We start from the raw sequence: 49761 nt of genomic DNA, 5'->3' as shown, positions 1-49761 counted from the left end.
GGCGGTGGTGACGTTGGCGATGTTGCGCACTTGCGCGGTCAGGTTGCCGCACATCGCGTTGACGGAGTCCGTCAGGTCCTTCCAGGTGCCGGCGACGCCGGGCACGATGGCCTGGCCGCCGAGCTTGCCGTCGGTGCCGACCTCGCGGGCCACGCGCGTCACTTCGGAGGCGAAGGAGCGGAGCTGGTCCACCATCGTGTTGATGGCTTCCTTGAGCTGCAGAATCTCGCCGCGGACGTCCACAGTGATCTTCTTGGAGAGGTCGCCGTTCGCCACCGCGATCGTCACCTCGGCGATGTTGCGAACCTGGTTGGTCAGGTTGTTCGCCATCGAGTTGACGCTCTCGGTGAGGTCCTTCCAGACGCCGGTCACCTCGGGCACCTGGGCCTGGCCGCCGAGCTTGCCTTCGGTGCCGACCTCGCGCGCCACGCGCGTCACCTCGGAGGTGAACACGCCGAGCTGCTTGATCATGGTGTTGACGATGGTCGCCGACTGCAGGAACTCGCCGCGGAGCGGACGGCCGTCGACGTCGAGCTTGACGGTCTGGAGCAGGTCGCCTTGGGCGACGGCGGCGACGGCGCGCGTCACCTCGCGCGTCGGCCAGAGCAGATCGTCGATCAGCGTGTTGACGGAACCTTCCATGTCGGCCCAGGAGCCCGAGGCGAGGCCGAATTTCACGCGCTGGCGCGTCTTGCCTTCGCGGCCCACGACTTGTCCGACCAGCTCGAGCTGCTGCGCCATACGCTGGTTTGCGGCGATGATTTCATTAAAAGTGTCGGCGATCTTGCCGTCGATGCCGAGATAGTCGCCGCTCATCCGCACGGAAAAGTCGCCGCTCCGCATCGCTTGCAAGGCGAGCAGCAATTCGGCCCGGGAATCCGGATCCGACATGCCGTTGGCTTTTGGCTTTGGGACGCGACGACCGGAGCGTGATGCAGTTCCGGGATCGAGGTCGCTCATACTGATTCCCCCGCAAGCCTCGGTCGAATCCAAGGCAGACGCAATTTGTCAAAATAGAGCGTCAGCCAAATTCGAAATCAAGCGTCAAGGTGCGACGCGAGATGGAACCTGCCTTGCTCAGCCCGACGTCAATAACAAACAATGCGCCGAATTGGTTCCATGCGGTTCCGAGAAATGGTTGCCGGCCGTCTGGGCGTCATGCGGGGGATCGCCGGCTCCTTCGGAACGGAGCTCAAGCCCCGCGGTTAGCCCGCGCAAAGAGGAGAACGAACATGAAAGCAGGACTTGCCGCGATCGTGGTCATGCTGTTCGCCGGGGCGGCCCTGGCGCAGGGCGGTGCGCCGAGCGGCCGCGGGGCGGTGACCGGCGATCCCGCCGCGAGCTCCGCCAGCCCGCAGGCGGATACCCCGACCACGGGGGCAGCAACCCGGTCGAATCCGAGCGGAAGCGGCACCTCATCTTCAGGCGGCAAGGACGACAATGGCGATGCCGGCCGGGACAAGATGCCTGAGAGCGACCGCACCGTGCGGCCGCACAGCCAGCAACATCATTCGAACGACAAATGAATGACGGCGACTATTTGTCCGCCATGGTGCGCTCGGCGTCCTTGACCTGGGCGCGCAGCATCGGGAGTTGCTCGCGTGCGAAGGCTGCCAGCGCCTCGTTGTCGGGCGCCTTCAGATAGCGTTCCAGCAGGTTGATGGCCGATTCGTATTCGGGAATTTGCGACGCATAGAAGCTTCGGACGTAAGTCGGTCCGTCCGACATTTCGGGCTCGACCAGGCTGGCGCTGACGGACGGCGTCTTGTCGACACGTGGCTCGGCGCCGATCGCCTGCTGGATCTGCTTCAGCGCCTTGTCGCGCTTGGCGGCCTCCTCGGCGCGCAAGGCGGCGAGGTTCTTGACCTCGGCATTGCCGTTCAGGTCGGTGCTTTCCAGAAGGCCCTGCTGGAAGCGGCTGAAATTGTAGAAGCCGCTGATGACGTCGATTGCGCTCGGCGGACGGTCGGCGGGCTTTCGCTCACCGGTGCTGTCGGCAAGCGCCGCGGTGCTGATGCACGCCAGGATGATCGCGACGAGAATTCGCATCGGAGTCAATGGCGGACGGCGTGCAAAGTTCCCTCGACATTACGATCCGGAAAGCCGGTTGCGACGCGCGAGTTCCGTCCCCACGTCTTCCTCATGAAACAGTCCGACATCTTCAGAGATAACGCCGACAATTGTCTCCAGCTCGCCGAGCGCGCCGAGGGACAACCCGCCCACAAGCGCTACTCGCGCATGGCCGACGCCTGGACGGCGCTTGCCCATGAGCAGGATTGGCTCGATGGCGAGATCGCGCCCATCGTGGTCCGTTTCCCACAGAAGCGGAGCGGCTGAGCGCTCGCCTTTTCGTGAATCCGCATGTGAGACCGCTCACGGAATGCAAGCGACCAATCAGGGATGATCAGGGAATAGTCGATCGCGTTGGTTTTCGATTGCAGCAGGAGATTTTTGCAATGGCCCCACGTCTGGCTCTTCTTTCACTCGTTCTCGCCTTTGGTGTCTCGGTCGCGTTTGCGACGGTGACGACGGTGCGTCAGGTGCATCTGGAGAACGCCTCGACCGCCGTCCACGCGGCGCACAGCTAGAGTAGGACGAGGCCGGAACATTCGGCGCCGCAGTGCGTAAGCGCTTCGAGACATCAGCAGAAGCGGAGCACATGATGGCCCATTCCGACCACGGTATCGTCAAGGACAAGCGGGCGGAGGAGCAGCCCCGCGACAAGCAGCGCGCGCAGTCCGTACACAAGACGGATTCGCAAAAGACAGATCAGCAAAAGACAGATCAGACAGGGTCACCGTCGCGGGAAGCGACGCGCGATCCGAAGCTGAACGACAACAGCAAGACGCCGGGCTCCGGCATGACGCCGGATGACTCCGGCGGCGCGCCTAGCGGCTAGACGGGCCGAACGGCAAATTCGTGCGGGAACGAATCTTCGCACGTGGAGTCGACAGGTTGCTTTCGGTTGTCATGCCCCCGGTGAGCCGGAAGTAACCTCCAAGGACGGCCCTGGCACTCACCGTGCCGGGGCCGTTCGCTTTGTGGAAGGCCTCCCGACTAGTCTCCGGCGCCGCTTTCGGGGTCTCCCTGCGTGTGCCCGTCAGGTCCGCGGCCGAACACGCCGAAGCTGCTCGACTTCACGCCAGCGGCTGCGTCAACGTCTGCGGCAGCCAGTCCGAATCTGAGAAGCTCGCGGACCGCCGCAGCCCGCGTCGGCATACGATGCCTGAACCGGAAATCGTCAACGGCGGCCAATTCTTCCGGCGAGAGCATGACCTGGAGGCGCTCGGCGCGAAGATCGTTCATGGTCGTCCCGCAAAATGAGTAGATTGAGTAGTTTACTCAATGACCCAATTTGGAGAAAGTTCCACAAGAGGCGATTGAGTCTCCAAATGAGTAAAAATACGCAGTAAAATCAATGGTTTAGCATTGAACAATGGCAGCGGTCGCGCATTCTCCTTGAGAGGGAGAAAAGCCATGACGGATGAAGTCAGGTTGCCCCGTAAGCTTTCCGAAGAGCCCGAAGCCGCCAAACCGGTGCGGCCGAGCCACCAGAAGGTCATCGAACAAGTCGAGCGCTGGGCCAACAGCCCTGGGCTGCAACCACCGAGGACGGAAGATGCGAAGACGGTCTGAGCCCCATACATTCGAACAACGTCTCACGGCGCAGAAGCTGCGGCTCGAGCACGAGCTGTCGGGCCTGCCGGACGGACCCCGGCGCGAGACTGTTCTTGCGCGTATCGACCAGCTTCAGACCGCTGCCGAGATGTACGGCTTTCTGATGCTACGGGGAGATGCCGCGGCCGTTCGCTGATGGCCCGATGCACCCGGTCCGCACCGTACGAGAGGTGAAGCGAAGCTTTCGTCTCAGCAACCACGCCGAGACCGAAACCGCGGCCCATGCCATGATGGCGGCGACGAACGCGCCAATCGTGGTCGTCGAAACCACGACATAAAAGACGCACGCGAATGCCGCGAGGCCGATGCTTCCGAGGCCGGCACCTGCAGCGTCGAGCGCTGCGGCCTGTTGCCCGCGTCTGTCTCCGCTGAGGCCGGCCTTTTCCTTGGCGCGGCGCTCATGGCTTTCGATCAACGTCGCGCTGGCGCAGAAGATGGCGGGGAGCGCCAGGAAGAGCCCGCCGACGGAAGCGCCGAAATAGCTGCCGATGAGCCCTGCTGCGACGGTTGCAAGGCCGCCAAGCGCGAAACGCACCGCGTATTCGTACCAATGCGTTTGCTTGAGCGAAGACGTCGATAGTTTCACCGGCATTACGCGACGCCTCCGAAACCGGCAAGCAAACCGAACGCGATGACGATCCAAACCGCGAATGCGAGGATCGTCGCCGGCAGCGCCCCAAGACGAAACCGCATCAACAGATGGCAGACGGCGAGGCTGTAGCAACCCAGCGCGACGGCGCCGTAGATCATCGTCCAGCTCTCGGCGGCGGCGTATTGCGGGCCGTGCTGGACGATTGCGATGCTGAGCGTGGCCAGCGCGACAGACGGTGCGGCACCAAGCAGCCCGGCAAAGCTCTTCGGCCGGAGCATGTCGCCTGCGATCGCGAAGGCGGAGACGATCAGGCCGCCGGCGACGAAACGCACGACATATTCCATCATGGCCTGCCTCGCGAAGCCGACGCTCGCTGCTGCCCTGACCTTGCCAGCGTGAATGGCCTGAACAATCGCTCGACGATGACGCCAAGGATAAAGCCTGCCACCACGTCGCTCGCCCAATGTGCGAGAAGCACGACGCGCGTCAGTGACAAGGTGACGGCGAGCGTGCGTGCCAAGCGCCGCCAGGTGGCCGGCAACAGGCCGGCGGCCGAGGCGAGGGCGCCCATATGCACGGCGTGACCGGAAGGAAACGCGTCTCGCGACCGTCCCGAGAAGGGGACGCCATGCCGGTGCCCTGTGACGGTCAACCGGTCAGGCCTGGTCTGATCGAACACGGATTTCAGAACATGCGGCAGTACGGCCGTTGCGAGGGAGACCATCAGGATGTGATTGGCAACGTGACGCTGCTGCGGATGACGGAGGCGGGTATAAAGCCATCCGGCCGCCGCGAGCACGAGGAGCACATGTTCGTCGGCGCCCCAAGTCAGTGCTTGCGCGGTTTGCTCGAGGCTTGAGGTCGTGCTGTCTGCGATCCCGTTCGCGATCGCCGTATCGATCCGGGTGGGTTTTACTGTTACGAGCGCCATCGGTCAGCCGGCGATGTTTCCTCCATGACAGTTTTGTAAAAGCTGGGAGACAAGGATGGTTCCTGAGCTGCGGTAGCTTCCGCCGCAAGGCCTGACTACGGCTGTCCGGATCCGCCGGCGGCGCCATAGACCTGGCCAGTCGCATAGCTGGCGTCGGCGGCTGCAAGCTGCACATAGATCGAAGCGAGCTCGACCGGCTGGCCCGGACGGCCAAGCGGTGTCATGCCGCCGAATTTTTCCAGCTTCTCCATCGTCGCTCCGCCGGAGACCTGGAGCGGCGTCCAGATCGGCCCCGGCGCGACGCCGTTGACACGGATGCCCTTCGAGGCGAGTTGCTTCGCCAGCGACTTCACATAGTTCATCGTGGCGGCCTTGGTCTGCGCATAGTCATAGAGATCGGGTGAGGGATCGTAGGCCTGCTCGGAGGTGGTGCCGATGATGCAGGAGCCGGGCTTGAGATGCCGAAGCGCCGCCTTGATGATCCAGAACGGGGCGTAGATATTGGTCTTCATGGTGGCGTCGAAATCCTCCGACGAGACGTCGAGGATGGAGGCGCGGGTCTGTTGCCGCGCCGCGTTGTTGACGACGGTATCGAGGCCGCCGAGGCCTTGCGCCGCCTGCTCGACCAGTCTGCCGCAGAAGGCTTCGTCCTTGAGGTCGCCGGGAATCGCAAGCCCGATGCGTCCCTCCTTCTTGATCAGCGCGATGACTTCCTGGGCGTCGGGTTCTTCCGCCGGCAAATAGTTGATGGCGACGTCGGCGCCTTCACGCGCATAGGCGATCGCGGCGGCGCGGCCCATGCCGGAATCGCCGCCGGTGATCAGGGCCTTGCGGCCGGCGAGCCGGCCGGAGCCCTTGTAGCTGGTCTCGCCATGATCGGGCCGCGGCTCCATCTGGCCGGCGAGGCCTGGCCAAGGCTGCGACTGCTTCTTGAACGGCGGCTTCGGATAGCGGCTGACGGGGTCGATCAAGCCGTGCTCGGCCATGGACGTCTCTCCTTTCGCTGCAGACGCCAACGAAGCCGCCGCGAGCGTTGCGCTCGCGCCGTGCATGACGTGGCGGCGGGATAGTGAGGTTTTGCTGGGATTCGACATGATGCTCTCCGCGTTGGCCAGGGCTCAATGCGCGGAGACGGTCGATGTTGCTAAGCGAAGGACGCCGGGCATGCCGGCGTCCTTCAGCAATGCGTTACTTGGTGGACTGGCCGACGCTCGGCGCCTTGCCGAGCTCCTTGGCCATGTCGAGATGGTGCTTGAGCGCCGGCAGGGTCTTGCCCGCCCAGTCTTTCAGCGCGGAATTGTCACCGCCCTTGGCGTAGCGCTCGAACAGCGACACCGCGTCCTCATGGGCGCTGACCTGGTAGGAGTTGTAGTCCGAGCTGAAATCCTTGCCCGAGGCATTCTTGAGCTTGTCGAGCTTGCTCTGGTGCGAGCTGTCGAGCGCCGTCGGAAGCGTCGCCTCGACCTTCTTGTCGCCGACCAGGCCCTTGAGTTCGGTGCTTGTCTTGGTGTGATCGGTGATCATCTGCTGCGCGAAGCTCTTCTCCTGGGCGTTGCCCTTCTGCTCGGCGAGCTTGCTCGACTCGATCTCGAACATGTCGCTGATCGCGACCTCCTTGACGAAGTCGGCGGTCGAAGGTGCGACGCCGAGCGCCGAGTTGACGCCGGTCTTCTCGCCCAGCGACTGGGCAAGCGCGGGGCCTGCGAAGAGCACGCAAGCAAGGGCAATGATGGTACGTTTCATGGTCAAATCCCTCAATAGGTCGCGCGACCACTTGCCGGCGACATTGCGCCGACCAACACGCCGAAGGCGCCGAGGTTCCTAACGCTAGTCCGTGGGATTGCGCCCGGTCCGCGGATTGATGGGATCGGTAGGCTTGCGCCGCAGCCCCTCCGGCAGGAAGGGCTCGGTGGGGACGGCCGTGGCATGGGCACGCACGTCGGCATGGCGCTGCGCGCTCTCATGCGGCGTCGTGTTGTCGTTGATCCGCCGCTTCACATCGAGGCCGTCGACGGGGTCATTGACGCCATGCTGGATATCGCGGAAGTCGCTCATGGTTCAGTCCTTTCCGGGCAGGATGGTTTCGAGCACTTGTCGGGCGGCGCCTTTGATGACGCTGCTCTCGTTCGGATCGCCTTTCAGCAGCGCGAGCGAGAAATTCTTGGCCTGCTGCAGCGTGATATGCGGCGGCAGCGGCGGCACTTCGGGATCGGTTTTCACCTCCAGCACGACGGGCATCTCGCATCCGAGCGCCTGCTCCCAGGCCGAGCCGAGCAGTTCCGGACTGTCGACGAAGATGCCCCGCAGGCCGATCAACTCGGCGAAGCGGGAATAGGAAACGTTGGGAATGCGCTGCGAGGCCTCGAATTTGGGATCGCCGTTGATGATGCGCTGCTCCCAGGTCACCTGGTTGAGGTCCTCGTTGTTGAAGACGCAGACGACGAAGCGCGGATCGCGCCAGGCGCGCCAATATTTCGCGGCCGTGATCAGCTCGGCCATGTTGTTCATCTGCATGGCGCCGTCGCCGACGAGGGCGATCACCGGTCGGTCCGGAAGGGCGTATTTCGCGGCGAGCGCATAAGGCACCGCCGCGCCCATCGAGGCGAGGCCGCCGGAGAGGGAGGCGATCATGCCGCGCCGCATCTTCAGGTCGCGCGCGAACCAGTTGGCGCAGGAGCCGGAATCGCTGGTGATGATGACGCGATCGGGCAGGCGCGGGGACAATTCCCAGGCGACGAGCTGCGGATTGACCGGCGCCGCGGGCTGATGCGCGCGGCCATCCAGCGTCTTCCACCATTTGGCGACATCATCTTCGATTCCCTGGCGCCAGGCGCCGTCGCTCTTCGGCTTCAGTCGCGGCAGCAATGCGCGCAAGGTTTCGGCGGCATCGCCGACGAGGCCGACCTCCATGGGAAAGCGGATCGACAGCATGCTGGCGTCGATGTCGATCTGCACGCCGCGGGCGGCGTCTTCCTTGGGCAGGAATTCGGCATAAGGAAAGGCGGAGCCGACCATCAGCAGCGTGTCGCATTCCATCATCATCTTGTAGCTGGGCTCGGTGCCGAGCAGCCCGATCGAGCCCGTGACCCACGGCAGATCGTCGGGCAGGGCGGCCTTGCCGAGCAGCGCCTTGGCGCAGCCGGCGGACAGCCGGTCGGCGACCGCAATCACCTCGTCGGTGGCGCCAAGCGCGCCGGCGCCGATGAGCATCGCAACCTTCTTGCCGGCATTGAGCACCTCGGCAGCACGATCGAGATCGGCCTCACGCGGCGTGATGCTGGGCGCGCTGTAGCCGATGCCGGAATGCAGCGTGCCGTGCGCGCGGGGTGGGTCCTCGTAAGGCTCTTCCTGCAGATCATTGGGCAGGATGATGACGGTCGGGGTTCGCCGCGCCAGCGCGATCCGCACCGCACGGTCGATCAGGTGTCGCACTTGCGCAGGCGAGGAGGCCTGCATGACGCAAGCGCCGGCGACGTCCTTGAACATCGAGAGCAGGTCGATTTCCTGCTGATATTGCCCGCCGAGGGCGTTGCGGGCCTGCTGGCCGACGATCGCCAGCACCGGCTGGTGATCGAGCAGCGCATCATAGAGCCCGGTGATGAGATGCGAGGCGCCGGGGCCGGAGGTCGCGATGCAGACGCCGAGCTGGCCTGAGAATTTCGCGTAAGCAGACGCCATGAAGGCCGCCATCTCCTCGTGCCGGGCCTGCACGAAGCCGATCTCGCCGTCCTTGCCTTGGGCCCGGTTCATCGCGCCGAACACGCCGTTGATGCCGTCGCCGGGGTAACCGAAGATGTGGCGCACGCCCCATTGATGCAGACGCTGGACGATGAAGTCGGAGACGGTCTGAGACATCGTGCGGCCTTTGTGTGGTTGAAGCCCAGAGAACGGCTCCTTCCGCTTGATGTTCCTGGCCCGCTCCGGGGAACAGGCCGGAACGATCGCGGCCCCCTCGCGGTTGAATCACAAATGGCTGAGTGGAGAATGACGATGCTGAATCAGGGCGAGCTCGATCGCGACGAAATGGGTCGACTGATCGGAAGTGACAAGGTCGAGGGAACAGCGGTCTTTGGCGCGGATCGCAACAAGATCGGCTCCATCGAGCGGGTCATGATCGACAAGGTCAGCGGCAAGGTGTCCTACGCGGTGCTTGGTTTCGGCGGATTCCTCGGCCTTGGCCATGATCACTATCCGTTGCCGTGGCAGTCGCTCAAATACGACACCGAGCTTGGTGGCTACATCACCGCGATCACAGCCAAGGATCTGGAGGCCGCCCCGAAATACGGCGAGGCCAGCCAGTGGAACTGGGGTGATGAAGCGGCCGTCCGCGGCATCAATGCCTATTATGGCGTCCCGTTTGCATAACCGAAGGACAACTCCATGAGCAAGGAACGGCCCACCGACGATCCCCGGGATCAGAGCGATTGGGGATCGCACAGACAGACGAACAAGCCCTGGAAGGGAAACCCGGAGAAGGAACAGGGATCGGACGAGGTGAAGCCCGATCTGGAGAAATGGCACGAGACCAAGACGCACTGACGAGCGTGCATCTTGGGAACATTCAGATGAGCGCGGCGTGACTGACGCTGCGCTCTCTTTTTTGAGCACGGCGTTCACGAATGGTGAGGGGGTCTCGCAAGGCGGAACCATGCTTGAGCGCTGCGGTTAGGCTGGCGGCAGGCAAGCCAGCGGAAGCCGCTTGCCGCCGATTTGAATCCCAGGAAAGGTGTTGGCCGTGGATGCTCAGACACGGGAGCGTGGGTTGTCCGCGGAGCAGCCGCAGAGAGCAAAGGAAGCTCCCAAATCGCCACCAGATCCGATCCGAGACGCCAACGAAAAGCCAACCAGCGCGCCGTCGTTCCGTGACCGCCTTCGCGAGAACTGGCTGCTTGCAATTGTGGGCGCCGTCGTCCTGATCGCCGCGCTCATCGGCGGCCTGCTCTATTGGCTCGAGGTCCGTCACTATGAATCCACCGACGACGCGTTCGTCGCGGCGCGCAGCTTTTCGGTGGCCTCAAAGGTCGGCGGCTACGTGACAGACATTCCGGTCACGGACAACCAGCATGTCAATGCCGGCGATCTTCTCGCTGAGATCGACGAGCGCGACTATCGGATCGCCCTCGATCAGGCCAATGCGCAGGTTGCCAGCGCCAACGCGAATATCGCCAATGTCGAGGCGCAGATCGAGTCCCAGCGGGAGCAGATCAAGCAGGCCGAGGCGCAGCTCGAACAGGCGCAAGCCCAGCTGCAGTTCGCGCAGGAAGAGTCTGCACGCGCGCAGGATCTGGTCGAGAAGGGCGCCGGCACCGTGCAGCGCCAGCAGCAGACCCGCTCCGATCTGCAGGCCCAGCAAGCCAATACCGAGCGCGCCAAGACGGCGGTGACGTCGGCGCAGCTCGGCATCAAGACGCTGCAGGCCCAGCTCGAAGGCGCCAAGGCGCAGCTCGCGCAGTCGCAGGCGCAGCTCGATCAGGCGAAACTGAACCTGCAATACACCAACGTCGTCGCGGCGCAGTCCGGCCGCGTCGTCAAGCTCTCCGGCGCCAAGGGCACCTTCGTCACGGCGGGACAGAGCCTGATGATGTTCGTGCCCGACGAGGTCTGGATCGTCGCGAACTACAAGGAGACTCAGCTCGCCGACATGCGTCCGGGCCAGCCGGTCGAGATCCGCATCGATGCCTATCCCGGCCGCAAGCTCACCGGCCATGTCGATTCCGTACAGCCGGGCTCCGGCACCGCGTTCAGCCTGCTGCCGGCGGAGAACGCCACCGGCAATTACGTCAAGGTGGTGCAGCGCGTGCCGGTGAAGATCGTGGTCGACAACTGGCCGGCCGATCTGCCCGTCGGTCCCGGCATGTCGGTCGTGCCCTGGACCAGGGTGCGATGACGGACGCTGCGCAAGGCAGTGCAGGAGGCTGGTCGCCGGAGCGCTCGGCGGCCGGCGGTCACAATCCCTATCTCATCGCTTTCGTGGTTTCGATCGCGACCTTCATGGAGGTGCTCGACACCACCATCGCCAACGTCGCGCTGCGCCACATCGCCGGCAGCCTCGCGGTCGGCATCGACGAGAGCACCTACGTCATCACCAGCTATCTCGTCGCCAACGCGATCGTGCTGTCGATCTCGGGCTGGCTGTCGACGGTGATCGGCCGCAAGCGCTTCTACATGATTTGCGTCGCCACCTTCACATTTGCCTCGCTGCTCTGCGGCTTCGCCTGGAATCTGCAATCGTTGGTGCTGTTCCGCATTCTTCAGGGGCTCGGTGGCGGCGGCATGGCGACCAGCGAGCAGGCGATCCTCGCCGACTCCTTCCCACCGCACAAGCGCGGCCAGGCCTTCGCGATCTACGGCGTCGCCGTCGTGGTCGCGCCGGTGATCGGCCCGACGCTCGGCGGCTGGATCACAGACACTTACACCTGGCATTGGGTGTTCCTGATCAACGTGCCGATGGGCCTGCTGTCGCTGTCTCTCGTCGGCACGTTGGTGAGGGAGCCCTCGGGCGCGGAGGAAGAGAGGGAGAGGCTGCTGAGCAAGGGGCTGCGTGTCGATTACATCGGCTTCCTGCTCGTCGCGATCGGGCTGGGCTCGCTCGAATTCGTGCTCGATGAAGGCCAGCGCAACGACTGGTTCGGCTCGAACATGATCATCGTCTTCGCGCTGCTCGCGGCGGTCTCCCTGGTCGCGCTGATCCCATGGGAGCTGACGCGCGAAGATCCTATCGTCGATTTGCGCCTGCTCGGCCGCCGCCAGTTCGCCGCCTGCTTCCTGGTCATGCTCGCCACCGGCGCCGTGCTGATCTCGACCACGCAGCTGCTGCCGCAACTGCTGCAGACCGAGTTGAACTACACGGCCATGCTGGCCGGCCTCGCGCTGTCGCCGGGGGGCATCGCGACCCTGGTGCTGATGCCGGTGGTCGGCCGCCTCGTCAGCACGGTGCAGCCCAAATATCTGATCATGTTCGGCGCGGCCATCGTCGCGTTCTCGATGTGGCATCTGACCGGGCTCACCGGCGACATTACTTACGGCTATGCTGCGCTGTCGCGCGTCTTCCTTGCGCTCGGACTGCCCTTCCTGTTTCTACCGGTGACGACGGCCTCCTATGACGGCGTTCCCCCGGACAAGACCAACCAAGCCTCCGCCCTGATCAATGTCGCTCGCAACATCGGCGGATCCATGGGCGTCGCGCTGGCGCAGACGGTTTTGGCGCAGCGCCAGCAATTCCACCAGAGCCGCTTGATCGAGCATGCCGCGCCCTCCGATCTCGGCTACCAGCAGACCATCGATGCGATGACGCGCTACTTCCAGGCGCAGGGCTCGAATGCGAGCGATGCGGCATCGCAGGCGCTCGCCTGGGTCGGCCGCACCCTGCAGCAGCAGGTCGATTTGCTGGCCTATATCGACGTGTTCTGGACGCTGGCGATCATCGCGGTGCTGATGATCCCCACCGCGGCCGTGCTGCGGCCGATCAAGCTGGGTGCGCCGTCGCGGGGGCATTGACGGGCCTTGCCCGTAATCTCAGAGAAAGGGTGACCGCGGCACGACACTGCGGCTAGACTGCACCAACCCAAAGCAGAATCCCGGGAGGTATTGAAGTGAAGACCGCGATCACCGAGCTGTTCGGCATCGAGCATCCCATCATCCAGGGCGGCATGCATTTCGTCGGCTTCGCCGAGTTGGCCGCTGCCGTGTCCAATGCCGGCGGGCTCGGCATCATCACCGGCCTCACGCAGAAGACCCCGGAGCTGCTTGCCAAGGAAATCGCGCGCTGTCGCGACATGACCGACAAACCGTTCGGCGTAAACCTCACCTTCCTGCCGACCTTCGCGGCGCCGCCTTATCCGGAATACATCGCGGCGATCGTCGAAGGCGGCATCAAGGCGGTGGAGACGGCCGGTCGCAGCCCGGAGGCCTACATGCCGGCGCTGAAGGCCGCCGGCATCAAGGTGATCCACAAATGCACCTCAGTCCGCCACTCGCTGAAGGCCGAGCGCATCGGCTGCGACGCCGTCAGCGTCGACGGCTTCGAGTGCGGCGGTCATCCCGGCGAGGATGACATTCCTAACATGATCCTGCTGCCGCGCGCGGCGGAAGAATTGAAGATCCCGTTCGTCGCCTCCGGCGGCATGGCCGACGGGCGCAGCCTCGTCGCGGCGCTGTCGCTGGGCGCGGCCGGCATGAACATGGGCACGCGCTTCATCGCCACGAAGGAAGCGCCGGTGCATCAGAACGTGAAGAACGCGCTGGTCGCGGCCACCGAACTCGACACCCGCCTGATCATGCGTTCCTTGCGCAACACCGAGCGCGTGCTGAGGAACGCCAATGTCGATCGCCTCATCGAGATCGAGCGCGAGAAGGGCGACAAGCTGAAGATTGACGACATCCACGACCAGGTCGCGGGCGTCTATCCCAAGATCATGCTGGAAGGTCAGATGGACGCGGGCGCCTGGAGCTGCGGCATGGTCGCCGGGTTGATCCACGACATCCCCTCCTGCAAGGAACTCATCGATCGGATCATGGCTGAGGCGGAACAGATCATCCGCAGCCGCCTGATCGGGTTCCTGGATGGGACCGGGGCGACGCGAAAGGTCGCCTGACACCGCCAAACTTCTTAACCACGGCGGCACGTGGCCGCTGGAATTCCGCGCGACGCCTCCTAAATAGGGATAAATTACCCCTTAATATCAATTTCAGGAGGCGTCCCGTGGTCCTGAAGAGCGTTCATTTTGCGATTGCCGTTGCCCTCGTGCTCGCGGGGGGCGGCCTTGCGTGCGCTGACGACTACAAGCCAGCCGAATATCTCGGTCTCGATCTCTCCAAGGCCGTGCTGTCGCCGAAACGTCTTGGGCCCGAGACGCAGTTCGCACCGGTCGCGCTCGAGGCGCGTGGCGGCAACGAGGCGCAGGCGCGCGCCGAGCCGGTCGACGTGCCGAAGAAGGTCGCGGCCGAACGCGTCCGCGTGACCGAGCCGAAGGTCGCGCACGCAAAGCCCGCGCAACCGCGCGGCGCCGCGCGCGCGAAGCTCGCACGTCGGCACGGCAATCCGCTCGACGCGCAGGCGATGGACACACGCATCCAGACCTGGCCTTGCCGCTCCGGCGGCATCTGCAACTGGAAGCATTAAGCAGCAAACGTGTCCGATTCCCGCTATCGATGCCTGCTGGCGGTGTGCGGCCTGGGTATCCTGAACTTCGTCGCCTTTGTGATCGTGGCGGTCGCGATCGGAGGCGATGCAGTCAACGGCAAGGCCGTTGGCGGTCACTACTATCTTGCAAGCCATGGCAAGCTGACGGAGGTCAGCGAGGCCGTCTACACCTATAGCCTGTGGCACGCGCGTAGCGTCTTCGTCACACATCCCCTGGCCATGCTGACCGGATACCTCGCGAACCTGGAGAAGGCGAGGACGGCGGCAGGGCGCTCGCTCGACGCCAATCACGTCGGCGGGCTTCCGACGTCGAGTTAGGCGGTGTCCGATCGTCACCTATGCGTCGCAAAACCGTAAGTCTGGAGTCAACAAACTGTAAGCCGGCAGTCAAACGGCGCAGGCACCTTCCGTCGCGATTCGACGAAGGTTTCCTGAATGGCAACGCTCCGCGCTTCGCGCGCATGGACCCGGCGGCAATTCCTGGTCCGCTCCACCTCCAGCCTCGCCGTCGCCTCGCTCGGCACGCTCGCCGCGCCCCACCTTAGCCGCGCCGCCGACCGGCCGCGGATTGCAGGCGGTATTCAATCCGGCGATGTCTCCGGCGGCTCCGCCGTGGTCTGGGCGCGCGCCGACCGGCCCGCGCGGATGCAGGTGGAATGCTCGACCGTCGAGAGTTTCAAGACCATCATCGCGGCAGCTTCGCGCGACGCCCTGCCCGACGCCGATTTCACCGCAAAGCTGCAACTCGACGATCTGCCGTCCGGCCAGGATATCTTCTACCGCGTGCGCTTCGACGACATCGCGACCGGCATTGCCGGCGAAAGCCGGGTCGGCCATTTCCGCACCGCGCCGGCCGCAGGCCAATCCATCTCGTTCCTGTGGTCCGGCGACGTCGCGGGGCAGGGCTGGGGCATCGACGTCGCGCGCGGCGGCTATCGCAGCTATCGCACCATGCTCGACAACCGCCCGGACTTCTTCATCCATTCCGGCGATCACATCTACGCCGACTGCACGATACCGTCCGAGCAGAAGCTGCCGAACGGCGAGGTGTGGCGCAATCTCGTGACCGAGGAAAAGTCCGAGGTCGCGCACACGCTGGCGCAGTTTCGCGGCAATTACAAATACAACCATCTCGACGGGAATTTTCGCGCCTTCCATGCGGAGGTGCCGATGTTCGCGCAATGGGACGACCATGAGGTCACCAATGATTGGTCACCGACTGGCAGTTACGACGATGCGGGCTTCGAGGATGACGGCACTCCGCGCCTGGTCGCGCGCGCCCGCCGCGCCTTCTTCGACTTCATGCCGATCCGCGACATCGGCGCGCGGCAGAGCCGGGTCTACCGCAAGATCGCCTACGGCCCGCTGCTGGACGTCTTCATGATCGACATGCGCAGCTATCGCGACGAGAGCTGGAACAAGGGTGGCGATCATCGCGGCTGGATCCTTGGTGCCGAGCAGCTTGCCTGGCTGAAGCGCGAGCTCGCCGCCTCGCGCGCGACCTGGAAAGTGATTGCGGCCGACCTGCCGATCGGCCTGATCAGCCTGGACGCCGTCGCGCTTGGCGACGGGCTGCCCGACCGGCGCGAGCACGAGATCGCCGACCTGCTCAGCTCCATCAAGCGCGCCGGTGTGCGCAACGTCGTCTGGCTCACCGCCGACATGCATTACACCGCCGCGCATCATTACGATCCGGGCAGGGCGCAATTTCAGGATTTCGAGCCGTTCTGGGAGTTCGTCTCCGGCCCGTTGCATGCCGGTACCTGGGGCCCGGGCGAGCTCGACAACACCTTTGGTCCGGCCGCGATGTACCAGAACGGCTGCAGCGCGGCGCAAGGCGAGAATCTGGCGCCGTGCTTCGGGCTGCAATTCTTTGGCCGCGTCGACATCGACGGCCGCGATGGCGTGATGACCGTGACGTTGAAGGATGTCGACAATCGCGACCTCTGGTCGGTCGACATCGTGCCGCAGCCGCAACTGCGCCCGGCCGTCGTGGCACAGCACTCCTAGGGCATCCGCAGGCCGATGCCGCCGCGCACCGGGCGGGTTAGGGGCTGCGGAGCTTCTGCACGCGCATTCATCCAGGCCGGTTTCTGTGGCGCGGCGGGTTGCCGGACATAGAACTGGCCCTGCTTGGGCGAGCCGGTATAGGCGAAGCCGTCGGCATGCACAGCTGTGGCGCTGGCAAGGGCGGCCGCCAGAACAGCCGTCGTCAAAATCGTTCTCATGATCGTCTCCGTGTCGCGCGGCCGGATTGACCGCGTGATGCGGAGGCTGGCAGGAGAGGGGCTTGATCTGAAATGCCGTTTCGCTGTTGCAGCGATAGCCGCCGGCTATCTCGCTAACCCGATCTTGATTGGCCGCCTCACGCCTTCCGCGCTACAGTGCTCGATCCCGCCACCTCTTTTCCACCACCGAAGAGTCTGTTCCCCGCGGCCTCACCGCGCGACCGGCCGGATGCAATATGTCAGGAGCCTTTCATGGACAATCTGAAAACACAGGGCATCAGCATGCCCAAGCTCGGTCTCGGCACCTTCCGCATGCAGGGCGATGCCTGCCGCGCCGCGGTCGAGAGCGCGCTGGCGATCGGCTATCGCCACATCGACACCGCCGAGATGTATGCCAATGAGGAGCCGATCGGATCAGCCATCGCCGCGTCCGGCCTGCCGCGCGGCGAGCTGCACGTCACGACCAAGGTCTGGCACGAGAACCTCAGCCCCGACGGAATCCGCCGCGCCTTCGACGCCAGCCTGAAGAAGCTCCGGCTCGACCATGTCGACCTCTATCTCGTGCACTGGCCCTCGACGACTGCGAATTGGGGCGCGGTGTTCGAGACCTTGATGAAGCTGAAGCAGGAGGGCCGCACGCGGGCCATCGGCGTCGCCAATTTCACCACGGCGCTGCTCAAGATCGCGGTCGAGGAGATCAGGGCGCCGATCGCCTGTAACCAGATCGAATATCATGCGATGCTCGATCAATCGAAGGTGCTGGCGTATCTCGCGGCGAAATCGATCCCGCTCGTCGCTTATTGCCCACTGGCGCAAGGACGCGCCGCGTCGGATCCGGTGCTGGCCGAGGTCGGTGCCAAGCACGACGCGACTGCCGCGCAAGTGGCGCTGAAATGGTTGCTCGACCAGGACGGCGTCGCCGCGATCCCAAAAGCCTCGCGCCGCGAGAGCCAGCAGGCCAATCTCGACGCGCTGAAGGTCACGCTCAACGATGCCGACCGCGCAAAAATCGCCGCGCTGCCGAAGGACAAACGCTGCGTCAATCCCGGCTTTGCGCCGGCATGGGATTAGAGGGCAGAGGCAACCGCAGTTTGCCCGCTCCCACAAGGGGAGAGGAAAAAAGAACGCAAAGAAAATGGCCCCGTGAGGGGCCATTTCCATGTGCGTTCTCAGTTAGTCCCAGTGGCGATGGCTGCGCTTGATCACGACGACCTTGTCGCGATGATGGCCGCGATGCCAGCCGTAATCACGATGCCCGCGGAATTCGGCGCGGGCGCCGTACGGGCCGTGATGATGATGGTGATAGCCGCCACGCTTGATCACGACCGTCTCCGCGCTTGCCAACGTCGGCGCCGCAATCGCGAGCGCACCCAGGGCCGCAACCACATAACCAAGCTTCTTCATGATGTCCTCCTCCAATTCGAATGCACATTTAAACCGCGCATTCACACGAACGTTCCGGAAGAATTGCAGGAGAATTCTGAACAGCTGTTCAGGTGGTTAATCGCAGCGCTGCTGCACCGGCGTCGGCGCACCCGTGGCGACGTATTTGCCGTCCCTGATCGTGTACTCGCCGCGCTCGCTGCGATTGTAGATCGCGCGCAACCTACCGTCCTTCGCCAGCAGCAAGCCAAACTCACGCGCCTGGTGCAGGGAGGGGAAGTACACCATCACATTGAGCAGGCCCTCGGCGTTGACCGTGGCCGACACCACCTCGTTCTCGTCCTTGGCTTCGCCGAAATTGCGCCGGTACATCACCCTTCCGTCCTTCCGGATCTCGTAGGTCAGCAGCGCGCCCTTGTCGCGGTCGGGCCGGGCGGCGCAGTCGACCGCCCACGAGCCGAGCAGGCCCCAATGCTCGACCGTCGCGGCCAGCGTCTCGGCTCCCGCCGTAGGCGTGGTCGCTGCCCACAGCAGCGCAGCCGCGATCCAGCGGCTCAAACAACGCGTCATGTCCAAGAAGAACCCCGCCTCGAAGAATTCCAAAGTGTAGCATCCCGCCCGCGTCCGTCCATGGCTGCCGCCGATCGCTCGCGAATTTGATCCGCGTCAATGAGGCCGGTCTTGTCCGGGGTAGGATGGCGGTCCCGAAGGCGAACTTGGATAGAGCAATGCTGAATCAAGTCATGGATTTTGCGGGCGAAGTGCTGCCGGGGAGCTGTGCCGTGCCGCCGTATTCCGAGACCGCGTTTCTAACCGAGCTGGGTGATCGCCTGCGGTCCTCGCGCATGCGCTGCGACCTGTCCCGCCGGGAGCTCGCCCGCCGGTCCGGGATTTCCGAGCGCTATATCGCCCAGATCGAGGCCGGCAAGGGCAATGTCTCGATCGTCCTTCTGCTGCGCCTGGCCTCCGCAATCCACGGCAGCCAGCCCCAGGCAGCCTGACATTTCGAGGGGACCGCCATGGGGCAGCTCGTACTCGCCGCCAAGGTCACCCACGTCCCATCCTTGATGCTGTCGGAGCAACCCGGCAGCCCGTTACGCGACGCACGCGAGCCGGCGGTCAATTCCTTGCGCGAGCTCGGGCGGCGGGCAAAGGAGCGCGGCGTCACCTGCTTCGTGGTGTTCGACACCCACTGGCTCTCCAATTTCGGCTACCACATCAATGCCAATGCGCGGCATCGCGGCTCGTTCACGAGCCATGAGGCCCCGCACATGATCCAGGATCTGCGCTACGATTTGCCGGGTGACACGCGCCTGGCCGAAGCCATCGCAAACAGGGCAGGGGACGCGGGCCTGAACGTGATCGCCCATCAGGTGGCCAGCCTCGGGCTCGAATACGGCACCGTCGTGCCGATGCACTACATGAACCCGGACGGCTTTGCGAAGGTCGTCTCGGTCGCCTCGCCGCTGTTCACCTCATTCGAGGAGAGCCGGATCCTCGGTGAGGCGACCCGCCGTGCGATCGACCAATCCGGCGAGCGTGTCGCCGTGCTCGCCAGCGGCTCGCTCTCGCATCGGCTCTGGCCGAACAAGAAGCTCGGCCCCGAGGCGTGGACCTCGGTCGCCAGCGAATTCAACCGCCAGGTCGATTTGCGCGTGCTCGAGTTGTGGCAGAGCCGCCGCTACCGCGAATTCCTCGACATGCTCCCGGACTACGCCACCAAGTGCAACGGCGAAGGCGGCATGGCCGACACCATCATGCTGTTCGCCGCGCTCGGCTGGACCGATTATCGCGGTGCTGCCGAGCAGCTGTGCGACTATTTTCCCTCGTCCGGATCCGGGCAGGTCAACGTGGAATTTCACGTCGAAGCCTGAGGCCGCGGCTCAGGCTCGTTTCTCCACATTGGCGCTGCGGGCGGGCACGCCGAACTCCTTGCGGCAGACCTCGGCCAATACGGCGACGCCCTCGCGGATTTGCTGATGCGTCGGACTTGCAAAGCAAAGCCGCAGCCGCGAGCTGGAATGGCTCTTGTTGGTCGACCATTCCGGACCCGGATTGATCGAGACCCCTGCGGCGAGCGCAGCCTGATACAGCTTCAGCGTATCGACCTGGTCGGGCAGCTTGACCCAGAGGAAGATGCCGCCCTTGGGCTCCTCGAATTCGGCGGCGGTGCCGAACTGCTCGTTCAGGGCTTCCATCAGCGTGTCGAGCTTGGTGCGCAGCGCCTTGGTCAGGGCCGGCACGTGGCTTGAAAAATGCGGCTTGCAATAAGCGGCGAGCACCATCTGCTCCAGCGCGCCGGAGCCCGCATCCGTCTTCAGCGCCAGCATCCGCGACATCACCTCCCAGGGCGCCACGATGAAGCCGACGCGCAGCGCCGGCGCGATCGATTTGGAGAACGAGCCGATATGGATCACCCCGCCGCCGGAGCTCATCGCGTAGATCGCCGGTGGCCGCTGTCCCGACCACACGAGGTCGGCATAGCAATCGTCCTCGAAGATGGGCACGCCATATTCGGTCGCGAGCCGCACCAGTTCAGCGCGGCGGCTCTCCGGCATGATGCTGCCCGTCGGGTTGTGCACGGTCGGGATGGTGTAAATGTATTTCGGACGGATGCCGCGGCTCTTCAGATCGGCCAGCGTCGTCGCCAGCGCGTCCATGCGCATGCCGTCCTTGTCGAGGGGGACGCCGACGACGTTGACGCCGAGCCGCGCCAGGCGGGTCAGCGAGCCCTGATAACTGTCCTGCTCGAAGATCACGGTGTCGCCGCGGCTCAGCAGCGTCGCGTTGACGAGGTCGAGTGCCTGGAGCGAGCCGGAGACGATCATGAGATCGTCGACGGTGCAGGAGATGCCGGCATCGCGCTTGAGTTTCGTCACCAGGAATTCGCGCAAGGGAAGATAGCCCTGCGGCCCATGCGCCAGCCCGTAAGTGGCGAGCGAGCGTCCCTCGCGCCGTAGCACCGCGTTGGTCGCTTCGATCAGCTCGTCGAGCGGCACCTGCTCGGAATCGTTGTTGCCGCCCACAAAGCTGTATTTGGCAAGGCCCGTCCAGCGCGCAGAGGGGGCCGGCAGCCCTGCTGGAAACAGGGGCGCGAAATCGAAGCTGGACGTCATGGGGCGTTCCTCGTTTCTGTTTTTTGTTGAGCCGGCCGGCGTTGCACCGGCCCGCCTTTTGTCCTGGCCGTCCGGGCTGGACGGCCTTACTTCGTTGTGACCGTCCGGGTCGGGCGGCCCTGGCTGATGAAAGCGTAATGCGCATTGGCGACGCCGCCAACCATCAGGGCCTCGACCACGGGCTCGGCGATCTCGCCGGTGGCGGCCCAGTCGACCAGGAAATTGGCGCCGGTGCCGCCGCGTACGTCGTCGGTCGGAATGAAGATCGAGACGGTCGCCAGCGGCTTCAGGGCCACCTGACCCTTCAGGTAGGTCTCGACCTGCTTGCCTGCGGTGTCGAAATAGGCGATGCGTTTGATCACCAGTGCTTGCGTCTCGGAGGCGTTGTGAACACTCAAGGTCACCGAGAAGTCGACGCGCAGCTTGCCTTGGCTCATTGCGACGCTGGAATAGGCGGGCACGTAGAACCCGCCGGAGACGGCAAGTTCCTCCTTCGGCATCGCGGTGAGGGAATCGGCAAAGTTCTGTTCAATATTGACCTTGGATTGCGCGGCAGCGGGACCGGCAAAGGCGAGGGGGCATAGCAGCATTGCTGCGAAAAGCTCTCTCTGCATGTGACGAATTGCTCGCTTGCCGCGCCGCAACCCGGCTCTAGGGTGCGGCAAAACGGACCAATTTGGTATGCACGAGCTCATTCGCGACATCACTCTCTGTATTCTTTTTGCCTGGATGCTGGGCCTGCTCGCCCATTTCTCCCGGCAGCCGCTGATCCTGGCCTATCTTATCGCCGGCTTCTGCATAGGTCCATTCGGCACCGGCTGGGTCCATTCGCAGGAATCGATTGGCGTCATCTCCGAGCTCGGCCTGATCTTCATGCTGTTCATGATCGGCCTGGAGATCGACCTGAAGAAGATCGTGCGGGCCGGAAAGGTGATCCTGTTCGCGGCGGGCGGCCAACTGCTGGGGGGCTGCCTGCTCGGGGTCCTGTTCTTCGTCGGCATCGGCCTGTCGCTCGGCGGCGGGCATTTCGATGCGGTCTATCTCTGCGTCGCCTGCGCGCTGTCGAGCACCGTCATCATCGTCAAGGTGCTCTACGAGAAGCGCGAGCTCGACACGCTGCCGGGGCGCATCACGCTCGGCGTGCTGGTGCTCCAGGACATCTTCGCGATCCTGTTCCTGGCCGTGCAACCGAGCCTTGCCAATCTGCAAGCCAGCGTCATCCTGCTCTCGATCGGCCGCGTCGCGGTGCTGGTCGCCGCCGCGTTGCTGGTCAGCCGCTACGTGCTGCCGCGCCTGTTCCACCAGATCGCACGCCGCCCCGAGCTGATCCTGCTCGGCGCGCTGGCCTGGTGCTTTCTCGTCGCCGAGACCGCCGAGCGGCTGTCGCTGTCGCGCGAGATGGGCGCGCTAATCGCCGGCGTCTCGCTCTCGACCTTTCCCTACGCGCTCGACGTCACCGCCAAGGTCACCACGCTGCGCGACTTCTTCATCACCCTGTTCTTCGTCGCGCTCGGCATGACCATTCCCGTGCCCGGCCTCTCCGTGATCGGGCTGGCGCTGATGATCGCGGCCTTCACGGTGGTCAGCCGCCTCGTCACCACCTTCACGCCGCTTTATCTGATGAAGCAGGGCCTGCGCGCCAGCCTGCTGCCGGCGCTGAATCTCGCGCAGATCTCCGAGTTCTCGCTGGTGGTGATCCAGACCGGCGTCAACGATCACCATATCGCGGCGCAGACGGCGAACGCGGTCTCCTTCGCCTTCGTGGTGCTCGCCGTGCTCTCGACCTTCGCGATGAGCCGCAGCGACGAGATCACCCGCTGGGCGATCGGCCCCCTGAAGCGGATTGGCCTGCGCGACCTCGACCACGGCAACGGCCACGGCGAGGAGGGGCACGAGGGCGGCCATGGCGAGGCTCGCCGCATCGTCATCCTCGGCTTTTTCCGTGCGGCGAGCGCCCTGCTCGCCGAGATCGAGCGGCAGGCGCCGGTGCTGCTCGAGCAGATCACCGTGGTCGACTTCAACCCGAATGTGTACCAGACCCTGCTTTCGCGCGGCCTGCACGTGATCTACGGCGACATCAGCAATGTCGATACGCTGCTCCATGCCGGCATCGGCAAGTCCGAGATGATCATCCTCAGCGTGCCGGATTCGCTGCTGAAGGGCGCCACCAACGAGAAGCTGGTTCGCCACGTCCGCGCGCTCAATCCGACCGCCTTGATCGTGGCCACGGCCGACCTGCTGGCCGATGTCGGCGCGCTCTACGAGGCCGGCGCCAGCTACGTCACCGTGACCCGGCTCAGCGATGCCCACGAGCTGTTCACGGTGATCGAAGCCGCCCAGGCCGGCCTTCTGGCCGACAAGCGCGCCGAACTCGATCAGCGGCTCGGCGAGCGCCGCGAAGTGTTGCCCTGAGAACGGCCGGCCGCCTTCCTCCCCGGCGGTCTTGCGCCTATATCCCTGGTATCTTCGGTGCAAGCCGGCCTCCGGATGGCCCGCCGCCCGGAATATGCGGTTGCGTCCAGGACACTAGCGCCCCGGCTCAAGTCCGGCTAAGCCTCCCGGCATAACCGATAGAGATTGGGACATGCCCGATAGCGTTCAGGAAGTCTTGCAGGCCTTTGCCCGGGGTGAGCTCGTGGTCGTTACCGACGACGACGACCGCGAAGGCGAGGGGGATTTGATCGTCGCCGCCTCGCTCTGCACGGCCGAGAAGATGGCGTTCATCATCCGCCACACCTCAGGCATCGTCTGCGCGCCTGTCACCGCCGAGGACGCCCGCCGTCTGCGGCTCGATCCGATGGTCGCCCATAACGATTCCGCGCACACCACCGCGTTCACGGTGTCGATCGACTACAAGCCCGATGGCGGCACCGGGATTTCCGCCGAGGAGCGCGCCTCGTGCTGCCGTGCGCTCGCCAATCCCAATGTCGGCGCCAACGACTTCGCCCGTCCCGGCCACATCTTCCCGCTGATCGCCAAGGACGGCGGCGTGTTGCTGCGCTCGGGCCATACCGAGGCCGCCGTCGACCTCTGCAAGCTCTCCGGGCTGCCGCCGGTCGGCGTCATCAGCGAATTGATGAACGACGATGGCAGCGTGATGAAGGGCGAGCAGGTCGCCCGCTTCGCCGCCCAGCATAAGCTCAAGCACGTCACCATCGCGGACATGATCGCCTACCGCCAGGCGCGCGAGAAGCTGATCGAGCGGGTCTCGACCTTCGTCACCGAAAGCCCGATCGGACCCTTGCAGGGCTATGCCTACCGCTCGCCGTTCGATTCCATCGCCCACGTCGCGTTCGTCTACAACGGCGTCGGCGACGGCAAGAACGTGCTGACGCGCTTCCACAAGCCGAACATCGTCAAGGACATCTTCACCGGGCACAAGCGCATGGCGGCGGTGCTCGAGCATTTCAAGAAATCGGGCCGTGGGGTGCTGGTCTATTTGCGCGACGGTGCGGCCGGTGTCCCCGTGGCGGCGCTGCCGGACGAGTCGGCGACGGAGGCCGACCGCAACCGCCAGTGGCGCGAGGTCGGCGTCGGCGCGCAGATCCTGCGCGATCTCGGCGTCACCTCGATCCGGCATCTCACCTCTTCGGTCCACGACTACAAAGGCTTGTCGGGCTTCGGCATCGAGATCGTCGCCAACGAGCAGCTCGAGAGCTAGCGCCGTCATTCCGGGGCGCGCGTCCCCGGGATTCACGCAGATCCATCCATCTGCAACGCAATTGCACTTGTTGCCGCGGCGCTTTACTTTGTCGGGCAAATTTTGACGGAACCAGACGAAAGGACGTTTCATGAGCGTGCGCCCTCAGGCCAAGGACAAGCCGGCTGCGGCTTCTTTCCAGTGGGACGATCCATTCCTGCTCGACGAGCAGCTCACCGAAGACGAGCGTATGGTGCGTGACACCGCCCGCGCCTATGCCCAGGACAAGCTGCTGCCGCGCGTCACCAAGGCCTATCTCGAAGAGAAGACCGACCGCGAGATCTTCAACGAGATGGGCGAACTCGGCCTGATCGGCATCACGCTGCCCGAGGAATATGGCTGCGCCAATGCGAGCTACGTGGCCTACGGCCTCGTCGCGCGCGAGATCGAGCGGGTCGATTCCGGCTATCGCTCGATGAACTCGGTGCAGTCCTCGCTGGTGATGTACCCGATCTACGCTTACGGCGACGAGAACCAGCGCAAGAAGTACCTGCCGAAGCTCGCCAGCGGCGAGTGGGTCGGCTGCTTCGGCCTGACCGAGCCCGACGCCGGCTCCGACCCGGCCGGCATGAAGACGCGCGCCGAGAAGGTCGCGGACGGCTATCGCCTCACCGGCAGCAAGATGTGGATCTCGAACGCGCCGATCGCCGACGTGTTCGTGGTCTGGGCCAAGTCGGCCGCGCACGACAACCAGATCCGCGGTTTCGTGCTGGAGAAGGGCATGAAGGGTCTCTCCGCGCCGAAGATCGGCGGCAAGCTCTCGCTTCGCGCCTCGATCACCGGCGAGGTCGTGATGGACGGCGTCGTGGTTCCCGAAGACGCGCTGCTGCCCAACGTCTCGGGCCTCAAGGGGCCGTTCGGTTGCCTCAACCGCGCCCGCTACGGCATCTCCTGGGGCGTGCTCGGCGCCGCCGAGGACTGCATGCATCGCGCCCGCCAGTACACGCTCGATCGCAAGCAGTTCGGCAGGCCGCTGGCCGCGACCCAGCTGGTGCAGAAGAAGCTCGCCGACATGCAGACCGAGATCGCGCTCGGCCTGCAGGGCTCGCTTCGCGTCGGCCGCCTTATGGACGAGGGCAAGTTCGCGCCCGAGATGATCTCGATCATGAAGCGCAACAATTGCGGCAAGGCCCTCGACATCGCCCGTGTCGCCCGCGACATGCACGGCGGCAACGGCATCTCGATCGAGTACCACGTGATGCGCCACGTCCATAACCTCGAGACGGTCAACACCTACGAGGGCACCCACGACGTCCACGCCCTGATCCTCGGCCGCGCCATCACGGGCATTCAGGCGTTTTTCTGAGCTCGCAGGGTACGGGGCAGGCGAACTCTTCGACGCCATGGCCGGGCAAAAGCGCGAAGCGCGTCTTCGCGCTGGATGTCCCGGCCATCCACGTTCTAGGACACGCGAAGAACGTGGATGCCCGGCACAAGGCCGGGCATGACGAAGTCAGCAAGGTTATGAGCAAGCCATGTCCGACAATGACGACGTCCCGTTCAACCGCAACTTTCCGCTGAAAGCCGGCATCGTCGAGGAAGTCCGCCCCGGCGTGCGCCGCGTGCTCTGCAACAATCCGAGCCCGTTCACCTTCACCGGCACGGTCAGCTACATCGTCGGCACCGGCAATGTCGCGATCATCGATCCCGGCCCGGATGACGAAGCCCATGCGGCTGCGCTGCTCGATGCCGTGCGCGGCGAGACGGTGAGCCATATTTTCGTTACCCACACCCATCGCGACCATTCGCCGAACACGGCGCGCATCAAGCAGGCGACGGGCGCGCCGGTTTATGCCGAAGGCCCGCACCGGGCCTCACGTCCGCGTTTCGAGAGCGAGAAGCACAACCCGGAATCCGGCTCCGATCGCGATTTCGAGCCCGACATCAGGATCGCCCATGGCGATGTCGTCGAAGGCGACGGCTGGCGGCTCGAGGCCGTCGCGACGCCCGGCCACACTGCCAATCATCTGGCCTTCGCCTGGCCGGAGCGGAAGTTCAACTTCGTCGGCGACCACGTGATGGGCTGGTCGACCTCGATCGTGGCGCCGCCCGACGGCTCGATGATCGACTATATGGACTCGCTCGACCGGCTTGCCGCGCGCGAGGAGGACCTCTATTTCTCCGGCCACGGCCCGGAGATTCCCGACGGCCCGCGCTTCGTGCGCTTCCTGATCCGCCACCGCAAGGCGCGCGAGGCCTCGATCCTGCACCGCCTCGCCAAGGGCGAGACCGACATCCCGACCATGGTGCGTGCGATCTATATCGGGATCGATCCGAGGCTGACGACAGCCGCCGGCTATTCCGTGCTGGCGCACCTGGAAGATTTGGTTGCCCGCGGTATCGTGGCGACGGATGGCGATCCCGTGATAGGCGGGACGTACAGGATGGCGGGCGCCTAGCTCGGTGTCATTCCGGGGCGATGCGAAGCATCGAGCCCGGAATCCATTCATCCACCAACGCTGCGGCCCGATGGATTCCGGGCTCGGTCCTGCGGACCGCCCCGGAACGACGGTCGAGGCTACTTCTTCACCGTCTTCGCCGGCGCCTTTGGCGGTGTCACCGGCGTCTTCTTCACCGGCTTGAGTGCGTCGGCGTCGGCGGCGGTGTTGAGGTCGTCGATGAACTTCTTGACCCGCGCGGCGTTGCTGCCGAGATCGCTGTCGAAATTGCGCGAGGCCGAGCGGATATCGACGCGGGAATCATCGCCGTCCGCCACGAACCTGATCGAAACGTCCTCGCGAAACCCCATGATCGGCGTGCGCGCCACCGCCTCGATGCGGCCGATGCGGCGCGGCGGCTGCGGGGCGCGCTCGTCGATGACGATCCATTTACGCTTGTTGACGAGCTGGAGCGCGATCGCATAGGCGCGGTCGACGGAAATCTCGAGCTCGACGGGCTCGATATCGGGATAGAAGTGGCGCTGCTGCTCCGCCGAATAGAGGCCGGCATAGACTGCGGGATTGGTGCCCTCGCCGGTGCGCAGGCGCGCCAGCGCTTCGAAACGGGGCGGGTCGATCGCGTCGGTGGTGATGTCGTGGATCGCCGGCAGCTTGCGATATTGCAAGGCCAGATAGGCGGGATAGGCGAGGATCGCCCCGTCGATCAGGAAGGCGATCAGGATGCGCGCCATGCCGCGCGAGCCGTTCTGCCAGATCGCGGCAAAGCCTAGGAGCCCGAACAGGATCGAGAGGCCGGCGATTGCGAGCCCGCCGAAGAAGGTCGCAAGCGCCGGCTTTGGCTCCAGGAAATCGAAGCGGACGATGATGACCGACACCACCACCGCCACCACGGCGAACACGGCCAGATTGCGCGCCCAGCTCGCGAGGCTGGACACGGGCTCCGACTGATAGGGAGCGGAAAACCTGCGGGCCATCGAGTGAGCTCTGCCGGGATTTTGGGGCGATGCCGGCCGATCTGGCGCGACGATGGGCCGTTGAGACCACGGCGCGGGGGCAAATTCAAGGGCAGTCCACGCTCTCTTACCCTCCCCTGGAGGGGGAGGGTCGATCGCGCGAAGCGCGAGCGGGGTGGGGTGACAGTTTCTCCACCGCGGCGGTGCCTGCGTGGAGAGATCACCCCACCCCGTCTCACATTGCGCTTCGCTTCATGTGAGCCGACCCTCCCCCTCCAGGGGAGGGTTGGCACCGCGCCTTACGCCGCCGCGTTCGGGAAGCGATAATCCCTGAACTGGTCGCGTAGCGCCGTCTTTAGGATCTTGCCGGTGGCGGTGTGCGGAATCCCCTCGACGAAGGCAACGTCGTCGGGCATCCACCATTTGGCGATCTTGCCGTCCATGTATTTCAGGATCTCCTCACGGGTCGCCTGCTGGCCCTGCTTGAGCTGCACGATCAGGAGCGGACGCTCATCCCATTTGGGGTGGAACACGCCGATCACGGCGGCTTCCGCTACGGCCGGATGGCCGACCGCGAGATTTTCGAGGTCGATCGAGGAGATCCACTCGCCGCCGGACTTGATGACGTCCTTGGAGCGGTCGGTGATCCGCATGTAGCCGTCCTCGTCGATGGTCGAGACGTCGCCGGTGTCGAAGAAGCCGTCCTCGTCGAGAATGTTGCTGTCGACGCGGTAATAGGCCTTGGCCACCGCGGGCCCGGAGACCTTGAGGCGGCCGAAGGTCTTGCCGTCCCAGGGCAGCTCCTTGCCGGCATCGTCGGTGATCTTCATCTCGACCGCGAAGGGCGCGTAGCCCTGCATCTGCAGCACGTCGAGCCTGGCATCTCCGGTGGCGTTCTGGAACGGCGGCTTCAGCGCCGCGACGCTGCCGATCGGGCTCATCTCGGTCATGCCCCAGGCGTGACGCACGTTCGAGCCCATGTCGAGGAACGCCTTGATCATCGAGCGCGGCATCGCCGAGCCGCCGCAGATCACCATCTTCAGGTCAGGCAGCTTGAGATTGTTGGCCGCCATGTGCTGGAGCAGCATCAGCCACACCGTCGGCACGCCGGCGGTGTGCGTCACCTTCTCGGTCGAGAGCAGCTCGTAGACCGAGGCGCCGTCGAGCTTGGCGCCGGGCATGACCAGCTTGGTGCCCTGCGAGGGGGCGGAGAAGGCGATGCCCCAGCTGTTGGCATGGAACAGCGGAACCACCGGCAGCATTGTCTCGGACGCGCTGGTCCCGAGGGCGTCGACATTGTTGGCCATTAGCGCATGCAGCACGTTGGAGCGATGCGAATACAGCACACCCTTGGGGTCGCCCGTCGTGCCGGACGTGTAGCACATCGCGGCCGCCGTGTTCTCGTCAAAGTCCTTCCATTTGAATTTGCCGTCGGCCTCCGCAATCCAGTCCTCGTAGGCCACGACGTTCTTCAGCGTGGTCTGCGGCATGTGCGCCTTGTCGGTCAGCACGACGTAGCGCTCCACGCTCGTCAGCTTGTCGGCGATCTTCTCCAGGACCGGAACGAAGGTGATGTCGGTCATCACGATGCGGTCCTGCGCATGGTTGATGATCCAGGCGATCTGCTCGGGGAAAAGGCGGGGATTGACGGTATGGCAGATGGCGCCGATCCCCATGATGCCGTACCACACCTCGAGGTGGCGCCAGGTATTCCAGGCAATCGTCGCGACACGGTCGCCGAGCTTGATGCCCTCGCGGTCCAGCATCTGCGAGACCTTGAGCGCGCGCTTGTGGATCTCGGCGTAATTGGTGCGGTGGATCGGTCCCTCGACCGAGCGTGTGACCACCTCCTGCTTGCCATGAATTCTGGCAGCATGTTCGATGATCCGGTGGCAGAGCAGGGGCCAATCTTGCATCAAACCAAGCATTCCGACGTTCCTCCGAGAAGTCGCTGGGCGCGTTGTCGCTCTCAGCGTTGGGCCAAAGATTGCCATGAGTTTTAGCCTGCCGGACTTTCGCCGCAAATGGTCTTGTCGCGGCTATATGTCCGCTGGCGCGGCAATGGTTACCGCTGCGCTCGGCCTGTCGCTCGTGCTTTCCGAGCGGGCAGAGGCGCGAAAATCGACGTCTCCGCTGGATATCTTCGGTATCGCCGCACCACGGCCGCGCGCGGCGGTTCATTCCGCCAAGATCCCACTGCCGCGCCCCCGCCCCGAGGAGGCGCCCAAAGCATCGGACGAGGCTCCGCCGGACGCTGACGGCAAGCCTTCTGCAGACAAGGCATCCCCCGACAAGCGCGGCGCCGACAAGCCCGCCGAGGCTGCGCCGGCGCCCCAGAAGCCCGTCTCGGCCTGCCGCCTCGCGCTGACCGAGGAGATCGCGATCGCGCCCTCAATTCCCGACATCCGCGGCCCCGGCGCCTGCGGCGGCGAGGATCTGGTGCGGCTGGAAGCCGTCGTGCTGCCGGACAAGCGCAAGGTGACGGTCAAGCCGGCGGCGATTCTCCGCTGCACCATGGCGTCCGCGATCGCCGATTGGCTGCGCAAGGACATGGTGCCGCTGGCCTCCAGCCTCGGCTCGACCATTGGCGAACTCGACAATTTCGATTCGTTCGAGTGCCGCGGCCGCAACCGCGTCGTTGGCGCGATGCTGTCGGAGCACGGCAAGGCCAATGCGATCGACGTTCGCGCCATCAAGCTCGCCAACGGGCAATCGATCGGCCTCACCGACCGCACCCTGGCGCGCGAGGTGCGCGAGCGCGTGCTGCACTCGGTCTGTGCGCGGTTTTCCACCGTGCTCGGCCCGGGCTCGGACTGGTACCACGAGGACCATATCCATCTCGACCTCGCCCAGCGGCGCAACGACTATCGGATCTGCCAGTGGAACGTCTGGGATCCGCTCCCGCAGGTCGCTCCGCTGCTGCCGGCCGAACGCCCCGAGGAGGCCCCGCCGCGCGAAGTCGCCGCGAAGCCCGAGGCCAAGCCTGACGGAAAGGATGGAACTGACGACGAGGCGACGGAGAAGTCTCCAGCAACTGCGGAGAAGCCGGCGGCCGATGCCGGCAAGTCCCAGCCGCACAAGCCGGCAACAAAAAAGCGCCGGTGATACCGGCGCTTTTGGATCTCGGAGATCAGCAGGCGATCAGTAGCTGCCCGCCTGGCCGGTCTGGCTGCTGCCGAGCGCCAGCCGCGAATTGTAGGGCGAGTCGCCGTGCTTCGGCTCGAGCACGACCACGATCGTGCCGACCTTGACGCGATCATAGAGATCGATCGCGTCCTCGTTGGTCAGGCGGATGCAGCCCGACGAGATCGAGGCGCCGATATATTCCGGCTGGTTGGTGCCGTGGATGCGGAACAACGTGTCTTTCCCGCCGGAATAGAGGTAGATCGCACGGGAGCCCATCGGATTGTCCGGACCGGGCGCGACATAGGTCGGCACGCCCAGGCGCGAAATTTCGCCGGGGGTGGGGTGCCATGCCGGCCACTCGGTCTTGCTGCCGACCTTGGCGATGCCCGACCAGGCCATGGCTTCTTCGCCAACGGTGATGCCGTAGCGGATCGCCTTGCCGCCCTCCTGCACGTAATAGAGGTAATGGTTGTCGGAATCGACCACGATCGAGCCCGGCGCTTCCTTGCGGTGGTAATCGACGATGGCGCGGCGGAACGGCTCAGCGACCGGGGTGTTTTCGTACCGGACCTTGGCGAGCAGTTCCTTGTCCTTCGGCTTGAAGGCCTTGGTGTCGGTCGCCTCGAAATGCGTGGCCTGCATGCAGCCCGATAGCATCAGGCCAGCGGCCAAAATCCCAAACTTAACTTTCAGCGACGACATGGTTTGGTTCCAATCAAAACAATACCGTGCGGAAGCCTTGAGCTTACCGCCCAAGTTCCTCGACTCCGTTAATCCCCATTATCGTTGAAATCTGCCACAATTCCAGCACTGAAGCCCTTTTCCCGCGCTGCAAGACCGTGGCTGTGGCTTTTCTGCCGCAAGTTTTGCGGCCGCGTGAAGGTTTTTGGGCCGGAAGCGCCGAACTGTCGATTCCGTGCCACAGTTGGGACATGGCGCCGCCACAAATGGAAACGCCTCGTTAATCCGCTTGTCATCGTGAACTTGTCAGAATCGCGCTAAGGGCTGTCATTCTGACGCAGGGTCTCTGGAGTTGTGCATGTTTTCAGTCTTTGTTCCCTCCGAGTCCTCCCTCAAGAAGGCGGTCGTCGAGGACCTCACGGTGCTGCCGGAGAGCGCGGTCTGGATCGATCTCGTTAATCCTAGCGGGGCTGAGGACAAGGCGGTGGAGCGGCTCGCGGGCATCGCCATCCCGACCCGGGAAGACATGCAGGAGATCGAGATCTCCAGCCGCCTCTATATCGAGAATGGCGCGCGCTACATGACCGCGACGCTGATGTGCCACTCCGATACCGACATGCCCAGGACCACGGCGGTGACCTTCATCCTCGCCGATCATCGCCTGGTCACGGTGCGCTACGACCAGCCCAAGCCATTTGCCCTGGTCGAGGCCAAGTTCGCCCGCTCCTGCGCGCCGTCCATCACCGGCGAGGCCGTGCTGATGGAGCTGCTGGACGCCGTCATCGATCGCTGTGCCGACATCCTGGAGCGATGCGGCGCCGAGATCGACCAGGTCAGCCACGACATCTTCGAGCCGGAGAGCGAGCGCCACGGGCAGGCCAAGAGATATTCCCAGATCCTGATCTCGATCGGCCGCAAGGGCGATTTGACCTCGAAGGTTCGCGAGAGCCTGGTCTCGATCGGCCGCGTCGTGACGTTCCTGTCCGCGGTGGTGGAGGGCGTGAAATGGTCGAAGGACATGCGCGAGCAGCTCAAGACCATGCAGCGTGACGTGGCATCACTGACCGACCACGCCTCCTATCTCTCCAACAAGATCACCTTCGTGCTCGACGCCATGCTCGGCGTCGTCAATCTCGAGCAGAACAACATCATCAAGCTGTTCTCGGTCATGGCCGTCGTCCTGATGCCGCCGACGCTGATCGCCTCGATCTACGGCATGAACTTCAAGATGATGCCGGAACTCGAATGGGTGCACGGCTATCCGATGGCGCTGGTGATGATGCTGATCGCCGCCATCGTCCCGTACTGGATCTTCAAGTGGAAGAAGTGGTTGTAATACTACCGAGACCTTACATCGTTCGCAGAGACACCCCGCTTGGTGTCGCAGAATAGAGCGGGATTGCGGCCGCGCGGTGATGCGTGCCCAGTGCCCCAATTCCTCCGGTAAAATTTGAGCGGTGGGCTGAACGTTTGCGCGAAACTTGTCTGCGATAAGCAGTGCGTAGCCGCGAGGAACAACCATGGTTGAAAAACACATAACGTCGCCCCGCAACGTCATCGATCTGGCGAACTATCGTCAGGCGATGACGAGCGGCAAGGCGTCGTCGATGTCGGCGCGCATGTGCCGGCACTGTGGTGCTCCGCTGCTCGACGGTGAGAACGACGACGATTGCTCGACTGCATTCAGCACGGCCGCTCCGCGGCCGCGCGACCGGTCACGTCGGATTCGAATCGATTGAGGAACGGAAGGCGAGGGCGATCCAGGTCTTGCGGCGGCGTTGTCTGGATCGCCTTGCTTCCCTCTCGCGAGCCCGTTGAGATTCAGCGGCGCCTCTGATGTTCAAGCCATGGCGTTCCGTCCAGTCCGCTTATCTCCGGGAGAGGACGCCGTTGCAGCCACGCCGCGGATGCCAGCGCCCGGCCCGAGCCTCGTCGTCGCCCGACGGGCAAAACACCCGGTGACGCTGTCAATCCCTCACTGCGAAAATATTCCAATTTACCGAAATTCGGTTTCGGCGTATGTGTCGCTCATCCCGGCTCTCCAAGAGGGGCGATCTCGAGGTCGTCTTGCGAGCGCAGCGACTTGTCCTCCGAAGCCTTGGCAATCCAGAATCCCTCCGCGAAAAGATTCTGGATTGCTTCGTCGCGAGGGCTCCTCGCAATGACGTGGAGAAGAGCGTGCGCCACACTCCGCCCTCGTGCCCCGGACGCGGCGCAGCGTCACTTTGACGGTGCGCTGCAGAGCCGGGGCCCATTTGGCCGCGTGCCCGCCGCCTCTGGGTCCCGGCTCTGCGCAGCGTCACTGCGTGCCGCAGCGCGTCCGGGACACGAGAGAGGCGTCGTCGCCCTTGCTCCATCCCGGCCGCGCAATGACGCGAACCGATCAGACGTGCTGGCCGCCGTTGATGTGGATCTCGGCGCCGTTGACGTAGGAGCTGGTGTCCGTGCACAGCACGTAGATGATCTTGGCGACCTCGTCGGGCGTGCCGAGGCGATGCAGCGGGATCTGCTGCTCGACGATCTTCTCGGTGCCCGGCGACAGGATCGAGGTGTCGATCTCGCCCGGCGCGATCGCATTCACGCGCACGCCGACGCGGCCGAAATCGGACGCCATCTCGCGCGTCAGCGAGGCGAGCGCGGCCTTCGATGTGGCGTAGGCGGCGCCCGCGAACGGGTGCACGCGCGAGCCGGCGATCGAGGTGACGTTCACGACCGAGCCCTTGGCCGCCTTCAATTCCTCGATCAGCCCGCGCGCGATCATGATCGGCGCGAAGAAGTTGACGTGGAAGACGTGGGTCCAGGTATCGAGATCGGTGTCGACCGAGCCGAGCCGGGAGCCGCCGGGGCCCTTCGGCGAGATCGCGGCGTTGTTGACCAGCGCATGCAGCACGCCGCCTTCGAGCCGGTCGCGGATATCGGAGATCGCGCGTGTCGTGTCCGCGGGATTGCTGAGATCGACCTGGATGTGGTCCTCGGGTCCTGCGTCCCACGGGCAGTCCTCCGGAAAGGGATGCCGCGAGCAGGTGATGACGCGCCAGCCCGCCGAGGAGAAGCGGATCACGGTGGCGTGGCCGATACCGCGGCTGGCTCCGGTCAGGAGCAGCGTACGGCGCGGCGCATTGGACGAATGCGGCATGGACATCTTTCAGGTCGGCCCAAAGCTTTAAGGATACATCCGCGTCTTGGACCACGGTTGGCCGGCCGCGTCACGGCGAAATTCGATGCGGTCGTGCAGACGGAATGGGCGGTCGTGCCAGAACTCGATCCGCGCGGGCGTGATGCGCCAGCCGCTCCAGCCCGGCGGCCGCGGCACGTCGCCGATGACGTGTCTGGCCGCGACTTTCGCGATGGCTTGTTCGAAAGCGAAGCGGCTTTCCAGCTCCTGCGACTGCTTGCTCGCCCAGGCGCCGATCTGCGCCTGCTTGGGACGGGTGGCGAAATAGGCGTCGGCCTCAGCGTCGGTCACCGGCGTCACGTTGCCGCGGATGCGGACCTGACGGCGCAGCGACTTCCAGTGAAAAAGTAACGCTGCCTTAGGATTTGCGGCGAGTTCGCGTCCCTTTTGGCTCGCGATGTGGCTGTAGAAGACGAAACCTTCGGTATCGAAGCCCTTCATCAGCACCATGCGCACGTCAGGCAGCCCGTCGGGGTCGACGGTTGCGAGCGCCATCGCGTTCGGATCGTTTGGCTCGCTCTTGATCGCCTCGTTCAACCAGGCCTCGAACAGCGCAAATGGTTCGTCGGCGGCGGTAAAATCACCGGATGTTAAGGGTGTCTGGTGTTTGATCGAGGTCGTGTCGGTCATGTCTGGAGTCCGAGTTGCGTCCCGCGGCCCAAAACGCGTTGTTGTCCGCTGCCGCCCTATATAGGGCATGGGGATGCGTTGGCCTATCGGCGATCCGGCCATCAGGCTTCGTGATGACGATGATTTTGATCGGGCTCGGCACCGGCGGCTGCAGCTTTTCCCGCAATGACACCAGCGCCTATGCCAAGGCCGACGACAGCGACCTCACCGGTTCGATCGCGCGGCCGAAGGACGCCCCGCCAACCGAGACCGATCTCGCCTTCGCCCGCAACGCCGCCTCCGACGTCCTCAGCAAGGGCGATAGGGATTCCAGCCAGCATTGGGAGAATCCGGAGACCGGGGCGCGCGGTTCGGTGACGCCGATCGCGCAGTCCTATGCCGCCGAGGACGGCCGCAAATGCCGCGATTTCCTGGCGAGCTACGTCAACGGGACGACCGAAAGCTGGCTCCAGGGCGCCGGCTGCCAAAGCAGCCGTGGCCGTTGGGAGATTCATACGCTAAAGCCGTGGCGGAGCTAGGATTCGGTTTGCAGGCCTAGTTGCAAAAATGCCACTCCACCCCCACATGGTTCGCAGGTGGGGCGGGGAGCCCTTTGAACAATTCGATTCTTGAAGGAGACGTGACGGATGCGCGACCCCTATGAGGTCTTGGGGGTGCCGCGGAGCGCAAGCGCTGCCGCGATCAAGAGCGCCTATCGCAAGCTTGCCAAGAAGCATCATCCCGACAGCAACAAGGACGACCCGAAAGCCGCCGAGCGCTTCTCCGAGATCAACTCGGCGAACGAGATCATCGGCGACGAGGACAAGCGCAAGCAGTTCGACCGCGGCGAGATCGACGCCGACGGCAAGCCGCGCTTCCAGGGTTTTCCGGGCGGTGGCGGGCCGCGCGGTCGCGCGGGCGCGGGTCCCGGCGGGTTCGAGAGCTATACGTTCCGTTCCGGCGGCGGTCCCGGCCAGGGCGGCGGCGGGTTCGAGGATATCCTCAACAGCATGTTCGGCGGCGGGATGCGTGGCGCCCGGCCGGGGGCTGGCGGCGCCGGTCAGTTCGAGTTCGACACCGGCGGCGTCGGGCTCGATCTCGACGTGAACGTTGCCATGTCCGTCTCGCTCGAAGAGTCGGTCAAGGGCGGCGAGAAGCGCGTCCGGCTGCCGACGGGCAAGGAGCTCAACGTCAAGATTCCGGCCGGCGTTACCGAGGGCCAGCAGATCCGGCTCCGGGGGCAGGGCGAGTCCGCGCAGGGCCATCCGCCCGGCGATCTCCTGATCACCATCAACATTGCCCCGCACCCGTTCTTCAAGGTCGAGGGCGCCGACTTGCGCATCGACCTGCCGGTCACGCTCTACGAGGCGGTTCTCGGCGGTAAGGTCCGCGTGCCGACCCTCGGCAATGCCGTGGAGCTTTCGGTTCCGAAAAACACCTCCAGTGGCCGGACCTTCCGCCTCAAGGGCAAGGGCCTGCCGAAATCAGGCGGAACCGGGGATCTCTTTGTCACCGTCAGGATTATGCTACCTGACGGGAACGACGCCGAGCTTGAAGCATTGATGGAAAAGTGGCGGGACCAACACCCCTACAATCCACGTAGCGGGCTTGGCCAGGCATGATCCGGACCCGGAGGGCCGCGTTAGCGCAAAGTGCGTAGCGGTTTTCCGGAAAGATCATGCCCAAACAAAGAGCTAAAGCGCGAAGCATCGCGCTTTGGGGCGCGATTCGAACTGAAGGGGTTCTCCGAAAGGCCTAGGGCATCGTCCGGGAGATGATGCTCATCATACAGGCGAGGCGTGATAGCGCTTCGATGCTCGACGGTGTCGGCTGTCCGGCGGGGCAGCCGATAAAAAGGTGCGGCCTCGAGAGGGGGACCAGCGCGGTACCAAAAACCCCAATCGAGGCCGCCCGCGTCGATCGGCGGATCGAACGCTGCTCATTTTCGCGTGATCATCCGGTGCGATAATGAGACGCGCCGATGTCTTCATTCCAAATTTTCAATGTCGGAATCTGGGCACCGCGCTCGCGCAGTCGCTAGGTGCCGTTTTTCTCGGCCTGATCGTACACGGCCTGCGCCACCTTGGTCAGGCGGTCGCGATCACCGCCGCCGCTGACGACGTAGCCGACACCGCGCTCGGCCCAGAACAGCGCGCCGTCCTTGTCCGTTTTGGCGTAGCGCATTTGCGTTGCACCATTCTCGGTCTTGGCAGTGTAGATCGTGTAGCGCTCGCCAGAGGCGCCCTCATACATCAGGAACGAGGCCGGGCCGCTCGGCCCCGGCAACAGCCGGCCACCGACCAGCTTCAGCCCGCTCGCTTCCAGATTCGGCGCGAACACCGTCCAGCCGCAACGCCGGGTCAGCCAAGCCTGGAGATGGTCGCGCTCGTTGCCGCCGACCTCGACGGGGTGACGGACCTCGACGACATAGAGGCGGTGGGCATCGAGCGCATCTGCCGTAAAGTTCTGGAAGGTCGAGGGTGCGCTGGCGGCGCCATGCGCGACCCAGCCGGCCGTGCCGCCGGCGACGAAAGCAACCAGGACAGCGGCGGCGGCGCCATAGAGCCATTGCCGCGGGCGGCGTTCCAGCCGCTCGAGCTCCAGCCGCGCCGGCACCGGCTCCTGGGCGATGGAATCGTAGCGGGCGTGCAGCATCTCCGCCATGGCCCGCCAGGACTGCACGCGTTCGGCCTCGTCAGGATGGGCGGCCAGCCAGGCCTCGACGTCGGCGCGGCGCTCGGCCGGCAGCTCGCCGTCGACATAGGCGTGCAGTTCGTCCTCGGTCACTGGAATCTTGCGGTCGTTCATGTCGATCGTCTCTGGCTCTGTCGCCCACAATATCGTTCAAAGTACAACTTCGCGTCGCTCATCGGCACGCTGCCGGCGGATGCTACGCAATGCATCAACCCTGCCATCATTTCACCCGCCTGAGCGTCGGGCGCTCGCCTTCCAGCGACGCCTTGACGTGGGCGCGGGCGCGGGCCAGGCGCGACATCACGGTGCCGATCGGCACGCCCTGGATATCGGCGACCTCGCGGTAGCTCATGCCTTCCAGCATGACCAGCAGCAGCACCGAGCGCTGCTCCTCGACCAGCGTCGCCAGCGCCCTCTCGATGTCGCGCCCTTCGGCTTCGGTGCCGCTGGCATCCGGGTTGTTCTCGGTCAGCTGCATGAACTGCGGCCGCCTCGCCAGCGAGCGCCGCCGATTCTTGTTGAGGTTGGTCAGGATCGTGTAGAGCCAGCTCCTGACATCGCCTCCGAGAAACAACCGCTCCGATCGCAGTGCCCGCACCAGCGTGTCCTGTACCAGATCGTCGGCCGCGTCCGCGTCGCGCGTCAGCGCGCGAGCGTAGCGTCGCAACGCCGGGATCATGGCTTCCACACTCTGGCGAAACGCACTCATTGCGGTCTTGACGTCCTGGTGTCGGGCGCGAGCGCCCATAGCGATCATAACACCCGAGTGGAACGGCTATTCCGGCGCTCGAAACAGCGTTAACGCGGCGTATTAGGGCTGTACCGCAGGGGAGGGCTGGTGTACCTCCAAATCTCATCAAGAGTTCGACGGGACGTGCAAAAATGGCGCAGAATTCAGGTCTGATGCAGGGAAAGCGCGGGGTCATCCTCGGCCTTGCCAACAACCGCTCGATCGCCTGGGGCATTGCCAAGGCATGCCACGCCGCCGGCGCCGAGCTCGCCTTCACCTATCAGGGCGATGCGCTGAAGAAGCGCGTCGAGCCGCTCGCCGCCGAGATCGGCGGCCTGGTGCTCGGCCATTGCGACGTCACCGATGCCGCGACCATCGACGCAGCCTTTGCGGTGCTGCAGGAGAAGTGGGGCAAGATCGACTTCCTGGTGCACGCGATCGCCTATGGCGAGCAGCTGGAAGGCCGCTATGTCGACACCACGGCGGAGAACTTCTCCAAGTCGATGCTGATCTCCTGCTATTCGTTCACGGCGGTGGCGCAGCGCGCCGAGAAGCTGATGACGGATGGCGGCTCGATGATCACGCTCAGCTACTATGGCGCCGAGAAGTGGATGCCGCATTACAACGTGATGGGCGTGGCCAAGGCGGCGCTCGAGGCCAGCGTGCGCTATCTCGCCGCCGATCTCGGCGAGAAGAACATCCGCGTCAACGCGATCTCGGCAGGTCCCATCAAGACGCTCGCCGCCTCCGGCATCGGTGACTTCCGCTATATCCTGAAATGGAACGAGAACAATTCGCCGATGCGGCGCAACGTGTCGACCGAGGATGTTGGCGGCAGCGCGCTGTATCTGCTCTCCGACCTGTCGCGCGGCGTCACCGGCGAAGTGCATCACGTCGATTCCGGCTATCACGTGCTGGGCATGAAGCGGCCCGATGCCCCGGATATCTCGTTCGGCGGCAAGGACTAGTTTCAGATCCGGAATGGCCGTGCCCACGATCTACTATCTTCGCCACGGCGAGACCGAGTGGAATGCGCTCGGCAGGCTTCAGGGCACCAAGGATATTCCGCTGAACGCGCGCGGGCGCGATCAGGCCATCCAGGCCGGCAGCATCCTCGCCGACTTGTTCAAGCGCGAGGGGCGCGACAAGGCGGCATTGCCGTATGTGTCGAGCCCGCTCGGCCGTGCGCGCCAAACCATGGAACTCGCGCGCGGCAAGCTCGAACTGCCGGTGGCGGATTACGCGCTTGACGACCGGCTGCGCGAGATCGGCTACGGCAGCTGGGAAGGGCTGACGCTGGCCGAGAGCGAGGCAACTGATCCCGAGATCTACGCCAGGCGCCTCGCCGACAAATGGACGGTGGGCCCCGCGGGTGGGGAGACCTATGCCGATGTGCAGGTTCGCGTGCGCGCCTGGTACGACCAGCTCCAGGCCGACACCGTCGCGGTCGCCCATGGCGGCACGTGCCGGGCCCTGATGGTGTCCTTGGGGCTGGAAACGCCGGCCAGTGCCGCTGAGCTCTATATCCAGCAGGGTGCCGTCTACGTGTTTCGCGAGGGGCGGCTGGATAAGTTCAGCTAGCGGTGCCCCCTCCGCTGTCTTGCCCCGGCCCGTGGTCGGCATTTGACCCTCCATCGGGGGCGCGTTACCACACACTGACCAAGCCAGCGAGCAGCGATGTCCTTCAACACCTTCGGCCACATGTTCCGCGTCACCACCTTCGGCGAGAGCCATGGGGTAGCAATCGGCTGCGTGGTCGACGGCTGTCCGCCCATGATCCCACTCACCGAGGCCGACATCCAAGGCGATCTCGACCGCCGCCGGCCCGGCCAGTCGCGCTTCACCACCCAGCGCCAGGAGCCGGACCAGGTCAAGATCCTGTCCGGCGTGATGGCGCATCCGGAGACCGGCGTGCAGGTGACGACGGGCACGCCGATCGGGCTGCTGATCGAGAACACCGACCAGCGCTCGAAGGACTATTCCGAGATCAAGGACAAGTTTCGTCCCGGTCATGCCGACTTCACCTATGAAGCCAAATACGGCCTGCGCGACTATCGCGGCGGCGGCCGCTCCTCGGCGCGCGAGACCGCGACGCGCGTCGCTGCTGGCGCGATCGCGCGAAAGGTGCTGCCTGACGTCCGCGTGCGCGGCGCTCTGGTGCAGATGGGCCCGCACAAGATCGACCGCGCCAAGTGGGACTGGGACGAGATCGCCAGGAATCCGTTCTTCTGCCCGGACAAGGACAAGGCCGCGTTTTTCGAGACCTATCTCGACGGCATCCGCAAGAGCGGCTCCTCGATCGGCGCGGTGATCGAGGTCGTCGCCGAAGGCGTGCCTGCCGGCCTCGGTGCGCCGATCTACGCCAAGCTCGATTCCGATCTGGCGGGCGCGATGATGACCATCAACGCGGTGAAAGGCGTCGAGATCGGCGCCGGTTTTGGCGCGGCGGAATTGACCGGGGAGGAGAACGCCGACGAGATGCGCACCGGCAATGACGGCACGCGCTTCCTGTCCAACCATGCCGGCGGCGTGCTGGGCGGCATCTCCACGGGGCAGCCGGTGGTGGTGCGCTTCGCGGTGAAGCCGACCTCGTCGATCCTGCAGCCGCGTCTGACCGTTGATCGCAAGGGCGCCGACACCGAAATCTTCACGAAAGGCCGTCACGACCCCTGCGTCGGCATCCGCGCCGTTCCCGTCGGCGAAGCCATGATGGCCTGCGTGCTGGCCGATCATTTCATTCGGGATCGCGGGCAGGTCGGGCGCTAGCGCCGAGTAGGGCGTCCGTGTCGCGGTACCAGTCCACCGCGCAGCTTGACGATCCCGCAACTTCGTCCGCAAATGCGGACATGCAAAGCTCCGAGCTCCAGCGCGTCTCTAACTGGCTGATCGACGGCGCCTGGTCGACGGTAGAGCCAGTCGCCATGATCGCGGATTTCTGCGAACGTCTGGTCGCAGCCGGTCTACCGCTGTGGCGGTTCGGCATTTTCATCCGCACGCTCCACCCCGAAATATTCGGCCGCAACTTCATCTGGCGGCAGGGCGGAGAGGTCGAAATCGGCACTGTCGAATTCGATGTGCTGGACTCGCCGGCGTTCGCCCAGAGTCCGCTTCGGATCGTATTCGAGCAGGGGCTGGAGGTCAGAGGGCGTGTCGACGATCCCGCCAGCCAGCGATTTCCCATCATCAACGACATGCGCGCCGAAGGCGTGACCGATTATGTCGCGGTGCCGCTGCCGTTCCTCGACGGCTCCGACAACGCGACAAGCTGGATGACGCGGCAGCCCGGCGGCTTCAGCGACGACAACATTGCGGCGATCCGCTCCATCATTGCACCGCTCGCGCGTGTCAGCGAGATCATCAGCCTGCGCCGCACCGCGGAGATGCTGCTCGACACCTATGTCGGCAATCGCGCCGGTGCGCGCATCCTCGGTGGCCAGATCCGGCGCGGCCACAACGACACCATGCAGGCCGCGATCTGGCTGTCGGATTTGCGCGGCTTCACCGCATTGTCGGACCGGCTGCCGGCCGAGACCGTCGTCGAGATCCTCAATCACTATTTCGACTGCCAGGTCACCGCGATCCGCGGCCATGGCGGCGAGGTGCTGAAGTTCATGGGCGACGGCCTGCTCGCGGTCTTTCCGATCGACGAATATGTCGGCGACGCCGCCCATGTCTGCTCGCGCGTGCTGGAAGCGGCGCGCGAATCCCGTGCTAGCGTCGAGGCGCTGGCGTTTCCGGTCGGCGACGTCGTCGAGCGCTTCCGCTTCGGCGTCGCGCTGCATGTCGGCAACATCCTCTACGGCAATATCGGCGGCGGCAACCGCCTCGACTTCACCTGCATCGGCCCCGCCGTGAACCTGGCCGCAAGGCTCGAGAAGATCACGGGCCGCCTGGGGCGGACCATCGTCGCCTCGGAGGGGTTTGCCAATGTCTGCCGCCACGACTGGCGCGAGCTCGGCGAGTTTCCGATCGCAGGGTTTTCCAAGGCGCAGCGTGTGTACGGACTGGCCGAGGAAGCGTCGGTGGCGATCGGCTGAGCTGCTATTCCTCCGGCTCGGTGGTGAACAGCAGCGGATAGCCCTTGGCGCGGCCGGCATCGGTGGCGCGGGTGGCCTTGGTTTCAGCGACGTCCTTGGTGAACACGGCGACGACGCAGGCGCCCAGCTTGTGGGCGGTGATCATCACCTTGTAGGCCTGATCGTCGGTCATGCGGAACTCGGCCTTGAGGATCATGGTGACGAATTCGCGCGGCGTGTAGTCATCGTTGATCAGGATGACCTTGTGCAGCTTCGGACGCTCGACCTTGGTCTTCGTCCTGGTTTTCGGCTTGGTAACGGTGTCGTTCATTCCGCCTCCTGGAATCGGCGGGCTCGGTTCCAGCCGCGGCGATCAGCTCGCAGCCTTCTCACCATATTGCAGGACCTGCACCTTCTCCAAGGTGATCAGCCCGCTCGACATCATGCCATCCAGGATGGGCAGGAATGCGTTGATGTTGTCCTCGCTGTCGACGATTTCGATCAAGAGCGGCAGGTCTTCCGACAGCCGCAGGATTTTCGAGGTGTGCAGCCGGCTCGATTTGCCGAAGCCCATGGGCCCGCGCAGCACGGTGGCGCCGGCCAGGTGCCGCTCGCGCGCGGTCATCACGATCGCTTCATAAAGCGGCTTGCCGTTAAAGTGAGCGCTCTCGCCGATGAAGATCCGGAGCGAAACTGCTTGATTGGGGATTTGCACGGTCAGCTCCTTGCCAAACGGTTGTAGCGGCTTGCCATCATATGGCCGATCCACACCGACACCAGCCAGCAGATCACGGATGCTGTGATGTAAGCGAGTGCGGTGTATTTCATGCCGCCGTGGAACAGGCGGAAGGTCTCGAGGCTGAAGGTCGAAAAGGTGGTGTAGCCGCCGCAGAACCCGGTCATGACGAACTGCCGATGCTCGGGCCGCGCCAGCATGCGGCCATCCGGGCCGGTCAGCGTCGCGTAAAAGCCGATGATCAGCGAGCCCGTGGCATTGATGAACAGCGTCGCGAAGGGGAAGCCCGGCCCAGTGTCGAGCGCGAGCCCGATCAGATAGCGCGTCAGGCCACCGACGATGCTGCCCGCGGCAACCCAGGCATAAAGCATCGCGGTGCGCCAGCGCTCGGCAGAGGGGGAATTCATCAGCCGCTAGCCTCCAAATCCGTCTGCCAGGAGGAAGCCGCAACTGACGGCAGCGAGACACAGCCCGACCGATGCCACGACGTTGCCGAGCGCATGCATGGGTTCGCCGCTCCGCGCGAGCGTCAGCGTCTGCAGGCTGAACGAGGACACCGTGGTGTAGCAGCCGAGAAAACCGGTCACCGCGAACAGCCATGGACCGGGTGCGGCGAAGGCCGAGCCGGGATGGGTCGCCAGCGCGCCGAAAATCCCGATCAGGAAGGCGCCGGTGACGTTGATGGTCATGGTGCCCCAGGGAAATGTTTCGCCCAGCCGCCGCGCGATCGCACCGGAGACGAAATAGCGCGCACAGCCGCCGAGCACGCTGCCGACCATGATTGCGAACACTCCGCTCAGCACGATGAAGGACCTCCCATCTCATTTTTTCTCCGCTGCCAGACCGTTACCGACGGCCAATAGTCCCACGAGCGAGACCAGCGCGAAGCCGAGCCCCGCCAAGAACGTTCCGGCCGGTCCATAGGCATCCCACAGCGCGCCCGCGATCACGCTCGCGGCCAGCAAGGCAAGACCAGTGAACAGGTTGAAATAGCCGAACGCGGTGCCGCGCAGGCTCGGCGGCGCGGCGTCGGCGACGAGCGCCGAGAGCAGGCCTTGCGTCAATCCCATATGCAGCCCCCACAGCACGACGCCGAGTGCGAGGCCTGCCAGATTCGGCAGCAGCGCGAGTGCAAGATCGGCACAAGCGAGGAAGACGAGGCCGAGCGCGAGCAGGCCGGTCCGGTTGATCCGGTCCGACAGCACGCCGGCCGGATAGGCGGAGAGGGCGTAGACGATGTTCATCAGCACCAGCACCGCGGGCACCCACATTGCATGGAGCCCGATGTTCTGGGCCCGCAGGATCAGGAAGGCCTCGCTGAAGCGCGCCAGCGTGAAGACGATTCCGACGGCCACGACACGCCAGTAGACCGCGCCGAGCTGGCGCATCGCGGCGATGTTGAGCGGATTCTTTGCAGGCTCCCGGCTCGGATCCGGCTCGCTCACCGCGAACGCGATCAAGCCGAAAGACAGGAAGGCCGGCAGCACCGCGAACCAGAAGACGAGAGCGAAATTGTCCGCCGTCCACCACATCAGACCGATCGCCACCAGCGGCCCGACGAAGGCGCCGATGGTGTCGAGCGATTGCCGCAGGCCGAAGCTCGCGCCGCGCAGGCCGATTGGCGCGATATCGGCGATCAGCGCATCGCGCGGCGCGCCGCGAATGCCCTTGCCGACGCGGTCGATGAAGCGCGCCGCCACCAGCCATCCGACGCTGGGCGCTAGCGGGAATAGCGGTTTTGTCAGCGCGGCAAGTCCGTAGCCGAGCGCGGCGAGCAGCTTGCGGCGGCCGAGCCAGTCCGACAGCGCGCCGGAGAAGATCTTGGTGATCGAGGCGGTCGCCTCCGCAATGCCCTCGATGAAGCCGACGGTCAGCGTGGAGGCGCCGAGCACGGTGACGAGATAGACCGGCAGCAGCGCGTGGATCATCTCGGAGGAGATGTCCATCAACATCGAGACGAAGCCGAGCACCCAGATCCCTCTGGGCAGCCCCGCACGCTCGGCATTCGGTGTCGTCGTCGTCACGTCTTCGCCTTCTCCCGGCCTTTGCACCAGACAACAAAAAACCCGCCATCGGCGGGTTTGATCATGCTCCCGCCGAAGGCAGAGGCTCAATGATTGCCCCTCCTCAAGCAGGAGTCATCAGCCCACCACGGTCCAAGATTTGGGTTCAAGGCCGCCGGGCGGTTATCGGGGGACTCCATCCCCATCTGTGCGGCCAGCCTAGCATGGAAATCGTGCCGGACAAGTGGGCGGGGCGCGTCTCCACCGGTGCCGTCATTTCCGCGGTCGTCGCGTCGCGCACGTTCCGGCGACGCAAGCGCGGCAACAAGGCGGCAGTTTTGCGTGAACTGCGCCAATTCCCTAACTCGAATGTGAAGCGCAAGCGATCTTCCCGCTTTGCGGCAAGGCGATTGCATGTCACCATCGCGTCATACGACGGGAGACTGCGATGCGCTTGCTGTTCTCGATCGGGGCTGTGCTGGTGGCCGGCATGTTTGCCGGAGGGGACGTCGCGGGCATCGCGGCACCAGGGCCGAAATTCGAACCGACCAAAAATCAGCGGCTGGCGGGCGACAGGGACGCGCAGACGGTCGACGTCGAGCTGGTCCTCGCGGTCGACGTGTCCTATTCCATGGACATGGACGAACTCGCGATCCAGCGCGAGGGCTACGCGCAGGCGATCCAGTCGAAGGAGTTCCTGCAGGCACTGAAGCTTGGTCCGAACGGCCGGATCGCGGTGACCTATTTCGAGTGGGCCGCCTCCAGCGACCAGAAGATCATCATTCCCTGGCGGCTGGTCGACGGGCCGGAGACGGCGGATGCCGTCGCCGCCGAGATCATGAAGACGCCGATCCGGCGCGCCTCGCGCACCTCGATCTCCGGCGCGATCATGTTCGCGATGCCGTTGTTCGACGAGGATCCCTATCGGGGCTTGCGCCGCGTCATCGACATCTCCGGCGACGGCCCCAATAACAATGGCGGCCCGGTCACGGTGGCGCGCGATGCCGCGCTCGAGAAGGGCATCGTCATCAACGGCCTGCCGATCATGGTCAAGGAGCCGTCCTATTCGACCATGGATATCGACAATCTCGATTTCTATTACGAGGACTGCGTCATCGGCGGTCCCGGCTCCTTCGTCATCACGATCAAGGACCGCGACAAGTTCAAGGAAGCGATCCGCACCAAGCTGCTGATGGAGGTCGCCGGCCGCACGCCGGAGCGTCCCGTGATGCGGGTTGCGGACAAGGAGCCGCGCGTCAATTGCCTGATCGGCGAGAAGATCTGGTCGGATCGCTGGGGAAGGTAGCCGCATCTCGCCCCGGCTGAGACCTTTTGCCCGCGCGCCGGACGCGTGGATTTAACCCCTCGTTAACTGGTGCGGGGCCCTAATCGCCGGGTTTCTATTCGTTTCCAGTCGGCAACCTGATATTGCCGAGGCGAGCGAAAGCGGGTTTGTCAGGCCCGTCCGAGCAATCCAATGGCCGTCATCTCATCGAGCACCAACCAGATTTCGCCTGCCAACGAGCGCCTGTATCACCAGAGCGCTCTGGTCGGCGACTGGAAGGGCAATTGGGTCGGCAACAACCAGCCTGTCGGCTTCAAGGTCGTGAACATCCGCGGCGCCCGGGCCCAGGTCGAGTACACCCATAACGGCCACACCGAGCGCGGCTTCGCCGAGGTCCAGGGCACGCTCATCACCTTCGGCGGTGTCACAGTCGGCACCAAGGACGGCAAGAACATGGTGATGCTGTTCTCCTTCGGCGGCGCCGGCAAGCAGACAGCGAATCTCGAGAAGCAGGCGCCACCGGCTTCCGACAGCCGTCTCATGGGGAGCTGGGGCGGTTACTCTTCCGCGAATGGCAAGAGCGCGAGCTTCAAGGTGCTCGCGGTCAACGGCAAGGAAGCGCAAGTCAGCGTCACCACCGACGGCGTCACCCGCCAGGGCACCGGCTACGTCTACAAGAACGTCATCATGTTCGGGCAGGCGCAGATCGCGACAGATGACGGGCAGAACGGCAAGATCATCTACCAGGTCGGCAGCAAGTCCTTCATGGTACCGGTGACGAAATATCCGCCGGCCGATTCATCGTCCTCGGTGGACAGGACCGCATAGCTTTCACGGCCGCGTCACGTCCTGTTGCGTCGGTGCCTTCAATTGACGATGGATCTTCCGCACGACGTCGCAGGCCGGCGCAAGCGCGCCGTCGCCGATCAGCCGCCAGACCTCGTTGGCTTGCTCCACCAGATCTGGGATCGTGAGCGGCAACACGGCAGCCTCCTGCAGCGCGGCTTTCTCGTTGATCAAATAGCGTTCGTTGAGCGCGAACAGCAACTGCGCGATGCAGGCGAGCGATCTGTAGAGACATCCGGCGACGTGGGTTCGATCACCCCGCGCAATGGCGAGCTCGGCATTCTCGATGCCGAACAGGATCTCCCACTGGAAGCACCGGATCAGGGCTTCGCGCAACGGACGGGGATAGGGCAGGGCGATCGATTTCAACCGGGCGATCAGGCCTTGCGGATCGTGCAGGGGCTGGCAATAGGCGACCTCGCCCATCCAGATGGCCGAGCAGAAGCCGTGGGGATGGCCGGGCTGGTAGTCCATGGTGACGAGGCCGGCACGGCAGGATGTCATCACGGCTTCGACCGCATCGGCGTTGCGATAGAGCAGGTCGACCTTGCGGCCTTGCACCGACAGCCACGCACCGCCGACGATCCATGGTCCCCATTCGCCGATCGGCGTCACGTTCGTGGCGGCGGGATCGTCGGCGATCTCCTTCGCAGCCGTCCGCAACCGCTCGGTGTCGAGCGGGCTCGCTGCGGTGAAGTAGAGCCCGATATCATAGTCAGAGGTGGGATGCGCGCTGCCTCGCGCACGCGAGCCGCCGAGCACGATGGCCGCAACGCCGGGGACGTCGCGGAAAGCGGATGCCAGTCGCGTGAGCAGGGGATCGTGAGGCATGAGGTCCGGTCGGTGGAGGGGCGCAGCGGCGATGTTGGCGCGGGCGCTGCGCTGGCATTGGCGGTGTCAGGGGAGTATAATCCGCAAAAGTCTCGACGGTAGCTTCAATGTCCAGCCTCGCCCGTTTCTCCGCTCTTGCAACTCTGCTCGCCGTGCTTTGCCTGATCGCTGTGCCGGTTCAGGCGCAGGTCGCGCCGCTGAGCTATTGGATCCCCGGCGGGCCTTTCGGCCTCAGCGGCGGCGCCGGCCAGAGTTCCGACGCGTACGGCAATTTCACTGGTTTCAATACCGGCGATGCGGATTGGCGCAGCAGCGCGACGTACGGCTTCTTCGTCGGCAGTCAGCGCGGCAACCTCAATTGGAGCGGACTCAGTCAGACCGGATTTGGCCAGAGCGGACTTGGTCAGAATGGATTTGCCGGCAATTTCGGCGCGCTCTCCTATGACAGCACGCAGTTCGGCTACGCCACCAAGACCGCGGGCGGCATGCCCGTGACGTTTTTTGCCGGTTTCGACACGATGAAATATGGCAATGGCATCGGCAGCTCGATCGCGCCGCTGACCTCAGGCGCGGCCCCGGGCACCAGCGCATTTGCGGGCGTCGAATTCAAGCCGACCTCCAACCTCAGCCTGTCGTTCGGCGCCGGTTTCATCCAGCAGGATTCGGGTCGCATGGACAGCGATATCCGATCGAACATGCTGCCCGGCGAGTCGCCGGCGCTGAGCGGGCTGCGGCGTTAGGCCCGCATCACTGCTTCCGGCGCACGCCGCAGCGATTTCGGCAGGTCCGGGCCGCTTCCAAACCGCATCACGATATCGGGACGCCGTTCGCCGAGTCCGAGCGAGGCTGCAAATTGCGCCCTTAGCGCCGCCACCTCGACCGGCTGGTTGACGAAGGAATATTTCAG

60 protein-coding genes and 1 riboswitch are annotated in these 49761 nt (G+C 64.6%); of the genes, 32 read left to right on the top strand and 28 right to left on the bottom strand.

Annotated elements, in window-relative coordinates; all coding sequences use genetic code 11:
• Window positions 1-960, bottom strand: a 960-nt coding sequence (locus tag SE92_RS15065; RefSeq protein ID WP_157095884.1) for a HAMP domain-containing protein, incomplete at its 3' end; no start/stop codon positions are given.
• Window positions 961-1232: 272 nt separating this feature from the next.
• Here SE92_RS15065 and SE92_RS36660 point away from each other — a divergent pair.
• The gene (locus SE92_RS36660) at window positions 1233-1526 is read left to right on the top strand and encodes a hypothetical protein (protein WP_063196476.1); all 294 of its coding nucleotides are present in this window, start codon (window positions 1233-1235) and stop codon (window positions 1524-1526) included.
• A 10-nt stretch (window positions 1527-1536) separates the two neighbouring features.
• On the opposite strand, the gene SE92_RS15055 is transcribed toward SE92_RS36660, so the two are convergent.
• Window positions 1537-2049, bottom strand: coding sequence for a DUF4142 domain-containing protein (locus SE92_RS15055; RefSeq protein ID WP_063196475.1), 513 nt, complete (start codon window positions 2047-2049; stop codon window positions 1537-1539).
• 93 nt (window positions 2050-2142) lie between these two features.
• Here SE92_RS15055 and SE92_RS15050 point away from each other — a divergent pair, with 93 nt between their 5' ends.
• The 3 genes from SE92_RS15050 to SE92_RS15045 all read left to right on the top strand — a co-directional run bounded on the left by SE92_RS15050 (window position 2143) and on the right by SE92_RS15045 (window position 2899).
• Window positions 2143-2337 (top strand): hypothetical protein, encoded by a 195-nt coding sequence (locus tag SE92_RS15050; RefSeq protein ID WP_063196474.1) that lies wholly within the window; start codon window positions 2143-2145, stop codon window positions 2335-2337.
• A 119-nt stretch (window positions 2338-2456) separates the two neighbouring features.
• The gene (locus SE92_RS37370) at window positions 2457-2588 is read left to right on the top strand and encodes a hypothetical protein (protein WP_283806770.1); all 132 of its coding nucleotides are present in this window, start codon (window positions 2457-2459) and stop codon (window positions 2586-2588) included.
• A gap of 74 nt (window positions 2589-2662) precedes the next feature.
• Complete coding sequence (locus SE92_RS15045) at window positions 2663-2899, top strand: hypothetical protein (RefSeq protein WP_063203546.1); 237 nt, start codon at window positions 2663-2665, stop codon at window positions 2897-2899.
• 158 nt (window positions 2900-3057) lie between these two features.
• Here the strand turns inward: SE92_RS15045 and SE92_RS15040 are convergent, their stop codons facing one another.
• Window positions 3058-3306: a hypothetical protein gene (locus SE92_RS15040; RefSeq protein WP_063196473.1), complete on the bottom strand. Its 249-nt coding sequence runs from the start codon at window positions 3304-3306 to the stop codon at window positions 3058-3060.
• Between the two features lie 171 nt (window positions 3307-3477).
• Between SE92_RS15040 and SE92_RS36655 the strand changes: the two genes are divergently transcribed.
• Window positions 3478-3636, top strand: coding sequence for a hypothetical protein (locus SE92_RS36655; RefSeq protein ID WP_194406715.1), 159 nt, complete (start codon window positions 3478-3480; stop codon window positions 3634-3636).
• A 148-nt stretch (window positions 3637-3784) separates the two neighbouring features.
• Here SE92_RS36655 and SE92_RS15030 read toward each other — a convergent pair whose 3' ends face one another.
• The 7 genes from SE92_RS15030 to SE92_RS15000 all read right to left on the bottom strand — a co-directional run bounded on the left by SE92_RS15030 (window position 3785) and on the right by SE92_RS15000 (window position 9056).
• Complete coding sequence (locus SE92_RS15030; RefSeq protein ID WP_063196471.1) at window positions 3785-4270, bottom strand: hypothetical protein; 486 nt, start codon at window positions 4268-4270, stop codon at window positions 3785-3787.
• The gene (locus SE92_RS15025) at window positions 4270-4617 is read right to left on the bottom strand and encodes a DUF3147 family protein (protein ID WP_063196470.1); all 348 of its coding nucleotides are present in this window, start codon (window positions 4615-4617) and stop codon (window positions 4270-4272) included. The genes SE92_RS15030 and SE92_RS15025 overlap by 1 nt, the downstream gene beginning before the upstream one ends.
• Window positions 4614-5201 (bottom strand): phosphatase PAP2 family protein, encoded by a 588-nt coding sequence (locus SE92_RS15020; protein ID WP_063196469.1) that lies wholly within the window; start codon window positions 5199-5201, stop codon window positions 4614-4616. Before SE92_RS15020 ends, SE92_RS15025 begins: the two co-directional genes overlap by 4 nt.
• A gap of 95 nt (window positions 5202-5296) precedes the next feature.
• Window positions 5297-6187 carry an SDR family oxidoreductase gene (locus SE92_RS15015; protein WP_198172644.1) on the bottom strand — a complete coding sequence of 297 codons (891 nt, stop codon included), beginning with the start codon at window positions 6185-6187 and terminating at the stop codon, window positions 5297-5299.
• 202 nt (window positions 6188-6389) lie between these two features.
• Window positions 6390-6944: a DUF4142 domain-containing protein gene (locus SE92_RS15010; protein ID WP_063196467.1), complete on the bottom strand. Its 555-nt coding sequence runs from the start codon at window positions 6942-6944 to the stop codon at window positions 6390-6392.
• An 84-nt stretch (window positions 6945-7028) separates the two neighbouring features.
• Window positions 7029-7256, bottom strand: a complete 228-nt coding sequence (locus SE92_RS15005; protein WP_063196466.1) for a hypothetical protein — start codon at window positions 7254-7256, stop codon at window positions 7029-7031.
• Window positions 7257-7259: 3 nt separating this feature from the next.
• Complete coding sequence (locus SE92_RS15000) at window positions 7260-9056, bottom strand: thiamine pyrophosphate-requiring protein (protein WP_063196465.1); 1797 nt, start codon at window positions 9054-9056, stop codon at window positions 7260-7262.
• A 135-nt stretch (window positions 9057-9191) separates the two neighbouring features.
• Here SE92_RS15000 and SE92_RS14995 point away from each other — a divergent pair, with 135 nt between their 5' ends.
• The 8 genes from SE92_RS14995 to SE92_RS14965 all read left to right on the top strand — a co-directional run bounded on the left by SE92_RS14995 (window position 9192) and on the right by SE92_RS14965 (window position 16353).
• Complete coding sequence (locus SE92_RS14995) at window positions 9192-9566, top strand: PRC-barrel domain-containing protein (RefSeq protein WP_063203545.1); 375 nt, start codon at window positions 9192-9194, stop codon at window positions 9564-9566.
• 15 nt (window positions 9567-9581) lie between these two features.
• Window positions 9582-9740, top strand: coding sequence for a hypothetical protein (locus SE92_RS36650; protein WP_198172642.1), 159 nt, complete (start codon window positions 9582-9584; stop codon window positions 9738-9740).
• Window positions 9741-9936: 196 nt separating this feature from the next.
• Window positions 9937-11088, top strand: a complete 1152-nt coding sequence (locus SE92_RS14990) for an HlyD family secretion protein (protein WP_063203544.1) — start codon at window positions 9937-9939, stop codon at window positions 11086-11088.
• The gene (locus SE92_RS14985; protein WP_063196464.1) at window positions 11085-12698 is read left to right on the top strand and encodes a DHA2 family efflux MFS transporter permease subunit; all 1614 of its coding nucleotides are present in this window, start codon (window positions 11085-11087) and stop codon (window positions 12696-12698) included. The genes SE92_RS14990 and SE92_RS14985 overlap by 4 nt, the downstream gene beginning before the upstream one ends.
• Before the next feature lie 95 nt (window positions 12699-12793).
• Window positions 12794-13795, top strand: a complete 1002-nt coding sequence (locus tag SE92_RS14980; protein WP_063196463.1) for an NAD(P)H-dependent flavin oxidoreductase — start codon at window positions 12794-12796, stop codon at window positions 13793-13795.
• 107 nt (window positions 13796-13902) lie between these two features.
• On the top strand, window positions 13903-14322 hold the full coding sequence (locus SE92_RS14975) for a hypothetical protein (protein WP_063196462.1): 420 nt from the start codon (window positions 13903-13905) through the stop codon (window positions 14320-14322).
• Between the two features lie 9 nt (window positions 14323-14331).
• The gene (locus SE92_RS14970; RefSeq protein WP_063196461.1) at window positions 14332-14661 is read left to right on the top strand and encodes a hypothetical protein; all 330 of its coding nucleotides are present in this window, start codon (window positions 14332-14334) and stop codon (window positions 14659-14661) included.
• A gap of 117 nt (window positions 14662-14778) precedes the next feature.
• Window positions 14779-16353 carry an alkaline phosphatase D family protein gene (locus SE92_RS14965; protein WP_063196460.1) on the top strand — a complete coding sequence of 525 codons (1575 nt, stop codon included), beginning with the start codon at window positions 14779-14781 and terminating at the stop codon, window positions 16351-16353.
• Here SE92_RS14965 and SE92_RS14960 read toward each other — a convergent pair.
• On the bottom strand, window positions 16350-16571 hold the full coding sequence (locus SE92_RS14960) for a hypothetical protein (protein WP_157095446.1): 222 nt from the start codon (window positions 16569-16571) through the stop codon (window positions 16350-16352). The two genes, SE92_RS14965 and SE92_RS14960, sit on opposite strands and share 4 nt — an antisense overlap.
• Window positions 16572-16823: 252 nt before the next feature.
• On the opposite strand from SE92_RS14960, the gene SE92_RS14955 reads away from it, so the two are divergent.
• Window positions 16824-17642: an aldo/keto reductase gene (locus SE92_RS14955; protein ID WP_063196458.1), complete on the top strand. Its 819-nt coding sequence runs from the start codon at window positions 16824-16826 to the stop codon at window positions 17640-17642.
• Window positions 17643-17744: 102 nt separating this feature from the next.
• Here SE92_RS14955 and SE92_RS14950 read toward each other — a convergent pair whose 3' ends face one another.
• Window positions 17745-17975: a hypothetical protein gene (locus SE92_RS14950; RefSeq protein WP_063203543.1), complete on the bottom strand. Its 231-nt coding sequence runs from the start codon at window positions 17973-17975 to the stop codon at window positions 17745-17747.
• A gap of 96 nt (window positions 17976-18071) precedes the next feature.
• Complete coding sequence (locus SE92_RS14945; RefSeq protein ID WP_063203542.1) at window positions 18072-18524, bottom strand: hypothetical protein; 453 nt, start codon at window positions 18522-18524, stop codon at window positions 18072-18074.
• A gap of 158 nt (window positions 18525-18682) precedes the next feature.
• Here SE92_RS14945 and SE92_RS14940 point away from each other — a divergent pair, with 158 nt between their 5' ends.
• Window positions 18683-18955, top strand: coding sequence for a helix-turn-helix domain-containing protein (locus SE92_RS14940; RefSeq protein ID WP_026202606.1), 273 nt, complete (start codon window positions 18683-18685; stop codon window positions 18953-18955).
• Between the two features lie 18 nt (window positions 18956-18973).
• Window positions 18974-19828, top strand: coding sequence for a 3,4-dihydroxyphenylacetate 2,3-dioxygenase (gene hpaD, locus SE92_RS14935; RefSeq protein WP_063196457.1), 855 nt, complete (start codon window positions 18974-18976; stop codon window positions 19826-19828).
• 9 nt (window positions 19829-19837) lie between these two features.
• On the opposite strand, the gene SE92_RS14930 is transcribed toward hpaD, so the two are convergent.
• Both SE92_RS14930 and SE92_RS14925 read right to left on the bottom strand, forming a co-directional pair.
• Window positions 19838-21070 carry an aminotransferase-like domain-containing protein gene (locus tag SE92_RS14930; RefSeq protein ID WP_063196456.1) on the bottom strand — a complete coding sequence of 411 codons (1233 nt, stop codon included), beginning with the start codon at window positions 21068-21070 and terminating at the stop codon, window positions 19838-19840.
• Window positions 21071-21156: 86 nt separating this feature from the next.
• Window positions 21157-21684 (bottom strand): DUF3124 domain-containing protein, encoded by a 528-nt coding sequence (locus SE92_RS14925; protein WP_063196455.1) that lies wholly within the window; start codon window positions 21682-21684, stop codon window positions 21157-21159.
• A 67-nt stretch (window positions 21685-21751) separates the two neighbouring features.
• Here SE92_RS14925 and SE92_RS14920 point away from each other — a divergent pair, with 67 nt between their 5' ends.
• The 4 genes from SE92_RS14920 (at window position 21752) to SE92_RS14905 (ending at window position 27169) form a co-directional block, all read left to right on the top strand.
• The gene (locus tag SE92_RS14920; protein WP_063196454.1) at window positions 21752-23482 is read left to right on the top strand and encodes a cation:proton antiporter domain-containing protein; all 1731 of its coding nucleotides are present in this window, start codon (window positions 21752-21754) and stop codon (window positions 23480-23482) included.
• A gap of 172 nt (window positions 23483-23654) precedes the next feature.
• Window positions 23655-24731 (top strand): 3,4-dihydroxy-2-butanone-4-phosphate synthase, encoded by a 1077-nt coding sequence (gene ribB / locus SE92_RS14915; protein WP_063196453.1) that lies wholly within the window; start codon window positions 23655-23657, stop codon window positions 24729-24731.
• 130 nt (window positions 24732-24861) lie between these two features.
• The gene (locus tag SE92_RS14910) at window positions 24862-26076 is read left to right on the top strand and encodes an acyl-CoA dehydrogenase (protein ID WP_063196452.1); all 1215 of its coding nucleotides are present in this window, start codon (window positions 24862-24864) and stop codon (window positions 26074-26076) included.
• A gap of 169 nt (window positions 26077-26245) precedes the next feature.
• Window positions 26246-27169 (top strand): MBL fold metallo-hydrolase, encoded by a 924-nt coding sequence (locus SE92_RS14905; RefSeq protein WP_063196451.1) that lies wholly within the window; start codon window positions 26246-26248, stop codon window positions 27167-27169.
• A gap of 119 nt (window positions 27170-27288) precedes the next feature.
• Here SE92_RS14905 and SE92_RS14900 read toward each other — a convergent pair whose 3' ends face one another.
• Both SE92_RS14900 and SE92_RS14895 read right to left on the bottom strand, forming a co-directional pair.
• Window positions 27289-28143 (bottom strand): DUF1499 domain-containing protein, encoded by an 855-nt coding sequence (locus SE92_RS14900; RefSeq protein WP_063196450.1) that lies wholly within the window; start codon window positions 28141-28143, stop codon window positions 27289-27291.
• A 278-nt stretch (window positions 28144-28421) separates the two neighbouring features.
• The gene (locus tag SE92_RS14895; protein ID WP_063196449.1) at window positions 28422-30050 is read right to left on the bottom strand and encodes a fatty-acid--CoA ligase; all 1629 of its coding nucleotides are present in this window, start codon (window positions 30048-30050) and stop codon (window positions 28422-28424) included.
• 64 nt (window positions 30051-30114) lie between these two features.
• Here SE92_RS14895 and SE92_RS14890 point away from each other — a divergent pair, with 64 nt between their 5' ends.
• Window positions 30115-31227 (top strand): extensin family protein, encoded by a 1113-nt coding sequence (locus tag SE92_RS14890; RefSeq protein ID WP_063196448.1) that lies wholly within the window; start codon window positions 30115-30117, stop codon window positions 31225-31227.
• Between the two features lie 36 nt (window positions 31228-31263).
• Here the strand turns inward: SE92_RS14890 and SE92_RS14885 are convergent, their stop codons facing one another.
• On the bottom strand, window positions 31264-31950 hold the full coding sequence (locus tag SE92_RS14885) for a L,D-transpeptidase (RefSeq protein WP_063196447.1): 687 nt from the start codon (window positions 31948-31950) through the stop codon (window positions 31264-31266).
• A gap of 337 nt (window positions 31951-32287) precedes the next feature.
• Between SE92_RS14885 and SE92_RS14880 the strand changes: the two genes are divergently transcribed.
• Together SE92_RS14880 and SE92_RS34985 are read left to right on the top strand one after the other, a co-directional pair.
• A complete protein-coding gene (locus tag SE92_RS14880) occupies window positions 32288-33265 on the top strand; it encodes a magnesium transporter CorA family protein (protein ID WP_063196446.1) in 978 nt (325 codons plus the stop codon).
• A gap of 184 nt (window positions 33266-33449) precedes the next feature.
• Entirely contained in the window at window positions 33450-33668 is a 219-nt protein-coding gene (locus SE92_RS34985; RefSeq protein ID WP_084251817.1) for a hypothetical protein, read from the top strand.
• Between the two features lie 644 nt (window positions 33669-34312).
• On the opposite strand, the gene SE92_RS14875 is transcribed toward SE92_RS34985, so the two are convergent.
• Entirely contained in the window at window positions 34313-35065 is a 753-nt protein-coding gene (locus SE92_RS14875) for an SDR family NAD(P)-dependent oxidoreductase (RefSeq protein WP_063196445.1), read from the bottom strand.
• Between the two features lie 27 nt (window positions 35066-35092).
• Window positions 35093-35734, bottom strand: a complete 642-nt coding sequence (gene pdxH / locus SE92_RS14870; protein WP_063196444.1) for a pyridoxamine 5'-phosphate oxidase — start codon at window positions 35732-35734, stop codon at window positions 35093-35095.
• A 113-nt stretch (window positions 35735-35847) separates the two neighbouring features.
• Between pdxH and SE92_RS14865 the strand changes: the two genes are divergently transcribed.
• On the top strand, window positions 35848-36252 hold the full coding sequence (locus SE92_RS14865; protein WP_063196443.1) for an RT0821/Lpp0805 family surface protein: 405 nt from the start codon (window positions 35848-35850) through the stop codon (window positions 36250-36252).
• Between the two features lie 108 nt (window positions 36253-36360).
• Window positions 36361-37335, top strand: a complete 975-nt coding sequence (locus SE92_RS14860; protein ID WP_063196442.1) for a DnaJ C-terminal domain-containing protein — start codon at window positions 36361-36363, stop codon at window positions 37333-37335.
• 415 nt (window positions 37336-37750) lie between these two features.
• On the opposite strand, the gene SE92_RS14855 is transcribed toward SE92_RS14860, so the two are convergent.
• Together SE92_RS14855 and SE92_RS14850 are read right to left on the bottom strand one after the other, a co-directional pair.
• Window positions 37751-38521, bottom strand: coding sequence for an anti-sigma factor family protein (locus SE92_RS14855; protein ID WP_063196441.1), 771 nt, complete (start codon window positions 38519-38521; stop codon window positions 37751-37753).
• A gap of 106 nt (window positions 38522-38627) precedes the next feature.
• Window positions 38628-39116, bottom strand: a complete 489-nt coding sequence (locus SE92_RS14850; RefSeq protein WP_028144186.1) for an RNA polymerase sigma factor — start codon at window positions 39114-39116, stop codon at window positions 38628-38630.
• A 173-nt stretch (window positions 39117-39289) separates the two neighbouring features.
• Here SE92_RS14850 and fabI point away from each other — a divergent pair, with 173 nt between their 5' ends.
• From fabI to SE92_RS14830, 4 genes are all read left to right on the top strand, one after another.
• Window positions 39290-40105: an enoyl-ACP reductase FabI gene (fabI, locus tag SE92_RS14845; RefSeq protein ID WP_063196440.1), complete on the top strand. Its 816-nt coding sequence runs from the start codon at window positions 39290-39292 to the stop codon at window positions 40103-40105.
• A gap of 13 nt (window positions 40106-40118) precedes the next feature.
• A complete protein-coding gene (locus SE92_RS14840) occupies window positions 40119-40718 on the top strand; it encodes a histidine phosphatase family protein (protein WP_063196439.1) in 600 nt (199 codons plus the stop codon).
• 96 nt (window positions 40719-40814) lie between these two features.
• Window positions 40815-41903 (top strand): chorismate synthase, encoded by a 1089-nt coding sequence (gene aroC, locus SE92_RS14835; protein WP_063196438.1) that lies wholly within the window; start codon window positions 40815-40817, stop codon window positions 41901-41903.
• An 80-nt stretch (window positions 41904-41983) separates the two neighbouring features.
• The gene (locus SE92_RS14830; protein WP_063196437.1) at window positions 41984-43174 is read left to right on the top strand and encodes an adenylate/guanylate cyclase domain-containing protein; all 1191 of its coding nucleotides are present in this window, start codon (window positions 41984-41986) and stop codon (window positions 43172-43174) included.
• Between the two features lie 4 nt (window positions 43175-43178).
• Here the strand turns inward: SE92_RS14830 and clpS are convergent, their stop codons facing one another.
• Genes clpS through SE92_RS14805 form a run of 5 tightly spaced genes read right to left on the bottom strand, consistent with a single transcriptional unit; the run spans window position 43179 to window position 45913 of the window.
• Entirely contained in the window at window positions 43179-43484 is a 306-nt protein-coding gene (gene clpS, locus SE92_RS14825; RefSeq protein WP_063196436.1) for an ATP-dependent Clp protease adapter ClpS, read from the bottom strand.
• Between the two features lie 42 nt (window positions 43485-43526).
• The gene (locus SE92_RS14820) at window positions 43527-43868 is read right to left on the bottom strand and encodes a DUF190 domain-containing protein (RefSeq protein ID WP_063196435.1); all 342 of its coding nucleotides are present in this window, start codon (window positions 43866-43868) and stop codon (window positions 43527-43529) included.
• Window positions 43869-43870: 2 nt separating this feature from the next.
• Complete coding sequence (gene crcB / locus SE92_RS14815; protein ID WP_063196434.1) at window positions 43871-44296, bottom strand: fluoride efflux transporter CrcB; 426 nt, start codon at window positions 44294-44296, stop codon at window positions 43871-43873.
• 6 nt (window positions 44297-44302) lie between these two features.
• On the bottom strand, window positions 44303-44692 hold the full coding sequence (crcB, locus tag SE92_RS14810) for a fluoride efflux transporter CrcB (RefSeq protein ID WP_084251816.1): 390 nt from the start codon (window positions 44690-44692) through the stop codon (window positions 44303-44305).
• A gap of 18 nt (window positions 44693-44710) precedes the next feature.
• Window positions 44711-45913 carry an MFS transporter gene (locus tag SE92_RS14805; RefSeq protein WP_063203541.1) on the bottom strand — a complete coding sequence of 401 codons (1203 nt, stop codon included), beginning with the start codon at window positions 45911-45913 and terminating at the stop codon, window positions 44711-44713.
• A gap of 101 nt (window positions 45914-46014) precedes the next feature.
• Window positions 46015-46105: riboswitch (Fluoride riboswitch) on the bottom strand.
• Window positions 46106-46340: 235 nt separating this feature from the next.
• On the opposite strand from SE92_RS14805, the gene SE92_RS14800 reads away from it, so the two are divergent.
• Together SE92_RS14800 and SE92_RS14795 are read left to right on the top strand one after the other, a co-directional pair.
• On the top strand, window positions 46341-47198 hold the full coding sequence (locus SE92_RS14800; protein WP_063196433.1) for a DUF1194 domain-containing protein: 858 nt from the start codon (window positions 46341-46343) through the stop codon (window positions 47196-47198).
• A gap of 171 nt (window positions 47199-47369) precedes the next feature.
• Window positions 47370-48005 carry a hypothetical protein gene (locus SE92_RS14795; RefSeq protein WP_063196432.1) on the top strand — a complete coding sequence of 212 codons (636 nt, stop codon included), beginning with the start codon at window positions 47370-47372 and terminating at the stop codon, window positions 48003-48005.
• A gap of 3 nt (window positions 48006-48008) precedes the next feature.
• On the opposite strand, the gene SE92_RS14790 is transcribed toward SE92_RS14795, so the two are convergent.
• Window positions 48009-48854, bottom strand: a complete 846-nt coding sequence (locus tag SE92_RS14790) for a nucleotidyltransferase domain-containing protein (RefSeq protein ID WP_063196431.1) — start codon at window positions 48852-48854, stop codon at window positions 48009-48011.
• Window positions 48855-48961: 107 nt separating this feature from the next.
• Between SE92_RS14790 and SE92_RS14785 the strand changes: the two genes are divergently transcribed.
• Window positions 48962-49594, top strand: coding sequence for a hypothetical protein (locus SE92_RS14785; RefSeq protein ID WP_063196430.1), 633 nt, complete (start codon window positions 48962-48964; stop codon window positions 49592-49594).
• Window positions 49595-49761: the final 167 nt, after the last annotated feature.

The sequence above is a fragment of the Bradyrhizobium sp. AT1 genome (genome assembly GCF_001590795.1).
GTDB lineage: Bacteria > Pseudomonadota > Alphaproteobacteria > Rhizobiales > Xanthobacteraceae > Bradyrhizobium.
The sequence above is the reverse complement of the archived record's forward strand: the minus strand, read 5'-3'. Positions and strand labels throughout refer to the sequence as shown.

Coding starts and splice junctions, on each gene's coding strand:
- SE92_RS14800 (WP_063196433.1), top strand. CDS start 46,341: ATGCGCTTGCTGTTCTCGATCGGGGCTGTGCTGGTGGCCGGCATGTTT.
- SE92_RS14840 (WP_063196439.1), top strand. CDS start 40,119: ATGGCCGTGCCCACGATCTACTATCTTCGCCACGGCGAGACCGAGTGG.
- SE92_RS14865 (WP_063196443.1), top strand. CDS start 35,848: ATGACGATGATTTTGATCGGGCTCGGCACCGGCGGCTGCAGCTTTTCC.
- SE92_RS14985 (WP_063196464.1), top strand. CDS start 11,085: ATGACGGACGCTGCGCAAGGCAGTGCAGGAGGCTGGTCGCCGGAGCGC.
- SE92_RS14960 (WP_157095446.1), bottom strand. CDS start 16,571: ATGAGAACGATTTTGACGACGGCTGTTCTGGCGGCCGCCCTTGCCAGC.
- SE92_RS14945 (WP_063203542.1), bottom strand. CDS start 18,524: ATGACGCGTTGTTTGAGCCGCTGGATCGCGGCTGCGCTGCTGTGGGCA.
- SE92_RS14795 (WP_063196432.1), top strand. CDS start 47,370: ATGGCCGTCATCTCATCGAGCACCAACCAGATTTCGCCTGCCAACGAG.
- SE92_RS36655 (WP_194406715.1), top strand. CDS start 3,478: ATGACGGATGAAGTCAGGTTGCCCCGTAAGCTTTCCGAAGAGCCCGAA.
- SE92_RS15055 (WP_063196475.1), bottom strand. CDS start 2,049: ATGCGAATTCTCGTCGCGATCATCCTGGCGTGCATCAGCACCGCGGCG.
- SE92_RS14950 (WP_063203543.1), bottom strand. CDS start 17,975: ATGAAGAAGCTTGGTTATGTGGTTGCGGCCCTGGGTGCGCTCGCGATT.
- SE92_RS14850 (WP_028144186.1), bottom strand. CDS start 39,116: ATGAGTGCGTTTCGCCAGAGTGTGGAAGCCATGATCCCGGCGTTGCGA.
- crcB (WP_063196434.1), bottom strand. CDS start 44,296: ATGAATTCCCCCTCTGCCGAGCGCTGGCGCACCGCGATGCTTTATGCC.
- SE92_RS36660 (WP_063196476.1), top strand. CDS start 1,233: ATGAAAGCAGGACTTGCCGCGATCGTGGTCATGCTGTTCGCCGGGGCG.
- SE92_RS14955 (WP_063196458.1), top strand. CDS start 16,824: ATGGACAATCTGAAAACACAGGGCATCAGCATGCCCAAGCTCGGTCTC.
- SE92_RS36650 (WP_198172642.1), top strand. CDS start 9,582: ATGAGCAAGGAACGGCCCACCGACGATCCCCGGGATCAGAGCGATTGG.
- fabI (WP_063196440.1), top strand. CDS start 39,290: ATGGCGCAGAATTCAGGTCTGATGCAGGGAAAGCGCGGGGTCATCCTC.
- clpS (WP_063196436.1), bottom strand. CDS start 43,484: ATGAACGACACCGTTACCAAGCCGAAAACCAGGACGAAGACCAAGGTC.
- SE92_RS14830 (WP_063196437.1), top strand. CDS start 41,984: ATGCAAAGCTCCGAGCTCCAGCGCGTCTCTAACTGGCTGATCGACGGC.
- SE92_RS14880 (WP_063196446.1), top strand. CDS start 32,288: ATGTTTTCAGTCTTTGTTCCCTCCGAGTCCTCCCTCAAGAAGGCGGTC.
- SE92_RS14995 (WP_063203545.1), top strand. CDS start 9,192: ATGCTGAATCAGGGCGAGCTCGATCGCGACGAAATGGGTCGACTGATC.
- SE92_RS14920 (WP_063196454.1), top strand. CDS start 21,752: ATGCACGAGCTCATTCGCGACATCACTCTCTGTATTCTTTTTGCCTGG.
- hpaD (WP_063196457.1), top strand. CDS start 18,974: ATGGGGCAGCTCGTACTCGCCGCCAAGGTCACCCACGTCCCATCCTTG.
- SE92_RS15025 (WP_063196470.1), bottom strand. CDS start 4,617: ATGATGGAATATGTCGTGCGTTTCGTCGCCGGCGGCCTGATCGTCTCC.
- SE92_RS15020 (WP_063196469.1), bottom strand. CDS start 5,201: ATGGCGCTCGTAACAGTAAAACCCACCCGGATCGATACGGCGATCGCG.
- SE92_RS15050 (WP_063196474.1), top strand. CDS start 2,143: ATGAAACAGTCCGACATCTTCAGAGATAACGCCGACAATTGTCTCCAG.
- ribB (WP_063196453.1), top strand. CDS start 23,655: ATGCCCGATAGCGTTCAGGAAGTCTTGCAGGCCTTTGCCCGGGGTGAG.
- SE92_RS37370 (WP_283806770.1), top strand. CDS start 2,457: ATGGCCCCACGTCTGGCTCTTCTTTCACTCGTTCTCGCCTTTGGTGTC.
- SE92_RS15000 (WP_063196465.1), bottom strand. CDS start 9,056: ATGTCTCAGACCGTCTCCGACTTCATCGTCCAGCGTCTGCATCAATGG.
- SE92_RS14965 (WP_063196460.1), top strand. CDS start 14,779: ATGGCAACGCTCCGCGCTTCGCGCGCATGGACCCGGCGGCAATTCCTG.
- SE92_RS14860 (WP_063196442.1), top strand. CDS start 36,361: ATGCGCGACCCCTATGAGGTCTTGGGGGTGCCGCGGAGCGCAAGCGCT.
- SE92_RS34985 (WP_084251817.1), top strand. CDS start 33,450: ATGGTTGAAAAACACATAACGTCGCCCCGCAACGTCATCGATCTGGCG.
- SE92_RS15015 (WP_198172644.1), bottom strand. CDS start 6,187: ATGGCCGAGCACGGCTTGATCGACCCCGTCAGCCGCTATCCGAAGCCG.
- SE92_RS14785 (WP_063196430.1), top strand. CDS start 48,962: ATGTCCAGCCTCGCCCGTTTCTCCGCTCTTGCAACTCTGCTCGCCGTG.
- SE92_RS15045 (WP_063203546.1), top strand. CDS start 2,663: ATGGCCCATTCCGACCACGGTATCGTCAAGGACAAGCGGGCGGAGGAG.
- SE92_RS14885 (WP_063196447.1), bottom strand. CDS start 31,950: ATGTCGTCGCTGAAAGTTAAGTTTGGGATTTTGGCCGCTGGCCTGATG.
- SE92_RS14895 (WP_063196449.1), bottom strand. CDS start 30,050: ATGCTTGGTTTGATGCAAGATTGGCCCCTGCTCTGCCACCGGATCATC.
- SE92_RS14925 (WP_063196455.1), bottom strand. CDS start 21,684: ATGCAGAGAGAGCTTTTCGCAGCAATGCTGCTATGCCCCCTCGCCTTT.
- SE92_RS15010 (WP_063196467.1), bottom strand. CDS start 6,944: ATGAAACGTACCATCATTGCCCTTGCTTGCGTGCTCTTCGCAGGCCCC.
- SE92_RS15030 (WP_063196471.1), bottom strand. CDS start 4,270: ATGCCGGTGAAACTATCGACGTCTTCGCTCAAGCAAACGCATTGGTAC.
- SE92_RS14855 (WP_063196441.1), bottom strand. CDS start 38,521: ATGAACGACCGCAAGATTCCAGTGACCGAGGACGAACTGCACGCCTAT.
- SE92_RS14910 (WP_063196452.1), top strand. CDS start 24,862: ATGAGCGTGCGCCCTCAGGCCAAGGACAAGCCGGCTGCGGCTTCTTTC.
- SE92_RS14930 (WP_063196456.1), bottom strand. CDS start 21,070: ATGACGTCCAGCTTCGATTTCGCGCCCCTGTTTCCAGCAGGGCTGCCG.
- SE92_RS14875 (WP_063196445.1), bottom strand. CDS start 35,065: ATGCCGCATTCGTCCAATGCGCCGCGCCGTACGCTGCTCCTGACCGGA.
- SE92_RS14940 (WP_026202606.1), top strand. CDS start 18,683: ATGCTGAATCAAGTCATGGATTTTGCGGGCGAAGTGCTGCCGGGGAGC.
- SE92_RS14905 (WP_063196451.1), top strand. CDS start 26,246: ATGTCCGACAATGACGACGTCCCGTTCAACCGCAACTTTCCGCTGAAA.
- aroC (WP_063196438.1), top strand. CDS start 40,815: ATGTCCTTCAACACCTTCGGCCACATGTTCCGCGTCACCACCTTCGGC.
- pdxH (WP_063196444.1), bottom strand. CDS start 35,734: ATGACCGACACGACCTCGATCAAACACCAGACACCCTTAACATCCGGT.
- SE92_RS15005 (WP_063196466.1), bottom strand. CDS start 7,256: ATGAGCGACTTCCGCGATATCCAGCATGGCGTCAATGACCCCGTCGAC.
- SE92_RS14900 (WP_063196450.1), bottom strand. CDS start 28,143: ATGGCCCGCAGGTTTTCCGCTCCCTATCAGTCGGAGCCCGTGTCCAGC.
- SE92_RS14890 (WP_063196448.1), top strand. CDS start 30,115: ATGAGTTTTAGCCTGCCGGACTTTCGCCGCAAATGGTCTTGTCGCGGC.
- SE92_RS15040 (WP_063196473.1), bottom strand. CDS start 3,306: ATGAACGATCTTCGCGCCGAGCGCCTCCAGGTCATGCTCTCGCCGGAA.
- SE92_RS14790 (WP_063196431.1), bottom strand. CDS start 48,854: ATGCCTCACGATCCCCTGCTCACGCGACTGGCATCCGCTTTCCGCGAC.